The following is a 56,859-nucleotide window of genomic DNA, read 5'->3' on the forward strand; positions in this document are numbered from 1 at the left end:
GCAAGAAGAATATCGACGCCCTGCATGCCGCGTATGCGCGGGCGGGCGTGCAAGCCAATGTGGTCGATTTCATCGACGACATGGCCAGGGCATATACCGAAGCCGACCTGGTGATTTGCCGCGCAGGCGCCATCACCCTGTCGGAACTGACGGCGGCTGGCGTGGCCAGCGTGCTCGTGCCGCTGGTGGCATCGACCACCAGCCACCAGCGCGACAACGCGCAATGGATGGCGAAACAAGGCGCGGCGATTCATCTGCCGCAGACGGAAATGAGTGCGGCGTCGCTGAGCACATTGCTGGCGTCCCTGACGCGGGATACCTGCCAGCACATGGCGCAAGCGGCGCTGGCAGCAGGCAAGCGCGACGCCAATGAGGCGATCGCACACGTATTGGAAAAACTGGCATGAGGTTAGCTCTGTGAAGCATAAAGTAAACAATATCCACTTTGTCGGCATTGGCGGCAGCGGCATGAGCGGCATCGCCGAAGTGCTGGTCAACCTCGGCTACAAGGTGTCGGGCTCGGACCTGGGCAGCAATGCGGCGACGCAGCGCCTGGCGAGCCTGGGCGCGACCGTCATGCTCGGCCACGCGGCGGAGAACATCGGCGACGCCGATGCGGTGGTGACGTCGGGCGCCGTCCCGCAAGACAATCCGGAAGTGGCGGCCGCGCGCGCGCGCAAGATTCCGCTGGTGCCGCGCGCCGTGATGCTCGGTGAATTGATGCGCCTGAAACGCGGCATCGCGATTGCCGGCACGCACGGCAAGACGACGACGACCAGCCTGGTCGCTTCCGTGCTGGCGCAGGGCGGTCTCGACCCGACTTTCGTCATCGGCGGCCGTTTGACCAGCGCCGGCGCGAACGCCAAGCTCGGTTCGGGCGACTACCTGGTGGCCGAAGCCGATGAATCGGACGCCTCGTTCCTGAACCTGACGCCGATGATCGAAGTGATCACGAATATCGACGCCGATCACATGGATACGTACGAACACGATTTCGAAAAGCTCAAGCAAGCCTTCGTGCAGTTTACGCACCGCTTGCCGTTCTATGGCCGCGCCATGCTGTGCATCGACGATCCGCACGTGCGCGCCATCATCCCGTCCGTGACCAAGCCCGTCACCACCTACGGCTTCGCGGAAGACGCGCAAGTGCGCGCCATCAATGCGCGCGCCGTGGGCCTGGAAATGCACTTCACCGTGCTGCAGGAAGGCTATCCGGATCTGGACGTGGTACTGAACCAGCCCGGCATGCACAATGTGCAGAATGCCTGCTCGGCGATCGCAATCGCGCGCGAAATCGGCATCGCCGACAGCGCCACGCAGCAGGGCCTGGCCGAGTTCTCCGGCGTGGGCCGCCGCTTCACGCGCTACGGCGACGTGGCGCTGCCGAACGGCGGCAGCTTCGCCCTGGTCGACGATTTCGGCCATCACCCTGTGGAAACGGAAGTGACCCTGGCCGCTGCGCGCGCCGCCTATCCTGGCCGCCGTCTGGTACTGGCTTTCCAGCCGCACCGCTACAGCCGCACGCGCGACCTGTTCGAGGATTTCGTCAAGGTGCTGGGCGCGCCCGACGTGCTGCTCTTGTCCGAAGTCTATGCGGCGGGCGAAGCGCCCATCGTCGCCGCTGACGGCCGCGCCCTGGCGCATGCGCTGCGCGCGCGCGGCAAGATCGAACCGATTTTCGTCGAGTCCATGACGGACATGGCCGACACCATCATGAGCGTGGCGCGCGACGGCGACGTCGTGCTGACCATGGGAGCCGGCTCGATCAGCGGCATCCCGAATCAACTGACAACGTATCCATCCAACACTGTAAAGGCCTGATGTGAACCAAGCTTCAGCTATCGACGTAAAACAATTGGGCAAGGTCGGCGTCCTGTTCGGCGGCAGCTCGGCCGAGCGCGAAGTGTCGCTGATGTCCGGCACGGGCGTGCTGGCCGCTTTGAAAAGCCGCGGCGTGGACGCGCACGCGTTCGACACGGGCGAACGCAGCCTGGCCGAACTGGCCGCTGAAAAATTCGACCGCGTCTTTATCGCGCTGCACGGCCGCTTCGGCGAAGACGGCAGCCTGCAGGGCGCGCTGGAGCAGCTGGGCATTCCCTACACGGGCAGCGGCGTGATGGCCTGCGCGGTGGGCATGGACAAGGTCTACACCAAGATGATCTGGCTGATGCACGAGCTGCCGACGCCGAAGTACGCGGTGCTCGATGACAGTTCCGACCTGGCCAAGGTGGCCGCGGAACTGGGCTTGCCGCTGATCGTCAAGCCACCGCATGAAGGTTCGAGCATCGGCATCACGACGGTCAACGAGGCATCGGCCTTCCAGGCGGCCTACGACATCGCCGCCGGTCTCGATGATGCCGTGCTGGCTGAGGAATTCATCAGGGGCCGCGAATTCACCGTCGCGATCCTGGGCAAGGGCGCCACGGCGCGCGCGTTGCCGCCGATTGAAATCGTCGCGCCGCAAGGCAATTACGACTACCAGAACAAGTACTTCACGGACGACACGCAGTATTTCTGCCCGCCGCAGCTGGACCCGGCGATCGTGGCGGAGATGGAACGCATCGCCGTGGCAGCCTACCGCGCTCTCGGCTGCGAAGGCTGGGGACGGGTCGACGTGCTGATGCGCGCGGCCGACAGCAAGCTGTTTCTGCTGGAAGTGAACACCTCGCCAGGCATGACGGGACATTCGCTCGTGCCGATGGCGGCGCGCGCGGTGGGCATCAGCTATGAAGACCTGTGCCTGGAAATCGCCGCTGGCGCGCGTTTGAAAATGCACAAGGGACAGCACTGATATGTGGCATGACGCTAAAAGCCTCAATACGACTGCCAACGGCTTGCTGGCCGCGGTTCTGGTCGTGTGCGTGGCAGCCGGCGTCTGGTGGGTGTCGCAGCGTCCCATGTTCGACCTGCGCACGATCAAGGTGGAAAGCGCGGACGACAAGGGCCTGCGCCACGTGAATTACCTGACCCTGCGCAGCGGCACCTTGGGCCGCATCAAGGGCAATTTTTTCACGACCAACCTCGATAGCGTGCGCGGCGTGTTCGAATCGGTACCCTGGGTACGCCGTGCCAGCGTGCGGCGCGAGTGGCCGAACCAGCTGATCGTGGCGCTGGAAGAACACGAAGCGCTGGGCACCTGGGGCGAGGATGGACGCCTGCTGTCGGTCAAGGGCGACGTGTTTACGGCGAACGTGGCCGAAGCGGAAGACGACCATGAATTGCCGGCGTTTGCCGGCCCCGATGGCAGCGAGAAGGAAGTACTGGCCACCTACGTGCAGCTGGCGAAGTGGTTTGCGCCGCTGAAGATGGTGCCGGAAACCCTGTCGTTGTCGAGCCGCTATGCGTGGACGGTGAAACTGAATAACGGCATGAGCGTGGCGCTGGGGCGCGAGCAGAATCATACGACCCTGAAGGCGCGGGTCGACCGGCTGGTGGGTATCTATCCGCAACTGGCGAGCCGGCTGGAAAATATCGACACGATCGATATGCGCTACCAGAATGGCCTGGCGCTCAGTTCCGCCGGCCTGGTGATACCGGCCGAAGGCAAGGATGGCAAGCCAGTGATGAAGAAGAAAAACAGCAGTCCGATTAAAAAACCGACTTAACTTAATAATTTATAGCCCATACATTAGGCGACAGAAATGACAAAAGACGCGAAAAACCTGATCGTCGGCCTCGACATCGGCACCTCGAAAGTGGTGGCGGTGGTAGCCGAAGTGATGTCCGACGGGCGCCACGAAGTGATCGGGCTGGGCCAGCACGAATCGAAGGGCCTGAAAAAGGGCGTGGTGGTCAATATCGAGGCCACGGTGGAGTCCATCCAGCGCGCGCTGGAAGAGGCCGAGCTGATGGCCGACTGCAAGATCCGCAATGTGTACGCGGGCATTGCGGGCAGCCATATCCGCAGCTTCAATTCCAGCGGCATGGTGGCCATCAAGGACAAGGAAGTGACGGCGACCGACGTGGCGCGCGTCATCGAGACGGCAAAAGCGGTTAACATTCCGACCGATCAGCAATTGCTGCACACGGTGCCGCAAGAGTTCATCGTCGACAGCCAGGAAGACGTGCGCGAGCCTATCGGCATGAGCGGCATCCGCCTGGAGGTGAAGGTGCACATCGTCACCGGCGCCGTGTCGGCGGTGCAGAACATCGTCAAGTGCGTGCGCCGCTGCGGCCTGGAAGTGTCGGACCTGATCCTGCAGCCGATGGCGTCCGCCGATGCGGTGCTCACGCCCGACGAGAAGGAACTGGGCGTGGTGCTGATCGACATCGGCGGCGGCACGACCGATGTGGCGGTATTCTCCGATGGCGCGATCCGCCATACGGCAGTCATTCCCATCGCCGGCGATCAGATCACCAACGACATCGCCATGGCCTTGCGTACCCCGACCGCGGAAGCGGAAGAAATCAAGATCCGCTATGGCGTGGCCAAGCAGGTCCTGGCCGACCCCGGCGAATCGCTGGAAGTGCCTGGCCTGGGCGACCGCGGCCCGCGCAACCTGTCGCGCCAGGCGCTGGCGGCAGTGATCGAACCGCGTGTCGAAGAGCTGTTCGCCATGGTGCACCAGGTGGTGCGCGAATCCGGTTACGAAGGCGTGCTGTCGTCGGGCATCGTGCTCACGGGCGGCACGTCCATCATGCCCGGCATGGTGGAAATGGCGGAAGACATTTTCCTGAAACCGGCGCGCTTGGGCACGCCCGAGTATCGGGGCCAGCTGGCCGACGTGGTGCGCAGTCCGCGCTATGCCACGGTATTGGGCCTGCTGCTGGAAGCGAAGAAGCAATACCTGCGCGGCCACATCGTGACGCGTCAGGACGGCTCGGTGAAGGCAGTCTGGCAGCGCATGAAGGAATGGTTTTTAGGGAATTTTTAAGGGCATGATTTTCGCCCGGCAGCACAGGTTTTTTGGCAGCATCGCAGGTACACACACATAACTTTATTTTATATTTAACCGCAGTTTTCAATCTCCAGTTCTCCTACCAATATGAGGCCTGGCGCTTGGAAACCGCATCTGATAGGAGCACATCATGGAGTTCGATATGGTCGATAACACAGCTTTAGGTACCGTCATCAAGGTCGTCGGCGTCGGCGGTGCGGGTGGCAATGCAGTCCAACACATGATCAACAAAGGCATGTCGGGCGTGGAGTTCATTGCCGCCAACACCGACGCACAGGCCCTGTCGACATCGAAGGCCCACAACATCATCCAGATCGGCGATACCGGTCTGGGCGCAGGCATGAAGCCTGCCGTCGGCCGCCAGCTGGCCGAAGAATCGCGCACGCGCATCGCCGATTCGCTGCGCGGCGCGCACATGGTCTTCATCGCCGCCGGCATGGGCGGCGGCACGGGCACGGGCGCCGCTCCCATCGTCGCTGAAGTGGCCAAGGAACTGGGCGCGCTGACGGTGGCCGTGGTTTCCAAGCCATTCTCGTACGAAGGCCAGAAGTGCATGGACATCGCCGACGAAGGCCTGGAGCAGCTGTCCCTGCACGTCGATTCGCTGATCATCATCCTCAATGAAAAACTGGAAGAGATCTACGAAGACGAAAGCATGCTGGAATGGATGCAGCACGCCGATGATGTGCTCAACAACGCGGTGGCCGGCATTGCCGAGATCATCAACGTGCCTGGCCATATCAACGTCGACTTCAACGACGTGAAGACCATCATGGGCGAGCAGGGCAAGGCCATGATGGGTACGGCGACGGCTTCCGGCGTCGACCGCGCGCGTATCGCCGCCGAACAGGCTGTCGCTTCGCCGCTGTTGGATGGCATCGATCTGTCCGGCGCGCGCGGCGTGCTGGTCAACGTCACGGCCAGCCGTGGCTTGAAAGGTAAAGAGATCAAGGAAGTCATGGCCGCCGTGCGCGCATTTGCCGCGCCGGACGCGTCGATCGCGCAAGGCATCGCCTACGACGACGCCATGGGCGACGACATCCGCGTGACCGTGGTGGCCACGGGCCTGGGCCGCGCCAAGAAAAACATCCAGCTGGTGCCGCAGCAAGTGCTGCGCACCGGCACCCACAACGGCCCGCTGACCCCGTCGGCCGCCATGGGTAGCGCGCAAGCGGCGGCGACGACGGTAGGCGTGGCCACGCCGGCCGCCGGCTTTGACGGCATGAAGGCGCCGGCGGTATGGCGCCGCGAATCGGCTTCCGAGCAGGTGCGCGCGATGGAAAAGAATGGCATGGAGACCTACGACATTCCAGCGTTCCTGCGCAAGCAAGCCGATTAAGCGCAGAGAAAAAAGCCCATGGTGGCGTTGCATAGCCTTGCCGTATATTCGTACTGTCTTCGGCCATGCGCCTTGCCCTGAGCATTTTTCATGCGCTTCAATATGGAAAAGGTGATCTGATGTATGCAACGATGACGGCGGCCTGAGGGCCGCCGTTTTTTTTGCCGGTTTTTGACTTTTGACTTTGCCTTTCCTGCCATTTTCTGCACAAATACGGCAAGTCAGGCATACTATCGCGCAGTGTCGGCATCATGCCGGCAGCATCCTCAACCGACAGTACACAAGGAGTCAACATGACCATCAAGATCGGCGACACCCTGCCAGAAGGCACCCTGGCCGAATTCATCGAAAGCGAAACCGAAGGTTGCGCACTGGGCCCGAACACGTTCAATGTGCAAGACCTGGTCAAGGGCAAGAAGATCGCCATCTTCGGCCTGCCAGGCGCCTACACCCCGACCTGCTCCGCACAGCACGTGCCAGGCTACGTGCAGCACGCTGCCGACCTGAAAGCCAAGGGCGTCGATGAAATCTGGTGCATCTCCGTCAACGACGCGTTCGTGATGGGCGCCTGGGGCCGCGACCAGAAAGCCACCGGCGTCGTACGCATGATGGCTGACGGCAACGCCGCCTACAGCAAGGCCCTGGGCCTGGACGCCGATTTTTCCAAGCATGGCATGGGCACGCGCTCGCAGCGCTACTCGATGCTGGTCGACAATGGCGTCGTGACGCAATTGAACATCGAGCAAGGCGGCAAGTTTGAAGTGTCGAATGCGGAAACCTTGCTGGGCCAGCTGGCTTAAGCAGAGCGCAGGCCTGTGTAGGTCGGCGTAGGTCGGCTTAGCGCAGCGTAAGCCGACGTGCTACGGTCGCACCGCGTTTGCTTCAGCATTGTTGGATTACGCGCTGCGCGCTAATCCAACCTACGCATGAATCAAAACGGCGCCATCGGCGCCGTTTTGACGTTTACTGTACCGACGGTTTCCTTGCCTCGAACATCGCCGCATCGATGCTGAACGAATAGTCGTCCTGCAGCGCGAAATATCTTCTCGCTTCCTCGGGCGCGCCATCGAACAGGTTGCGGATGGCCGCCACTCGCTCGTTCGGCGTGCGCATGCGCGCCACCCACTCGTCGAACTGCATCGTCAGTTTCCACACGCTGTGCAAGCTGTGGTTAAAACCCGCGTTGTTGAATTTGGCACCCCATTCGCAGGTGCGGTAGTCGCGCACATGCGAAGCATCGCGCAGCATTTCCACCGCCTGCAAGGTGCTGTCGTACAGGGCCGTTTTCGGCGCGACGATGTCGACCACGAGCAAGGTGCCGTTCGGGCGCAGCACGCGCCACGCTTCGGCCAGGGCTCCCGCCACGTCGTTCCAGTGGTGCGCGGAAAAGCGCGTGACGACCATGTCGAAGCTGGCGTCGGCAAACGGCAGGCGGGCCACGTCTCCCTGTTGCGTGCTGATGTTGTGCAAGCCTCGCTGCGCCTTCGCGTGGTCGACGACGTCGAGCATGGGCTGCGCCAGGTCGTAGGCGACGACCGATTGCGCCACGGGAGCGACGGCGAAGCTGGCGTGGCCGGCGCCGCAGCCCAGGTCCAGGACGGCGGGCTTGCCATGGCGGCGCGCGCATTCCTGCATCAGCACCAGGTCGGCGCCTTGCGCGTGAACGGCGCTGCTCAGGTAGGCATTGGCAGTCTTGCCAAACTGTTCGGTAACGACATCGTGCTGCTGCATGGTTTTCTCCTGGTGATGGGCGAGTTCCTGCAGAATAAGGATAAAATTATCCTGTAACAAGACCATAACTTATACTGGTATATCTACTACCATGCAGCCTTGCCATGTCGAACAAACTTGCTGAATTCATCCGCGCCCGGCGCGAAGCCGTCACCCCCGCCATGGCTGGCTTGCCCGGCGGCGGGCGGCGGCGCACGCCCGGCTTGCGGCGCGAAGAGCTGGCGCAGCTGTGCGACGTCAGTCCCACCTGGCTGACGTGGCTGGAGCAGGGACGGCCCGTGTCGGCGTCGGCCAAGATGCTGGCCCGCCTGGCGCAGGTGCTGCAGCTGAGCGCGGCCGAGCGCGCCTATCTGTTCGAGGTGGCCGACAAGCATGACCCCAGCCATGGCGCGGGCGAGGGCGCGGGACCTGCCAGCGCCGAGCTGGCCGCCATCGTGTCCGTCATCGATGCGCCCGCCTACATCCTCGACCGCGAATGGAATGCCGTGGCGTGGAACGGCGCGGCGTCCACCTTGTTTGCGGGCTGGCTGCAGGCCGGGGAGGGCGCGCCGAACCAGCTGCGCTTCATGTTCCTGGAACCGGGGGCGCGCGATCTCGTCGTCGGCTGGCCCGAGCGGGCGCAGCGCCTGGTGGCGGAGTTTCGCGCCGATATCGGCCGGCAGGCGGACCAGGCCCCGCTGGCCGGCCTGATCGCGGAACTGGCCGGCGCCAGCGCGGACTTTCGCCAATGGTGGGGCGCGCAGCAGGTGCAGGGCCGCGATGGCGGCTTGCGCCAGTTCCAGCATGCGCGACAGGGGCTGCTGGCATTCAACCAGGTGACCTTGCACCTGGCGCGCCAGCATGACTTGAAACTGGTGATGCTGTTGCCTGTGTCATAAGCTAAACCGGCCGCGCTTGCTATAATCGGGCTGACCGCCTGGCCCTGCCTTTCCAGACCAGGCTGTCCTGGCTCCGGCCGTCGCCATGATGACGGTCCCGCTTTTTCGCCAGGAGTCTGTCCTGCTACCCCGCAATCCCAACCTGCGCAGCATCTATGTGATGCTGGTCGCCGTCGCCATGTTTTCCCTGATGGACACGGCCATGAAGCTGCTGTCCGCCCATTATCCCGCCATGCAGGTGACGGCGCTGCGCGCCCTGTCGTCCCTGCCGCTCGTGTGCCTGTACCTGCTGTACCGCGGCGCTTTCAAGAACGTGCTGCAGGTGCGCTGGTCGCTGCACTTGCTGCGCGGCGCGCTGGGCGTGCTGATGATCACGCTGTTCGCGTACGGCTTGAAGCGCATGTCGCTGGCCGAGACGTACTCGCTGTTCTTCATCGCGCCCTTGCTGATCACGGCCCTGTCTGTTTTTATCCTGAAGGAAAAAGTCGACGTCGCGCGCTGGTGCGCCATCGGCATCGGTTTGCTGGGCGTGCTGGTGGCGCTGCGCCCCGACGGCTCGGGATTCTTTTCGCTGGCCGGGCTGGCCGTGCTGGGTTCGGCCGCCTGCTACGCCATTTCCGCCGTCACGGGCCGCATCCTCAGCCGCACGGACGCCAGCGAAAGCATGGTCTTCTGGCTGATGGTGATGATGGCCGCAGGCGGCGTAGCCCTGTCGGCGCACGAGTGGGTGAGCATCCGCCGCGAAGACTGGTGGCTGCTGGCGGGCTTGTCGCTGAGCGGCTTCGTGGGCCAGCTGGCCATCACGGAAGCGTTTCGCCATGGCAAGGCTTCCAGCGTGGCGCCGTTCGAATACTCGGCCCTGGCCTGGGGCATGGCCCTGGACTGGCTGCTGTGGCGCGCCTTGCCCGACGAATACACGCTGGTCGGCGCGGCCATCATCATCGGCAGCGGCATTTATCTCGTGCGGCGCGAAGCCGTGCATGCGGAAAGCGAGCATCCTTGACGGTGCGCTGTGGTTTTTCTGGCGTGGACCATGCCGCGCCGCAACGAAAATCCGGCAAATAGATATAATCGACAGATGTTAAAACAACGCACTATCAAACAATTGGTCCGCACCATCGGTGTCGGTTTGCATTCAGGTACCAAGGTCGAGCTGACCCTGCGTCCTGCCGCGATCGACACGGGCATCGTGTTTCGCCGCATCGACCTTGATCCCATCGTCGAGTTTCCCGCCAGCGCCATGGCCGTGGGCGATACGCGCATGGCTTCCGTGCTGATCAAGGACGGCGCCAGGGTATCGACCGTGGAACACCTGATGTCGGCCGCGGCCGGCCTGGGCGTGGACAATATGTACATCGACGTGAATGCGGAAGAAATTCCCATCATGGATGGCTCCGCCTCGTCCTTCGTCTACCTGCTGCAGCAGGCGGGAGTGGAAGAGCAGCAGGCGCCGAAGAAATTCATCAAGGTCATCAAGCCCGTGGAAGTGCGTCACGGCAAGGGTGATGCGGAGAAATGGGCGCGTTTGTCGCCATATGACGGTTTCAAGCTCGATTTCTTCATCGAATTCAATCATCCGGCCGTCGATGGCACGATGCAGCGCGCTTCCGTCGACTTTGGTGACGTATCCTACGTGCACGACGTCGCGCGCGCGCGTACCTTCGGTTTCATGCAGGACGTGGAAAGCTTGCGCGGCATGGGCCTGGCCCGTGGCGGTTCGCTGGAAAACGCCATCGTCATGGACGAATACCGCATCCTCAATGCCGACGGCTTGCGCTATGAAGACGAGTTCGTGCGCCACAAGATCCTCGACGCCATCGGCGACCTGTACCTGGTGGGCCATCCCTTGCTCGCCTACTACACGGCGCACAAGTCCGGCCACGCGCTGAACAACCAGCTGCTGCTGGCGCTGCTGGAGCAGCCCGATGCGTATGAAATCGTGTCGTTCGCCACCAACGAGGCGGCGCCGCAGTCGTATCTCCGTCAAATGGAACGCGAGTGGTCGCTGACGTAGGTCGGATTAGCGGCGTGACGCCCCGCCTAATCCGACAACCATGTTGGCACTGATCGTGGTGTTGTCGGATTACGGCCCGAAGGGCCTAATTCGACCTACGCGATATGCGTTAATTTAGCGCCGTTATTCTCAGTCCCGCGGTTCGCGGTGGTGGCGAACCATGTTGCGCAGCGCCGCGATCAATTGCTCGTTCTGCTTCGACGCGGGCAGGGCCGTGCTCAGCTCTTCCAGGGCCGACATGGCTTTTTCCGGCAAGACCAGCGCCCGCGTATGCACGATGGGCGCGATGCTCTTGATGACTTGCACTTTCAGCTTGATGCCTGAAATCTGCCAGCCCTTTCTTTCCAGTTCCCCTTGCAACTTCGGCAATTGCTGTTTGAGCTTGGCCGCCAGCGCCGCGTTCGGCGTGGCCAGCACCAGCTGCCCGCTTTCAAACTGCAGGATGTCGCAGTGCTCGAACATGGCCGGCAAGGCCCTGGCGCAATCTTTTTGCAGGGCGGCCAGGCGCGTGACGGTGGGCATCAATGAGGCCATCGTCGCGTTGCCGCGTAGAAAATCGGTTGCGCCCGTGACGGCCGGGCCTGAACGGGCGAAGCCGTAGCCGCGGCGCGGCGCCGGAGAATAAGTGGGAGTTCGCATGGCCGAAACATAGCACACTCGCCCGCGCAAGGCGAGGGCGGCGGCGGGGGCGGCGCAGGCGGGCGGACCGTATTGCCTTACAGTATGGAAAATGTCCGCAATTTCTGCCATTTGTTTGTCATTAAGCTATTGTTATATGGTGCATTACCCCAACCTTGGCGGGAACGCATGATAAAATCATCGTCTTTTGCCATAGTCGAACTCCGTGCGGTCACGCGATTGTTACCTCGTCGTCACCTACCGAGCTTTTTTTAACGGCGTTTTTTCAAGAATTCAAGCATGTCATTACTGACCCAGATTTTCGGTAGCCGCAACCAGCGGCTGCTCAAGCAATACCAAAAAACGGTACGCGAGATCAATGCGCTCGAGCCGGCCATCGAAAAGCTGTCGGATGCCGAGCTGCAAGCGAAGACGCCTGCCTTCAAGGAACGCATCGCCGCTGGCGAATCGCTCGATGCCTTGTTGCCGGAAGCGTTTGCCGTCTGCCGCGAGGCCAGCAAGCGCGTCCTGCGCATGCGCCATTTCGATGTGCAGATGATCGGCGGCATGGTCTTGCATTTCGGCAAAATCGCGGAGATGGGCACGGGCGAGGGCAAGACCCTGATGGCAACCTTGCCAGCCTACCTGAATGCCTTGTCGGGCAAGGGCGTGCATATCGTTACCGTCAATGATTACCTGGCGCAGCGCGATGCCGAGACCATGGGCCGCCTGTATGCATGGTTGGGCCTGTCGACGGGCGTGAACATGTCGCAGATGGAGCACAGCGCCAAGCAGCAGGCGTACAACTCCGACATCACGTATGGCACCAACAATGAATTCGGTTTCGACTTCTTGCGCGACAACATGGTCTACGAAGCGCGCGAGCGCGTGCAGCGCAGCCTGAACTTCGGCATCGTCGATGAAGTCGACTCGATCCTGATCGATGAAGCGCGTACGCCCTTGATCATTTCGGGTCAGGCCGAGAACCATACGGATCTGTATCACAAGATCAATGCAGTGCCTGCGCGCCTGACCTTGCAGATCGGCGAAGAAACGCCGGACGGCAAGGGCAAGGTTGAAGTGCCGGGCGACTACACCAAGGATGAAAAAGCGCACCAGGTGCTGCTGACGGAAGCCGGCCACGAAAAGGCCGAAGGCATCCTGATGGAAATGGGCCTGCTGCCGGAAGGCGCGTCGCTGTACGATTCGGCCAACATCACCCTCGTGCATCACCTGTATGCGGCCCTGCGCGCGCATGCGCTGTACTTCAAGGATCAGCACTATGTGGTGCAGAACAATGAAGTGGTGATCGTCGATGAATTCACGGGCCGCCTGATGACGGGCCGCCGCTGGTCCGATGGCTTGCACCAGGCCGTCGAAGCGAAAGAAGGCGTCAAGATCCAGAACGAGAACCAGACCCTGGCCTCGATCACCTTCCAGAACTACTTCCGCATGTACGCCAAGCTGGCCGGCATGACCGGTACGGCCGATACCGAAGCGTACGAATTCCAGGAAATCTACGGCCTGGAAACGGTCGTGATCCCGCAAAACCGTCCGCTGCAGCGCAAGGACCGCCAGGATCAGGTCTACAAATCGTCGGCTGAAAAATACAACGCGATGTTGAACGACATCCGCGACTGCTACGAGCGCGGCCAGCCCGTGCTGGTCGGCACGACCTCGATCGAAAACTCGGAACTGCTGTCGGGTATCCTGACCAAGGCCGGTTTGCCGCACAATGTGCTGAACGCGAAGCAGCATGCGCGCGAAGCGGAAATCATCGCCCAGGCAGGCCGTCCGAAAGCCATCACCATCGCCACCAACATGGCCGGTCGCGGTACGGACATCGTGTTGGGCGGTAACGTCGAGAACCAGATCAAGTTCATCGAAGCCAATGCTGAACTGAGCGATGCCGACAAGGCAGCCCAGTCGCAGACCTTGCGCGATGAATGGCAATCCCTGCACGACCACGTGGTCAATGCGGGCGGCTTGCACATCATCGGCACCGAACGCCACGAATCGCGCCGCGTCGACAATCAGCTGCGTGGCCGTGCCGGCCGCCAGGGCGATCCCGGTTCGTCGCGCTTCTATTTGTCGCTCGACGACGCGTTGCTGCGCATCTTCGCCGGCGACCGCGTGCGCGCCGTGATGGACCGTCTGAAAATGCCGGAAGGCGAACCGATCGAGGCAGGCATCGTCTCGCGTTCGATTGAATCGGCCCAGCGCAAGGTCGAGGCGCGCAACTTCGACATCCGCAAGCAATTGCTGGAATACGATGACGTCGCCAACGACCAGCGCAAGGTCATCTACCAGCAGCGTAACGAGCTGCTGGAAACGACCGACATCTCGGAAATGATCGCTTCCCTGCGCCACGGCGTGTTCACCGACCTGGTGCACCAGTACGTGCCGGAAGAATCGGTGGAAGAGCAGTGGGATATCAAGGGCCTGGAAAACACCCTGGCCGGCGAATGGCAGCTCGACTTGCCGCTGCAATCCATGCTGGAAGCCGATTCGACCCTGACGGACGAAGAGATCCTGGAAAAAGTGCTGGCTGGCGCCGATGCCGTGTACCAGTCGAAGATCGATATCGTCGGCAAGGAATCGTTTGGCGGCTTCGAGCGCAATGTCATGCTGCAAAGCGTGGACAGCCACTGGCGCGAACACCTGGCGGCGCTCGACCACCTGCGCCAGGGTATTCACCTGCGCGGTTATGCGCAGAAGAACCCGAAACAGGAATACAAGCGCGAAGCGTTTGAACTGTTTGGCCAGATGCTCGACATGATCAAGAACGACGTCACGAAACACGTGATGACGGTGCGTATCCAGTCGCGCGAAGAAGTCGATGCGGCCGAACAGGCGATGCAGCAGTCGCACGTGGAAAACGTGCACTACCAGCACGCCGAGTTCGACCCGAATGCGGCGCCGGAAGAATTGCTGGCGCCTGCGGCCGGCGGCAACATGGACAACGTCGACGACATGAGCGTGAGCATGGGCGTCAAAGTGGGCCGCAACGACCCATGCCCATGCGGCAGCGGCAAAAAATATAAGGCTTGCCACGGCAAGCTGGCATAAGGCGGTGTGACAGCCTGACAAAAAACGGAGACCTCGGTCTCCGTTTTTTTATGCCGCCACGCATGGCCGCTGCTCAGGGAAAAGCCCAGTATTGTGGTGCCTGAGAGGGTATGCCTTTCAAGCCGCCACGGTTTTTGGCCCGCTGCCCCGTCTTGATCATGGTGGCGATGTCGGTCAGCAGGACCCGGTTGCTGGCAAAGTAATCATGGCCCATGAAGTTCATGATGACGGCCGAGGCATCGACGAGTTCCATGCCGGGAATGCCAACGACGGGGCCGCGGATGTCGCCTATCCTGTCCCAGTTGGCAAAATTGTAGGAAGCACGGATGGCCTTGTCGTTCGCGGACGCATACAGGGTGGCGGGCAGCTTGAGGGTGGCGAAGCGGGGAGCGATCTGCTCGCGGAAGACGTCGGCATTGATGTCCGGTGCCGCCAGCACCACCTGCTTGAACAGGGAGCGCAGGTCGGGACGTTTTTCCAGCAGGGCGGCCAGTGCCAGCGTCATCGGGCGATTGCCCATGCTGTGGGCGATGATGTAGATATCGGTGGCGGAAGAGTGCTCCGCAAAGTCGGCCAGGAAGGCTTGCAGGTGCGTCTGCGTCCATTCGGCAGAGTTTTCATCGAATTCATAGCCGGCCAGCGTGCCCTTCGATGGCCAGCTGTAGAACACGGGCAGGGCGCCGATGTCGAGGTCGGCCGCCATCTGGGCCGTGCGCCGGGCGGCATCGTCAAAGGAATTGCTGTAGCCGTGGATGTAGATGAAGGCGGCGCGCCGTTCCGGGGCAGCCTGTATCCTGGCCTTCACGGCGGCGAGGAAATTCGCGCGGGACAGGCGCGTGATCCCCTTGATCAGCACATATTTTTGCGCATCGTCGCCGGAAAGGACGTCGTACCACGGTGGCAGCGGCAGTTCGCCTGGCGCTCTTTTTTCAGGAATGCTCACTTGCACGCTGCCGTAGCTCAGATTGGGCGGCGCGCGGTTGGGCTGCCAGCCATAGTTGCGGCTGCCGCTCTGGTACTGCCTGTCGGTGGCGTAATACACGGTGACGTCCAAGGCGCCAGCCGTCGCGGTCTTGTGCTTTGGCGTTGGTTCTGGCCCTGGCCTGCCGCCATTGCCCATGCTGCCGACCAGGTTGCCGATGTTGCCGAACAGGCCCCCTCCAGCCGGCCATGGGACGCTCCACGGGATGGCGGGCGCTGCTTCTTGTGGCACGGCGGTGGGCGGTGGGGGAGGCGGGGGCGGCGCGGGAGGGGGAGCCGCGGCTGGGGCGGGCGGTGCTTCGGATGCCTGTTCAGTGGCGTGGACGCCGGCGTCAGCTGCCGGGATGCGCGGCACCGTACAGGCAGTCAGGCAGCCCAGCAGGCAAAGCAGGGATAGGCGACGCATCAGGCATGTCATGCCTGATGCGCAGGGCTGCATGCAGTCTGACTTACCATACGCCATGACATCCTCCCCGCAGGCGCTTGCCGGCAGCGCCATCGCTTGTTTTCCTACCTTAGCGCCGCCAGGCTGCGGCGTTCTGATAAATCGCAAGCCTGGCCACATGGCCGGCCCGCTTCGGCGCGGCCGGGAGCATCGCGACTATTCACGGGCCGCATGTTCACCGGCGCCGCGAAGGCGCTACAATAGCGCTTCCATTTTCCCTCGCAGAAGAAATCACCATGGCCGTCAATTCTCCCAAGCCCGTCGCCGCCGACTTGAAAGCCGTCGCCGGCATTGAAATCGGTGTTGCCGAAGCCGGCATCAAGAAACCCAACCGCAAGGATTTGCTGGTATTGAAACTGGCGCCGACGGCCACCGTGGCTGGCGTGTTCACCTTGAACCGTTTCTGCGCCGCGCCCGTGCAAATTTCGAAAGCCAACCTGGCCGCCGTGACGGCCGGCGCCGCGCCGATCCGCGCGCTGCTGGTCAACACGGGCAACGCGAATGCGGGCACGGGCGAATCGGGCCTGGCCGACGCGCAGGCCAGCTGCGCCGCGCTGGCCGAGCTGCTGGGTTGCACGCCGCAGCAAATCCTGCCGTTTTCCACGGGCGTGATCCTCGAACCCTTGCCCGTGCAGCGTCTCGTGGCCGGCTTGCCGCAAGCCGTGGCCGCCCTGACGTCGGACAACTGGTTCTCGGCCGCCGAAGCCATCATGACCACCGACACGCAGCCGAAAGCCGGCTCGCGCACGGTCACCATCGGCGGCCACACGGTCACCCTGACGGGCATCAGCAAGGGCGCCGGCATGATCAAGCCGAACATGGCCACGATGCTCGGTTTCCTCGCGTTTGACGCCACCGTGGCCCAGCCCGTGCTGGACCAGCTGGTGAAACAGGCGGCCGACAAATCGTTCAACTGCATCACCATCGACGGCGACACGTCCACCAATGACTCGTTCATGCTGGTGGCCACGGGCGCCGGCAGCCTGGTCATCGATTCCATCGACTCGCCGCACTATGCGGCACTGGCCGCCGCCGTCACCGAACTGTCTACTTTTCTCGCGCAAGCCATCGTGCGCGACGGCGAAGGCGCGACCAAGTTCATGACCGTGACCGTGGAAGACGGCCGCAACGTGGAAGAGTGCCGCAAGATCGCCTATTCCATCGCCCATTCGCCGCTGGTGAAAACGGCGTTTTTCGCGTCCGACCCGAACCTGGGCCGCATCCTGGCCGCCATCGGCTATGCGGGCGTGGACGACCTGGACGTGGGCCAGTTGAACCTGTACCTGGACGACGTGTGGGTGGCCAAGAATGGCGGCCGCAACCCCGACTACCAGGAACAGGATGGCCAGCGCGTGATGCAGCAAAGCGAAATCACCATCCGCGTCAAGCTGGCGCGCGGCGATGCCACGGCTACCCTGTGGACGTGCGACCTGTCGCATGACTACGTGTCGATCAACGCCGACTACCGCTCATGACCGGCCTCGATCAATTCCTGATCCGTGCCGAAGCGTTGCTGGCGAGGGTGGAAGCGATCCTGCCGCAGCCGACGCCCGTGCCGGACTGGAACAGCTTTGCCTTCCGCTGGCGCCGGCGCCAGGGCGCGCTTCCTTATTTGCAGGCCGTGGCCCACGTGTCGAACATCGCCTTGGACGACTTGCACAATATCGGCACGCAAAAAGCCCAGATCGAGCAGAACACGCGCCAGTTCGTCAGTAAGCGTCCGGCCAACAACGTGCTGCTGACGGGCGCGCGCGGCACGGGCAAGTCTTCCCTGATCAAGGCTTGTCTGAACCAGTTTGCCGACCAGGGCTTGCGCCTGATCGAAGTGGACAAGGCCGACCTGGCCGACTTGCCCGACATCGTCGACCTGGTGGCGGCGCGCCCCGAGCGCTTCATCATCTTTTGCGACGACCTGTCGTTCGAAGAGGGCGAGAGCGGCTACAAGGCGCTGAAAGTGGCGCTCGACGGCAGCATCGCCGCGCAATCGGACAATGTGCTGATCTACGCCACGTCGAACCGCCGTCACCTGATGCCGGAACGCATGTCGGACAACACGAGCTACAAGACGGACGACGATGGCGATCTGCATCCGGGCGAGACGGTGGAAGAGAAAATCTCGCTGTCCGAACGCTTCGGCCTGTGGCTGTCGTTCTATCCGTTCAAGCAGGACGATTACCTCGATATCGCGGCGCACTGGCTCGCCTCGTTCGGCTGCACATCGGAGCAGATCGCGCAGGCGCGCGGCGACGCCCTGCGCTGGGCCTTGCAGCGCGGTTCCCGTTCGGGTCGTGTCGCTTGGCAATTCGCGCGCGACTATGCGGGCAAACTTCCTGCGGGAAAGTTGCCGCAATGAGCGAAGTGAAAATCAAACCGGTTGACGTGGCCGTCGGCATCCTGATGAAGCCGAACGGCGACGTGCTGTTGGGCCAGCGCCCGGCCGGCAAGCCGTATGACGGCTATTGGGAATTTCCTGGCGGTAAAGTCGAAGCGGGCGAGGCCATTTTTGACGCCTTGAAACGCGAGTTCGTCGAGGAGCTGGGCTTGCATATCGACAGTGCCGAAGCCTGGTGCGGCGTCGAATATGTGTATCCGCACGCCCATGTGCGCCTGCATTTCTATATCAGCCGCGCATGGCGGGGCGAGCCGCAAAGCCTGGAAGGGCAGGCGTTCGCCTGGCAGGGCACGGTCGGCGTGGAACCCTTGCTGCCGGCCACCATTCCCCTGCTGGAATGGTTAGATGAGGTACGCCGGGAATCCCTGCTTCTTGCCTGATCTGGTGCCAGCGTGCAGCAGCATGCTGCGTGCTGGCGCAAGCTTTTCCGTGACTTTCCTTGTATCGCGCGCGCTTTGCGCTACAGTGCTTTCATCACGCACCGGGGAGTCTCGCATGCCGCTGACACTGACCTTTACCGATACCGATGAATTGCTGATCGCCGCCTTGCACAAGCGTGCCCGCGCGCATGGGCGCAGCATCGAGGACGAGCACCGCGACATCTTGCGCAGCGCCTTGCGGCCGCTGCCGAAGCGCCCGCTCGACGATATTTTGCGTGCCATGCCCGACGTGGGCTTCGATGCGGACTTCGAGCGCCGTTCCTGAACCATGCCTATTCCCGGCTATCTGCTGGATGCGGATGTGATCGTTGCCGCGCGCAAGGGCAGCGCCGCGCCAGCGGGGGTGGCCGATTTTTTCGAGCGGGTGGCGCCCGAGGCGCGCTATGTGCCGGTGCAGGTGATCGCACAGTTGCGCGCAGGCATACAGCGCAGTTGGCGGCGCGAGGCGGCGCTGGAAGCACTGGCGCTGGAAGGCTGGCTGGAAGCCGTGCTGGCGGAATATGCGCCGCGGCTGCTGGAATTCGACCTCGATTGCGCGCTCGTGTGCGCACGCCTGCATGGCCACGCGCACGGCATCGATGGGCAGATCGCGGCGATGGGCATCGCCTATGGCTTGACGGTGGTCAGCGGCAGGCTCGACAGTTTCGCGGCGCAGGGGCTGCGCCTGGAAAATCCGTTTAATTAAGGTTTACTGCGTTGAGGCTTACTGCGGCTTGTTGTCTTCGTCCGCAAGGGGATCTTCGAACGGGTCGGCGGCGGGGATCGTGTATTTTTCTTCGGCCCAGGCACCCAGGTCGATCTGCTTGCAGCGTTCCGAGCAGAAGGGGCGGAATTTGTTGGCTTCAGTCCATTCGACTTTGGCGGCACAGGTAGGGCAATTAACGACGGTCATGATGGCGCAAATAAGTAACAGTTAAAAATTACAGAGCGTGAGCTCGAACGGAACATCTTCTTCCAGCGGCTTGGGTTTCAAGTCGCCGCCCTGGGTGGTGAAGCGTACCCACAGCATGTATTTGTTGGCGGAAATTTCAGGGATGGCGCCGCAGTTTTCGTCCAGGCTCAGGCGCAGCATCTGGTACACCTTGCCTTGCAGCATTTGCTGGTAGCTGCCGCCATTGGCGATCAGTTTAACGGGTCCGCCGGAATCGCGCAGCAGGCGCAAGACGAGGGCCAGCGCATCGAACAGCGGTGCGAGTGGGGCGAACCAGGCGTGGATATCGGTCAGGCGCTGTTCCGAGCTGCGTTTTTGCCAGGCAAAGTAGGACGGCAAGTCGAATTCGCAGGCGCCGCCCGGGATGATGGTGCGGCCGCGGATGCTCATCAGCCATTCATTGTCGCGGATATTCTGGCCCGTCTTGCCTTGCGCCGCCACGAGGGCGCCGCTAACACTGTCGAGTTCGCCGAGGATGGCGTCCAGAGTTTCCGGTTCCACATTCGGATTGCTGCGGTAACCGAGCAGGCTTTGGCGCTGGCGCTCGAGTTCCTGCAGCAGGTCCGACTTCAGGTCGGCGCGGCCCGCCACTTCGAGCATATCGAAAATAGTTGCCAAGGCAACATGGTGCTGCATTGCATGTTCTTGCTGGATGAAGAACTTGAATTTGTCGTACAGGTCTTCCAGCCGCAACAAGGTACGTATGCGTTCGTTGAAAGGGTATTCGTAGACAATCAAAATAATTCCCTTAAGTAAGGACCTGCAAACAATCCCGTGATTTTGAACCAAGCGTCGACAAATTACAAACGTTGCGGGGCCATTCCAGCCATTCTTTTTGAAAATGCCAGATATAAATCGTGCAACTGGGCAATCTGCGGTTCCAGGGACGCCAAATCGCCATTGTTGTCGATCACGTCGTCCGCCGCCGCCAGGCGCATGGCGCGCGTGGCTTGCGTGGCCATGATGGCTTTGACTTGTTCTTCCGACAAGCCATTGCGCGCCATCACGCGCGACACTTGCAGGCTTTCCAGGCAATCGATGACCAGTACCCGGTTGACCCGCTCCACCCAGCCGCCGGACTCGACCAGCAGGGGCACGGCAAAGACCACGTAGCTGCCCGTCGCCGCTTCGGCGGCCGCCAGGGTGGCCTGGCGGATGCGCGGATGCAGGATGGCTTCCAGTTTCGCCTTGGCGGCGGCGTCGGAAAACACGAGCTTGCGCATTTTGCTGCGGTCGAGGGCGCCGCGCGCGTCCGCGTAGCCGGCGCCAAATTCCGCCACCAGGGCCGGCATGGCTGCGCCATTGGGCGCCGTCAGGCTATGGGCGATCTGGTCGGTATCGACGATGGAGGCGCCGCGCGCGGCGAACATGTCGGCCACCGTGCTCTTGCCGCAACCGATGCCGCCGGTGAGTCCGACGCTGAAATAAGGGACGTGTTGTCGTTGCATGTGTTTTTCCATAGGGGGCAGTGCTGCGCCGGTCAGCTGACGAGGCCCAGCGTGAGCTGCGACAGGGGCGTACCGTACAGCAGGGCGATCAGGCCCGCCGCCGCCAGATAGGGGCCGAACGGAATCGGCTTGTCGCGTCCCCGCTTGGCCAACACGATCAGGCCGATGCCGACCACGGCGCCCACCAGCGACGACAACAAGATGATCGTCGGCAGCATGGTCCAGCCCAGCCACGCACCTAGCGCCGCCAGCAATTTGAAGTCACCATAGCCCATTCCCTCCTTGCCTGTCGCCAGCTTGAAGGCCCAGTACACGGCCCACAGGGCCAGGTAGCCGGCGGCCGCGCCGATGACGGCGTCTTGCAGGGGCACGAAAGTGCCGTTGATATTGACCAGCAAACCGGCCCACAGCAGGGGGAAGGTAAGGTCGTCGGGCAGCATTTGCGTATCGGCATCGATGAAGGTCATGGCGATCAGCAAATACGCAAACAGGAGCGTGGCCAGGCCCGTCCAGCCGCTGCCGAAGTGCCAGATCAGCAGGGCCGACAGCGCGCCCGTCAGCAGCTCGACGAGCGGGTAGCGCACGGAGATCGGTGCCTGGCAGGCGCTGCACTTGCCACGCAGCAGCAGGTAGCTGATGACGGGAATGTTTTCCATCGCCGTGATGCGGTGGCCGCAGGCGGTGCAGTTCGAGTGCGGCAGCATCAGGTTGTAGCGGTCCGTGTGCGGCAAGGGCAAGCCGCTTTCCTCCGCCACGTAATTGTCGGATTCGCGCTGCATCATTTTCGGCACGCGGTGGATCACCACGTTGAGAAAACTGCCGACGATCAGGCCGAACAGGGCGGCGACGAGGGCGACGGGCAGGGTGCCGGGGGCGGCGAACAGCAGGGTATCTTGCAGCATGGTGGCGTTGTCTGAGGTGATGATGTTGCCGCGCAAACATTGCCTGGCACTGCCGCAGTGTAAAACATCTGCCGGCGCATGGGGACGTTTTGCGTGGCTCGATCTTCAAATCACGGCCCCCAGCTTGAAAATCGGCAAATACAGGGCAATCACGAGCGAGCCGACGAGCACGCCCAGCACCACCATCAGCGCCGGTTCCAGCAGGGTCGAGAGGGTGGCCACGGTGGCGTCGATCTCGGCTTCGATGATATCGGCCGCGCGCGACAGCATGGCGTCGAGGGCGCCTGATTCCTCGCCGATCAGGGTCAGTTGCGTCAGCAGTGGGGGAAACACGGCGCTGTGTTCCATGGCCAGGGTCAGGCTGCCGCCGGCGCGGATTTCGCGCTCGATGCTGACCGTTGCTTCCTGGTACAGCGCGTGGCCGGCTGCGGCGCCCACGAGGCCGAGTGTATCGAGCAGCGGCACGCCGGCGGCGAACATGGCGGCCAGGGTGCGCGTCCAGCGGGCGATCGCCGCCTTGCGCAGCAGCGGGCCGAAGACGGGCAGGCGCAAAGCCTGCACTTGCGTGCTGCGTCGTAAGGCGGGCCAGCGGCGCCAGGCCAGGTGCAGCAGCACGCAAGCAAGCAGAAGCACCACCAGCAGAGCCAGCCAGTAATGGACGAGGAAGGCGGATACGCCCATGACGACCAGTGTGGGCAGCGGCAACGGTGCGCCGAAGCTGTCGAAGACCTGGCGGAAGGCGGGTACGACGACGCTCATGATGATGGCCGTGACGACGATGGCGACGAGCACGATGACCAGCGGATACATCAGCGCGCCGCGCACCTGCCGCCGCAGGGCGATGGCTTTTTCCTGGTGCGTGGCCAGGCGCGCCAGCAATTCCTGCACGATGCCCGCCTGTTCGCCGGCCGCCAGCAAGTTGCAATACAACTCGTCAAACAGCAGGGGGAACTGGCGGAAGGCTTGCTGCAGGCTGCTGCCCGCTTCGATGTCGCGGCGCAAGTCGCGCATCAGCTCGGTGACGGCCGGCTTGGCGTGGCCCTTGCCGGCGATGTCGAACGCGTGCAGCAGCGGCACGCCGGCCGCCATCATGGTCGACAGCTGGCGCGTGAACAGGGCGATATCCTTGCGCGTGATGGCCTTGCCGGGCGCGGCGCGCGGGGCTTTTACCTTGCTGGCAAGGATGCCCTGGCGTCTGAGCGCGGCCCTGGCAGTGGTGGCGTCGGCCGCGCGCAAGATGCCCTCGACCGCCTGGCCATGGCGGTCCGTGCCTTTCCACGCAAAGCGCCGCTCGGCCGCCATGTGCACCTCCTGCCGTTACGGTAGCAGTGGCAGGCCAAAGCGCCAGCGGCGCAGGCGGCAAGCTTGAGGTGGCTCAGCCTTTCGTGGTTTGCACTTCCGTCTGTACAACGGCCTGGGCCTTCACGTCGGCCGCGTCTTCCTCGTCGCTGTCCGTGCCCTTGCTGATGCTTTCGCCATCGTCGCGGCGCAAGGTCCAGAAGGTCAGCGAGGACAGCACCGTCAGGGCGGCCAGGGTCAGGAAGGCGTGGTGCAGCGCCGTGCTGAGCATGGCGCGGTCCGACTGCGGCATGTCGCCCAAGTACCAGCCCGCGATCAGCGAACCGAAGGCGAGGCCAAAGCTCATCGACAGTTGCTGCATCGAACTGGCGATGGTGCTGGCCATGCTGGAATCGGCCTTGTCGACGTCGGCATAGGCGATGGTGTTCATGCTGGAAAACTGCAGCGAATTGAAAAAGCCCATGCACAGGCTGATGGCGACGATCACGTACAGGGGCGTGCCCACGCCCACCTGCGAAAACATGGCGATGGTGACGCCGATCAGCACCGTGTTGACGATCAGCACCTGGCGGTAGCCGAAGCGGGCCAGCACGCGCGCGGATATGAATTTCATGCCCATGGCGGCGGCGGCCGACGGCATCATCAGCAAGCCCGACTGCCAGGCGGGCAAGCCCAGGCCCAGCTGGTACAGCAGCGGCAACAGGAAGGGCAGGCCGCCCACGCCCAGGCGCGTGACGAAGCCGCCCACGACGGAAACGCGGAAGGTGCGGATCTTGAACAGGGTCAGGCGCAGCAGCGGGTGCAGCACTTCGCTCGAATGCCAGGCATATGCGGCCAGCAGGCTGATGGAGATGAACAGCAGCACGGCAAACGAGGTGCCGTCGATGCGGTGTTCGCCGAAGATTTCCAGCAGCCACGACAGCAGTGCGATGCCCGTGCCGAACAGCACCAGGCCGATCAGGTCCAGCGGACGCGGCTTGTCACCATAGTAATCGGGCATGTAGCGGTGCGCCAGGTACAAGGCCACCAGGCCGACGGGCACGTTGACGAAGAAAATCTCGCGCCACGACAGCCAGTGCACGATCAGCCCGCCCACCGTGGGCCCCAGCAGGGGGCCGATCAGGGCGGGGATGATGACGAAATTCATGGCCGCCAGCAATTGCGACTTGGGAAAGGTGCGGATGATGGTGAGCCTGCCCACCGGCATCATCATGGCCGCGCCCACCCCTTGCAGCAGGCGCGCGGCCACCAGCATGGGCGCGTTCACGGACAGGCCGCACAGGATGGAGGCGATGGTAAAGATGGCAACGGCGGCGGAAAACACGCGCCGCGTGCCGAAGCGGTCGGCCATCCAGCCGCTGATGGGAATGCACACGGCCAGGCTCAGGATGTAGCTGGTGACGACGGCCTTCAGGCTCAGCGGGGTCACTTGCAGGCTGGCGGCCATGGCGGGGATGGCGGTGTTGACGATGGTGGAGTCGAGTTGCTCCATGAACAGGGCGGTGGCGACCACCCAGGGAAGGTAGCTTTTAATCGGGGAACTGGTCATGGATGCGAGCCTGAGGAGGAAAAACGGAGCCGACAGTACGACGAATTGTCACATAAATGACGCAGGCGTGCCGCCCGCGCCGTGCATATTGCCACCGTGCCGGTGGCGTCGTCCATGGAACATTTGTTCCATGGCAATAGATTGTGGGCAAGGCTAGCATGTGTTTTCCGGCAGCTCCCCCTCTATTTCCCCGAAAGTCACACCACATGAAAAATACACTTACCTTCCTTGTCCTGGGCGCGGTCCTGTCCGCATGCGGTGGCGGCAGCGATGGCGGCACGCCGGAAGCGCCCGTTACGCCGCCCGTCGTGGTGACGCCGCCTGTCGTTCCCGCCGACAACGTGGCCGTGGCGTCAGCCGCCGTGGCAAAAGAGGCTGGCCTGGCCGTCATCGCCGGCGCCAATGCGGACGAGACGGTGTATGACGTGGCCGCCGACATCGGCGACACGTGGCGCATCACGCTCGACAACGCCAAAAAAACCTTCAGCGTCAAGGTGCTGTCGACGCAGTTCGGCCTGGCCGACCGCAGCGGCACCTTCAGCGCCACCACCTCCGGCAATATCACGACCTATACCGGCACCGACCTGAGCCTGAGCGTCGATGCGCGCACGCGCTTGCTGACGGGGACTGTGAAACTGGGCAGCATGAATTCCAGCGTCAGCGGCAGCGGCTATGCCGCCACCGACGTGGCCAAGCTGGCCGGCAGCTATATCTTCCTGGGCGCCATGCGCAATGCCTCGAACGGGGGCGACCGCTTCAATCCGAAAGGCAGCCTCAAGGTGGCGGCCGATGGCAGCGCGCAACTGTGCAATGGCGGCGTGTTCAATGCGCAAGGCGCGTGCTCCGCCGTATCGCCGCAGCTGGAAGCGGAAAACGCCAGTCTGACCCTCGTGCGTGACGCGGCGCGTGGCCTGATCATCGCCCGCCAGGGCGGCCAGGACTTCGGCATCGTGCACGTGCACGCGGGGGACCGGGGGCTGGCGCTGTTCATCGACCGCTACAGCCGCAACCAGCAGAACGTGCTGCGCGTGGGCACCATCGTCGCCGCCAAACAGCAAAAGATCGGTACTGAAATCGCCGGCAGCTACGCCTGCGCGGCGCCGGGCATCAGTGCGAAGATCGTCGTGGCCGGCGGCACCGCCACCATCACCAACAACACCGCCGGCAAGACGCATGCGGAAACGATCACCGTCAACAAGCTGGGCCTGGGCGCGCAGGCTGTCGATTTCGATGGCATTGCCGTGTTCAAGGACCCGGCCGACGTGCCGGCCGATTACTCGATGTTCATGCCCGTGTCGTCGAGCATGGCGGTGGAATTCTCGACCGACCGCTCGTATATGGGCACGTGCCTGAAAAATTAAGGGGTGCCGCCACGTGCCTGTGTGAGTAGGTCGGCTTAGCCGGTACGGCGTAAGCCGACACCACCATCAGCGTGGCAGCCGCTCCAGCGCATCCATCAATGGCATCGCCGCGTCGGCGATGCGATCCAGGCTGGCCTCGCGCAGGGCGGCGGTGTCCACCGTGTGGCTGGAGTCCAGCCCCGCCCAGCGCAGCAGCGCCGCACACGCGGCTGGCGTGTCGAACATGCCGTGCAAATAGCTGCCGAGGATTTGCCCGTCGCCTGACACGGCGCCTTCCGGCCGTCCATCGATGACAAAGGCCGGCTGCGCCAGCGCCGCGCCATGCGAGATGCCCATGTGGATTTCATAGCCTGCCACGCGTGCATCGGCCGCGCCGGCAAATGCGCAACGGCCGCTCACCTGTTCCAGGCGTTTTTCGCTTGTCAGTTCCGTCACCATGTCGAGCAGTCCCAGTGCCTCTGACTCGCCCGCCGCGCCTTCCACGCCCAGCGGATCGCGCACGCTTTGTCCCAGCATCTGGAAGCCGCCGCAGATGCCCAGCACCTTGCCGCCATAGCGCAGGTGTTTCGCCAGATAGTCGGGCCAGCCTTGTTGCCGCAGCCAGGCCAGGTCGCCGCGCGTGTTTTTGCTGCCGGGCAGGATCACCAGGTCGGCCGCCGGAATCGGCTGTCCCTGCTGGACGAATTGCAGGTCAACCTCGGGGTGGGCGCGCAGCGCGTCGACATCCGTGTGGTTGCTGATGCGCGGCAGTTGCGGCACCACCACCTTGAAGGCGCCCCGTTCGGCCTGCATCGCTTCGACGGCGTCCTCCGCGTCGAGGAACAGGCCTTGCAGATACGGCAGCACGGCCAGCACGGGTTTACCCGTCTGCTGTTCGAGCCACTCGATGCCCGGTTGCAGCAGCGAGATGTCGCCACGGAAGCGGTTGATGACGAAGCCGATGATGCGCGCCCGTTCGCTGTCGGACAGGCACGCCAGGGTGCCGATGATGTGGGCGAAGACGCCGCCACGGTCGATGTCAGCCACCAAAATCACGGGGCAGTCGACGGCTTCCGCAAAGCCCATGTTGGCGATGTCGCGCGCGCGCAGGTTGACTTCGGCCGGGCTGCCCGCGCCTTCGACGACGACGGCATCGTACTGCTGGCGCAAGCGCGCGTACGATTCCAGCACGGCGCCCATGGCGATGGTTTTATATTGCTGGTAGTCGCGCGCATCCATGTCGGCGCACACCTTGCCGTGGATGATCACTTGCGCGCCCGTGTTCGACGACGGTTTCAAGAGCACCGGGTTCATGTCCGTGTGCGGCGCGATGCCGCAAGCCAGTGCCTGCAGGGCCTGCGCGCGGCCGATCTCGCCGCCGTCGCTCGTCACGGCGCTATTCAGGGCCATGTTTTGCGGCTTGAATGGCGCTACCGTCACGCCACGGCGTTTCAAGATGCGGCACAGGGCCGCGACGACGGTGCTCTTGCCCGCGTCGGACGTCGTGCCCTGCACCATCAGGGCGGGGAAGGGACTCTTCATGTTTGCTGTTCCTGCCACTGCGCGATGATGTCGCTGATCTGGCGCAGCCCTTCGGTAATCGCCGCCGGACCGGGCGACAGGATGTCGGGTGACTTGATCTCGAACAGCATGTCATTGCGTACGGCGGGAATCGCATCCCAGCCCGGGCGTGCCGCCAGTTGCGCCGGCTGGAACTTCTTGCCGCACCAGCTGGCGACGATGATGTCGGGCGCGCGCGCCACCACGCTCAAGGGATCGGCGATGATGCGTTCCTTTGCGCCTGGATGCGCGGACAATTCCGGGAAGGCGTCAGTGCCGCCGGCGATCCCGATCAATTCCGCCGCCCAGCCGATGCCGCTCATCAGGGGATCGTTCCACTCTTCAAAGTAGATCACGGGCTTGCGCGTCCAGGTGGCGGCGCGGGCCTTTGCTGCGGCGATGTCCGCGCGCAGGCTGGCGATCAATGCCTGGCCTGCTGCCTCGCGCTGCACCAGCGCGGCCAGCACGGCGATCATGCGCAGGATGCCGTCCACCGTGCGCTGGTTGAACTGGTGCACTTCGATGCCGGCCTTGACGAGGTCGCGGCAAATGTCTGCCTGCATGTCGCAAAAGCCGATCACGAGATCGGGTTTCACTGCCAGGATGCGTTCCAGGTTCGTGGATGAAAATCCGCTGATCTTGGTCTTTTCCTCGCGCGCGCGGGGAGGGCGCACGGTAAAGCCGGATATGCCGGCGATCGTGTCTTCGGCGCCCAGCGCGTACAGCGTCTCCACGGCTTCCGTCGACAAGCAGGCAATGCGCTGGTAGTGACTCATTGCGCCGCCTTGGCTGCGGGAGCGGTGCGGCGCTGGCGCGCCACTTCCAGCTGTTCGCACATGTCGGCCGTGCCTTCGATCATGCGCGGGCCGGCGCGGTTCAGCAGGTCGCCATTGAGGCGGAACAGGTTATTTTTGCGCACTGCCGTCATCGACGGGAAGGCGCGCCACATGGCCAGGCCGCCTTCGCTGCGCGGATCGCTTTTTTCGCTGGTGCCGAAAATGACTTCCGGGTCTTCCTGCAGCACGCCTTCCGGCGTGACGACGGGCGCCACCACCTTCATCGCGGCAAAGATGTTCTGGCCACCGCACAGGCGCATGGAATCGCTGATGATGCTCGCGCCGCTCAGGGTATATAAAGGTTTGTCCCACACCTGGTAAAACACGCGCACGGGCGGGCGCTGAGCATACTGGGTCGTCAAGCTGGCCAGCTTGGCGCGCAGCTGGGCGGCGGCCGGTTTGGCGGTTTTTTCCGTGCCCATCAGCCGGCCCAGGCGGTCCATGCTGTCGGGGATATCGGCCAGCTTGCGCGGTTCGCTGTGATAGATGGGCACCTTCAGCTGGCGCAGCATGGCGATCTGGCGCTCGGCGCTGCCATGCATCCACACGACGATCAGGTCCGGCTTCATGGCGATGATGCGCTCCATGTCGTACTGGCGGTTGTCGCCCACTTGCGGAATTTTTTTTGCCGCTTCCGGGTAGTCGCTGTAGCTGACGACGCCGGCGATCCTGTCGCCGCCGCCGGCCGCGAACAGCAGTTCCGTCACGTGCGGCGCCAGCGCCAGGATGCGCTGCGCCGGTTTTTCCACGGTGACGACATTGCCGTCGTCGTCGCGCACGGTGATGGCGGCGTGCGTTTGCAGCGAGACCAGTCCGGCCAGCAGCAGCGATATGTTCAGGGTTTTCATGTGCTTTTCCATGCGGTGAGGGCCTGCTGCAGGCGCAGCCAGGCGTGTTCGTCGGGGGGCAGGCCCAGGCGGATGCCGTGGGCGGCGTGGCGGAACAGGCGCACCCAAATGCCCGATTCCGCCATGTGGCGCCAGAACGCTTCGGCGCGTGCTTCCGGCCACCATTGAAACAGCGCCGTGCCGCTGCTGGCGATGCCGTGCGCGGCCAACAGCTGGTGCAAGCGGGCGCCTTCGCCGCGCAGGCGCCCGCGCATCGCGTCCTGCCAGTGTGCATCGGTAAGCGCGGCCAGTGCCACCTGCTGCGCCGGGCCGCTGACGGTCCATGGGCCCAGCATGTCGGCCAGTTGGGCCAGCAGCGCGGGATGGGCGGCGACAAAGCCCAGGCGCAGTCCCGCCAGGCCAAAGAATTTGCCGATGGAGCGCAGCACGATCAGGCCCGGCCGGCCCGAGTGCGGGTCGAGGCTGGCGTGCGCTTCCGTGTCGCCAAACGCTTCATCGACGACCAGCCAGCCGCCGCGCGCGGCCAGCTTGCCCGCCCATGCCAGCAGCAGGGCGGGTGCGATGCGCTCACCCGTGGGGTTGTTCGGATTGCAGACGACCAGCACCTCGCAGCTATCCACCGCATCGGCCAGCTGCGCATACGGCACTTGCCGCAAATGGTGGCCATGCTGGCTCCAGTGGTGCGCGTGTTCCGCATACGAGGGCGCGGCCACCACCACGCGCGACGCTGCGCGCAGCCGGGGCAGGGCCTGAATGGCGGCTTGCGTGCCCGCGACCGGCAGCATGTCCGGCGCGTCATAGTAGGCGCAGGCGGCAGCGGCCAGCGCGGGATCGGCTTCCGGCAGCCGGTGCCAGGCGTTGGCGTCGGGTGCTGGCGCTGCATACCAGTGCGGGTTGATGCCGGTCGACAGGTCGATCCAGTCGGCGATGGGCCGTCCATATTCGTGCGCGGCGTCGCGCAGGTTGCCACCATGTTCAAGCAAGGTATTTCCCCTTCAGGTAGAACAGGCCCGCCAGCAGCGCCACCCAGATCAGCCACAGCACGGCCGTTTCCGCCACCAGGCGCCAGGCGCGGTCGATGTCACGCGCTTCGGCGGGACGGCCGCTGCCCAGTGGCGAGCGGCGTTCCAGCTCGCCGTCATAGATGGCGTCGCCGCCCAAGGCCAGGCCCAGGGCGCCGGCGCCGCTGGCCATGACTGGCCCCGCGTTCGGGCTGCCCCAGTTGGGCGCCTGCGTGCGCCAGCAGTGCCAGGCGCGCTGCTTGTCGGCCATGGTTTTACCCAGTAAAACGTAAGATAGGGCCGTCAGGCGCGCCGGAAGATAGTTCAGAACATCGTCGATGCGCGCGGCGCAGCAGCCGAACCAGTCGTAGCGTTCGTTGCGGTAGCCCCACATGGCGTCGAGGGTATTGGCCAGGCGGAACAGCACGGCGCCGGGGCCGCCCGCCACGGCAAACCAGAACAGGGTGCCGAAGACGGCGTCGTTGCCGTTTTCCAGCAAGGATTCCGTGCTGGCCTTGGCCAGGCTGGCCGCGTCGGCATTGGCCGTGTCGCGGCTGACGATGCGTGCCGTCAGCAGGCGCGCCTTGTCCAGGTCATCGATGGCCAGTGCGTCGGCGATCGGCTGATTGTGGTCGCGCAGGCTGCGCAGGCCCAGACAAAGATAGAGCAGGAAGACGTGGAGTGCCGCACCGGCCAGGCCGCACAGCCACCAGGAGGCATAGCTGATGGGCAGCACGGCCAGCGACCACGCCAGCGCGCCGCGCAGCAAACGCCGACTGCCCCGGTTCAGCAGGTGATCGAGCGCGCCGGCGAGGCGGCCAAAGCCGACCAGCGGATGCCAGCGGCGCGTTTCTCCCAGCAGCATGTCGAGCAGCACGCCGGCCGTCATCAAGGCGGCCAGCATGGGCAGCGACAGGCCGCTCAGCATGGGCCGCCTTTCAGGTATAGCGGCAGGCCGGCGGCGACAAAAACAGCCTTGTCGCACACGGCCGCCACGGCCTGGTTCAAGCGGCCCGCTTCATCGGTGAAGCAGCGCGAGATGGCGCCGTAAGGCACGATGCCCATGCCCACTTCGTTCGAGACGAGAACGAGGTCGCAATCGGTCTCGCCAATTTCGGCCAGCGCGTACAGCAGGTGCGCGCGTTCGCTGTGGAACAGCTCGGGCAGGGCGACGTCGCCCACGTCGGGATACGTCTCGCCGCTGGAAAACATCAAATTCGTCAGCCACAGGGTCAGGCAGTCGACCAGCAGCAGCCGGCCGGGCCGTGCCTCCCGCAGGATGGCGTCGCCCAGGCGCAGCGGTTCTTCGATAGTCCCCCACCCGGCCGGGCGCTGCGCACGGTGATGCGCGATGCGCGTGGCCATTTCGCCGTCGCCCGCCTGCGCGGTGGCGATGTAGAGTACTTCCTTGCCGGACTCGCGGGCCAGCTTTTCCGCATGGGCGCTCTTGCCGGAACGGGCGCCGCCGAAGACCAGGGTGCGCGTCATGGCGCTGTTACCACTCGGTGCCGATTTGGGCGCCGATGCCGGCCGCATACGCATGCTTGACGACGGCCATTTCGGTGACGGTGTCGGCGATCGCGATCAATTCGTCCGGCGCGCCGCGGCCCGTGATGACCACGTGCTGCATGGCCGGGCGCTCGAGCAGGTCGGCGATGACCTTGTGCACGTCGAGGTAGTTGTACTTGAGGGCGATATTGAGTTCGTCGAACAGCACCAGGCCGTAGCTTGGGTCGGCCAGGAAGGTCTTCGCCTGCTCCCATGCCAGTTCCGCTTTTTCGATGTCGCGTTCGCGGTTCTGCGTTTCCCAGGTATAGCCTTCGCCCATCGCATGGAAACTGATTTCGTCGGGGAAGCGGCGCAGGAATTTCTCTTCGCCCGTCGACATGGCGCCCTTGATGAACTGTACCACGCCCACTTTCATGCCGTGACCCATGGCGCGGATGGCCATGCCGAAGCCGCTAGAACTCTTGCCCTTGCCATTGCCCGTGTTGACGATGATGATGCCGATTTCCTTGTCGGCCTTGGCGATGGCCGCGTCGATGATGGCTTTCTTGCGTTCCATGCGCACGCGGTGGCGCTCGTTGATGGCGGCGGTGTCCGCGTCTGCAGGTTTGTTATCGCTCATTGTTGATCCTCTTTTGGTATGAATATCTTGCGTTTGCCGTGCTCGATGATCTCGATAGGGTGGCCCAGGTAGTCGCCCAGAATGGACGCCTGCATTACGTCGGCCACGGGACCGGCCAGCCAGCCGCCGTCGCCCATCAGCAGCAACGCGTGGGTCGAGATGCTGTGCGCCAGGTTCAGGTCATGCCCCACCATGACCACGGTTTTATGTTGTTCGCGGCACAGTTTCGACAGCAGGCCCATGACGCTGACCTGGTGCGCCAGGTCCAGCGCGTTGGCTGGTTCGTCGAGCAGCAGCAAGGGCGTATCCTGCGCCAGCATGGCGGCGATCGCCACACGCTGGCGTTCGCCGCCGGACAGGCTGCGCACGTCGCGCTCGGCCAGGTGCTCCACTTCCATCGAGGCCAGCGCCGCCAGGGCGATGCGCTGGTCGTCGCTGCCTTCCCAATAGTGATTGTCGTGATACGGATGGCGCGCCGACAGCACCGTTTCGATCACGCGGTACGAGAACGCGTCGTGACGCGCCTGCGCCAGGAAGGCCCGTTCGCGCGCCAGCTCTTCCAATGGCCAGTCGATCAGGGCGCGGTCCTGTATCGTCACGTGCCCCGCATCCGGTTCGCGCAAGCCGGCCAGGGTGCGCAGCAAGGTGCTCTTGCCCGCGCCATTGCGGCCGATGACGCTCCAGCATTCCCCCTCCCTGATTTGCCAGGTGAGGTTTTCCACGAGGGAGCGCGTGCCTGCTTTCAGGCCCAGTTGGTAGGTGCGTATCATGCTTGTTTCATCCCCTGCGCAAGCGGTGCAATTGGTACAGGAAGACGGGCGCGCCTATCATGGCCGTGACCACGCCGACGGGCAGTTGCAATGGCGCCAGCACGGTGCGCGCCAAGGTATCGGCCAGTACGAGGAAAGTGCCGCCGGCCAGCGCGGCGGCCGGTATCAGCAGGCGATGATCGGGGCCGCAGGCAAAGCGCAGCGCATGCGGCACGATCAGGCCGACGAAGCCCACGCTGCCGGCGCTGGTGACGGCGCTGGCCGTAAGCAGGCCGGAACAGAAAAACAGTCCCTTGCGCAGGGCGCCCACGCGCACGCCCAGGGTGCTGGCCGCTTCCGCGTGCAGCGCCATGACGTTCAGCGAGCGCGCGCAGCGCAAGGCGAAGACGAGGGCGCCGGCCAGGACCAGCCACGGCATCAGCCGCGCGGGCGCGCCGGACAGGTCGCCGATCATCCAGAACACCATGCTGCGCAAGCGGCTTTCCGGGGCGATGGACAGCATCAGGGTGACGATGGCCATGCAGGCCGAGGCCAGGATAACGCCCGTCAGCAGCAAGAGCGAGGCGCCGCCTTCGGCCGCCGTACCGCCGCGCAGGTCGCGCCGGGCAAAGAAGTACAGCAGCATGGAGACGCCGACGGCGCCGGCAAAGGCGGCCGCATCGACCACCCACAGCGCGCACATGAACAGCAGCGCGGCCAGCGCGCCGACGGAAGCGCCGGCGGAAATGCCCAGCACGTACGGGTCGGCCAGGGGATTGCGCAGCAGCGCCTGCATCATCAGGCCCGCCAGCGACAGCGCCGCACCGGTGACAAAGGCGGTCAGGGCGCGGCCCAGGCGCAGGTCGAGCAGGGTGGCGGCGAGGGTGTCGGTCTTGCCCTGAGCGACATGGAACAGGGCGGAAGGCAGGTCGGCGAGCGGAATCGCGATCGAGCCGATCATGCCGGAGAAAATCAGGCTGGCAATCGCGCACACGATCAGCACCGTGAGGATCACGGTGGCGCGATGGCGCATATTGCGGAAAAATGGGTGCATGTACTGCCTTAAAAACGGGGACTGCAGAACTGCATCTGCGGGCAATGGCAGCAACGCCATCGCCCGCAGCTTACATCATTACCAGGTGCTTATTTCATGCCGTAGCGCACACCGACGAAGACTTTCGAGCCTGGTGTTGCGTAGAAGCGGGCCAGTTCGTAGTCCTTGTTGGCGATATTGTTCCAGCGCGCCAGCGCCGACCAGTCACGCGTGAACTGGTAGGTGGCGTACAGATTGACCAGACCATAGCCGCCCAGGACGTTCTTGTTGGCGGCATCGTCGTAGCGTTTGCTCGACAACTGCCACTCGGCGCCCGACGTCAGCGCGCCAACCGTGTAGTCGACGGCAAAATTGGCGTGCTGCTTGGCGCGGCGTACCAGTTGCTTGTCCTTGGTTTCATCGCGCGGGTCTTGCAGGTCGATGTTGCCGCTGACATTGAAAGCGCCAAATTTGCGGCTGCCGGCCAGGGTGACACCTTCCAGCAGCGCCTTGTTGACGTTGTAGGCACAACCGTAACCGGTGAAACGCGGGTCCGGGCAAGGCGAGGTATTGAGCAGCAGGTCGGTGACCTTGTTATGGTAGTAGGTCGCGCTCAGTTGCGATACGCCGTCGTTGTAGTGCAAGCCTACCTCCGCATTGCGGCCCGTTTCCGGCTTGTTCGACGCCAGGCCATAGCCAGGGTAGTACAGCTCATTGAAGGTTGGAGCGCGGAAGCTGGTGCCATAGCTGGCGTTAGCGCGCAGCGCGTTGCTGATGCGGTAGCCGTAGGCGACGCTGCCTGTATTGTGCGTGCCGAACGCGGAGCTGTCGTCGCTGCGGCCGCTGATGTTGAACAGATGCGCGCCGCGCGCCATGTTGTACGCCGCTGCGAAGGACTTGGTATGGCGTGCGCCCGTGACTTCCGGCGTGCTGCTCGACGTGACGTCTTCATCGCGGTAGCTGGCCAGCAGTTGCAGGTTGTCGCGTCCGATGCGGATGTCGTTCTGCCAGGTGATGTCGGTCTGCTTGGTGTCGATCTGGCTCTTGCCCCACGAGTCGGCGCTGCTGTCGTCCCCCGACTTGTCGCGCGCTTCCGCATAACGCAGTTCACTGGTCCAGTTGGGCAGGAATTCGTTCTTCGTGAAGACGGCGATGTTTTCCAGCTTCTGGTCGCTGCGCGCATCGTAGCCAGGACCCGCGTCGTACTGGGCTTTCAGCTTGCTGTTCAACAGGACCAGGCCGACTTCATGGCCCTTGGCCATCTGGTAGCCGAACTGGCCGCTGATGCTTTCCTTGTCGTAGCCATCCTTGTCCGGATTGTAGGTGTATTCCGGTGATGCGCCGAGTTTCGATGCGGAGAAGCCATCCGATTTTTCCTTGCCGGCGCTCAGCGCGTAGCTGAAGCTGTTCGCGCCGCCCGTCGAACCGGCAACGCTGGCTTCCGCCTGGCGCGTGTTGTTGCTGCCGTAACCCGCGAAAGCGGAGAAACGCGTGGCGCCGTCGCCTTTCTTGGTGAAGATCTGGATTACGCCGCCAATGGCGTCGGCCCCATACATGGTGCTCAGCGGGCCGTAGACGATTTCAACGTGGTCGATGCTCGACAGGGGCAGGGCGCTCCAGTTGGCCGTGCCCAGGGTGGACGAGCCGATGCGCACGCCATCAACCAGCACAATATTCTGGTTGCTGTTCGCACCACGGATGAAAACGCTGGCCGAGGTACCCGCACCGCCGTTGCGCGTCACTTCAATGCCGCGCTGCTTTTGCAGCAGGTCGATCAGTGAGCCGGCGCCCGAACGCGCGATGTCTTCCGAGCTGATGGTCTGCGTATCGCTCAATACTTCGCTCAGGTGTTGCGGGTAGCGGCTGGCGGTGACGACGACGGGATCGAAGGTGTCTGGTGTCGCTTGGGCGAAAGCGGCAGGCGCGGCAATGGCTAGCGCGAGCGACGTGAGCGCCGCGTGGCGTGAAACAGCATGGGTCATGATAATTTTCAGTAAGTAATATGCAACCAGCCGACGTCCCCGTAGGCCAGATTGAACAGAAGTGGGAACTGAAGATGACGATCGAAGATGGCCACAGGGACCATTCGGATCGCGAACATCCCCGTTCGCACACTTCCACCTGTCCTGGCCGGTATCCGGGCTGGCAAGTGCGGCTATCCCACCTTCCCATGCTCGATGATTGCAAGCACAGTGGTTGTCAGAGATAGCTTGTCGTCCGCTTCCTGTAGGGAGGGGCGACACTTGCTTACCGTTGCGGGGGCAGCACACGTTCGCCGCAGGCGCGGCATCGTGTTTCCCGTTTAACTGCGCTCATGGACATGAACGCGGGCACCAAAACCCCGTCATTATACGTGCAGTGGACGTCGACTGAAATGGCTGGTCGGGCGATTCGATATCAGAAATCGACGACGACCGTCGCACCATAGGCGATTTTATGGGCGGAACGGGCGGCCAGCAGGGCCGTTTCCTCCAATGGCAGCCGGGCTTGCAGCGCCGACAGCAGGCGGATGGTGCCCGCATGGCAGATGATGACGACTGTTTCGTGTTGTTCGCGCAACAGATCGCCTAAAAACGCGTCGACGCGGGCGGCCATCGCCAGTACGTTTTCGCCGCCGCCAGGGCGGTACCAGGCCAGGTCGGCCGCCCAGGCATCGATGTCCGCGCGCGCTATCGCGTGCCAGGGCTGCATTTCCCATGCGCCGAAATCCATTTCGGCCAGCCGCGCGTCAAAGTGCAGGGCGCTGGAAGGCAAGTCCTGCGCCAACGTCGCCGCCAGGCCGGCGCAGCGGCGCAGAGGACTGGCATAGAGCGGCACACCGGCTGGCAGCGTTGCTTGCAGCCTGGCGCGCACGGTGGCCATTTCGTGCGGCGCCACGGCCACGTCGCTGCGGCCATAGCAGGTGCCGCTGGTCACTTGCGGCGTGGGGTGGCGGATGAGGATCAGGCGCATGCTGCTAATAGAGGCGAACTGGCGGTTGAAAACTGGAGAGTAGGGCCAGGTAGATTGCCACTTCCGCCACCTGCTGCACGGCACCGAGGCAGTCGCCCGTATAGCCTTGCAGGCGGCGTTGGCATTTGCGCCCCAGCCAGAATGCGGCGGCTGCCGCCGCCACGATGGCAAAGACCAGCGCGGCCCAGTCGAATATGCCCAGTACACCGCAGGCGATGGCGGGCAGCAGGGCGCAGACGGCGGCGATGAGGAATTCACCCGTGGCCATTTCCTGCGCCATCGGCTTGGCCTTGCCTTCGTCGCGCGCATAGTCCATGAGCCAGATCAGCGAGACGGCGGCCAGGCGCGAGAGCGGATGGGCGATGAACAATGCCGCCACGATGACGGCCGGCGGCAGCGCAGCCAGCGCTGCGCACTTGATGGCCAGCAGGCAGATGATGCCGATGGCGCCATATGCGCCGATGCGCGAATCCTTCATGATTTCCAGCACCCGCTCGCGCGTCAGGCCGCCGCCGAAACCGTCGCACATGTCGGCGAAGCCGTCTTCATGGAAGGCGCCCGTCAGGTAAATGCCGGCGGCGACGGCCAGCAGCATGGCCACCGTCGAAGGCAGCAGCCAGCTGGCCAGCAGATACACGGCGCCACTGATGGCCGCCACCACCACGCCGATCAATGGAAAGTAGCGCGAAGCGTGCTGCAGCCAGGCTGGGTCGAAGCCCACCCAGCGCGGTATCGGCAGGCGCGTGAAGAACTGCAGCGCGATGAAGAACAATCGGCATTGATGGATGGCGGCGGAAACCGGATTGGCCATGGTCAGTCTGGCGTGGATTTTTCGCTGACCTGGGCCGACGCGAAGGTGGCCATCTCGCGCATGAAATTGACGGCCGCGTGCAGCAGCGGCAAGGCCAGCGCCGAACCCGTGCCTTCGCCGAGGCGCAAATCGAGGTGCAGTAGCGGACGCGCTCCCAGGCTTTCCAGCAACTGGCGGTGGCCATTTTCATCGGAGCAGTGCGAAAACACGCAGTAATCGAGAATGGCTGGCTGCAAACGGGCCACCACCAGCAAAGCGCTGCTGACGATGAAGCCGTCGATCAGCAGAGTCATGCGCCGTTCGGCCGCCTTGAGCATGGCGCCGGCCATCATGGCGATCTCGAAACCGCCAAAGGTGGCCAGCACGTCGAGTGGCTCGGTGACTGCCGCATGATGGACGACGGCCGCCTCGATCACCTGCTGCTTGTGCAATATGCCTTCCTTCGACAGGCCGGTGCCGGCGCCCACGCAATCGGCGACGGGCGTGCCGGTCAGCTTGTGCATCAGCGCGGCGGCGGCCGTGGTATTACCGATGCCCATTTCGCCAAAGCCCAGTACATTGCCGTCCAGGGTGGCGACCAGGTCCATCCCTGCCTGCATGGCGGCCTGGCATTGTTCCCCGCTCATGGCGGACTCCTTGGCAAAGTTGCGGGTGCCAAGTCCCTGCTTGCGGTCGAGCAAGCCGTCGCGCGGGCCGAAATCGTGGTTCACGCCGGCGTCTACTATATAGAGGGCGCAATCGCTCTGGCGGGCAAAGACATTGATGGCGGCGCCATTGCCGAGGAAGTTCTCCACCATTTGCCAGGTCACGCTTTGCGGATAGGCGGAGATGCCTTCCGCAACGACGCCATGGTCGGCCGCGAAAACGATGATGGCGGGCTGGTGCAAGGCCAGTTGCGTGCTTTGCTGGATCAGGCCGATCTGGCGCGCCAAGGTTTCCAGCATGCCGAGGCTGCCCAGCGGCTTGGTTTTGCTATTGATGGCGTGTTCGAGGGCGCTGGCCAGGGTGGGATTGGCGGTGGGAGAGATGTGTGGGATAGGCATGGGAATCTATATGGATGAAGCAGCGGATTGTCGGCGCTACGATATCACACAGCAATATTTGCCCAGCTGCAAAATAGCGCTTGCAGGGTGTGCGAGGCAGGGCTATAATTCGCCCCCTCGCTGAACGACGCATGCAAATGCCGAGTGCGGTGAGGAAAAGAAGGAGTTGACGGATTTAGCGAAATGCTTCATACTCTTCCTTCTTCGCAGCTGACAAACACAACGCTTTGTCGATAGCGCGAAAGCAGTAACCGAATACAGTTCTTTAACAATTAACAGTCGATAAGTGTGGGCATTTGATGTAAGTGCAGCGTCAATCTTCGGATTGGCGTCTAACTTAAAATATCAAATGTTCACAAGAAATAATGAAATAGGATACTTCTTCGGAAGTAGCCTGTCAGTTTTTTGAGTGAGCGACCCGTCAGCAATGACGGTGCCGGTAAAACGGCAAAGTAACAGAGATTAAACTGAAGAGTTTGATCCTGGCTCAGATTGAACGCTGGCGGCATGCCTTACACATGCAAGTCGAACGGCAGCACGGAGCTTGCTCTGGTGGCGAGTGGCGAACGGGTGAGTAATATATCGGAACGTACCCTGGAGTGGGGGATAACGTAGCGAAAGTTACGCTAATACCGCATACGATCTAAGGATGAAAGTGGGGGATCGCAAGACCTCATGCTCGTGGAGCGGCCGATATCTGATTAGCTAGTTGGTAGGGTAAAAGCCTACCAAGGCATCGATCAGTAGCTGGTCTGAGAGGACGACCAGCCACACTGGAACTGAGACACGGTCCAGACTCCTACGGGAGGCAGCAGTGGGGAATTTTGGACAATGGGCGAAAGCCTGATCCAGCAATGCCGCGTGAGTGAAGAAGGCCTTCGGGTTGTAAAGCTCTTTTGTCAGGGAAGAAACGGTGAGAGCTAATATCTCTTGCTAATGACGGTACCTGAAGAATAAGCACCGGCTAACTACGTGCCAGCAGCCGCGGTAATACGTAGGGTGCAAGCGTTAATCGGAATTACTGGGCGTAAAGCGTGCGCAGGCGGTTTTGTAAGTCTGATGTGAAATCCCCGGGCTCAACCTGGGAATTGCATTGGAGACTGCAAGGCTAGAATCTGGCAGAGGGGGGTAGAATTCCACGTGTAGCAGTGAAATGCGTAGATATGTGGAGGAACACCGATGGCGAAGGCAGCCCCCTGGGTCAAGATTGACGCTCATGCACGAAAGCGTGGGGAGCAAACAGGATTAGATACCCTGGTAGTCCACGCCCTAAACGATGTCTACTAGTTGTCGGGTCTTAATTGACTTGGTAACGCAGCTAACGCGTGAAGTAGACCGCCTGGGGAGTACGGTCGCAAGATTAAAACTCAAAGGAATTGACGGGGACCCGCACAAGCGGTGGATGATGTGGATTAATTCGATGCAACGCGAAAAACCTTACCTACCCTTGACATGGCTGGAATCCCCGAGAGATTGGGGAGTGCTCGAAAGAGAACCAGTACACAGGTGCTGCATGGCTGTCGTCAGCTCGTGTCGTGAGATGTTGGGTTAAGTCCCGCAACGAGCGCAACCCTTGTCATTAGTTGCTACGAAAGGGCACTCTAATGAGACTGCCGGTGACAAACCGGAGGAAGGTGGGGATGACGTCAAGTCCTCATGGCCCTTATGGGTAGGGCTTCACACGTCATACAATGGTACATACAGAGCGCCGCCAACCCGCGAGGGGGAGCTAATCGCAGAAAGTGTATCGTAGTCCGGATTGTAGTCTGCAACTCGACTGCATGAAGTTGGAATCGCTAGTAATCGCGGATCAGCATGTCGCGGTGAATACGTTCCCGGGTCTTGTACACACCGCCCGTCACACCATGGGAGCGGGTTTTACCAGAAGTAGGTAGCTTAACCGTAAGGAGGGCGCTTACCACGGTAGGATTCGTGACTGGGGTGAAGTCGTAACAAGGTAGCCGTATCGGAAGGTGCGGCTGGATCACCTCCTTTCTAGAGTTTGCACGAATCATGTAAATGATTCACGCATCAAATGTTCACACTTATCGGCTGTTAGTCAAAGAAGAAACAGTAGTCGTAGTAGTTCCGCGTTGGGGCTGTAGCTCAGCTGGTTAGAGCACCGTGTTGATAACGCGGGGGTCGTTGGTTCGAGTCCAACCAGCCCTACCAGTCATTACCCAGGGGGATTAGCTCAGCTGGGAGAGCACCTGCTTTGCAAGCAGGGGGTCGTCGGTTCGATCCCGTCATCCTCCACCAAAGTTTTACTCGAAAGTGCAAACGTAAGCCGGTCAGTGACTCAGGTTTAGGTTTGATCTTTTAGCGATCAAAGCTGTTTCGTTCTTTAACAATCTGGAAGAAGTAAAGATTATTTATTGATCGGTTTGCCGTAAAAAGCGAATCGATGGGTAATGATTGTATGTATCAACAAACAAGCAACAACGTTGTACTTTCTTATCCCTGTAGCGCTCTTTTCGTTTGAAAGAATGAAGAGGCTAACGTTATAGGGACAAGCGAATAAGTGCACATGGTGGATGCCTTGGCGATTACAGGCGATGAAGGACGTAGTAGCTTGCGATAAGCTGCGGGGAGTGAGCAAACACACTTTGATCCGCAGATTTCCGAATGGGGCAACCCACCCTTTTAGGGTATTGCAACCTGAATACATAGGGTTGCAAGGCGAACGCGGCGAACTGAAACATCTAAGTAGCTGCAGGAAAAGAAATCAACCGAGATTCCCAAAGTAGCGGCGAGCGAAATGGGAAGAGCCTGTACGTGATAGTCGGACCGATAACAGAATCCTCTGGAAATAGGAGCCATAGTGGGTGATAGCCCCGTATGTGAAATCGGACCGGTGGTACTAAGCGTACGACAAGTAGGGCGGGACACGTGACATCCTGTCTGAATATGGGGGGACCATCCTCCAAGGCTAAATACTCGTAATCGACCGATAGTGAACCAGTACCGTGAGGGAAAGGCGAAAAGAACCCCGGAAGGGGAGTGAAATAGATCCTGAAACCGTGTGCATACAAACAGTAGGAGCGGACTTGTTCCGTGACTGCGTACCTTTTGTATAATGGGTCAGCGACTTACATTCAGTGGCAAGGTTAACCGAATAGGGAAGCCGTAGAGAAATCGAGTCCGAATAGGGCGATCAGTCGCTGGGTGTAGACCCGAAACCAAGTGATCTACTCATGGCCAGGATGAAGGTGCGGTAACACGCCCTGGAGGTCCGAACCCACTAATGTTGAAAAATTAGGGGATGAGCTGTGGGTAGGGGTGAAAGGCTAAACAAACTTGGAAATAGCTGGTTCTCTCCGAAAACTATTTAGGTAGTGCCTCAAGTATCACCATCGGGGGTAGAGCACTGTTATGGCTAGGGGGTCATTGCGACTTACCAAACCATTGCAAACTCCGAATACCGATGAGTGCGAGCTTGGGAGACAGACGTCGGGTGCTAACGTCCGGCGTCAAGAGGGAAACAACCCAGACCGCCAGCTAAGGTCCCAAAGATTGGCTAAGTGGAAAACGAAGTGGGAAGGCTAAAACAGTCAGGATGTTGGCTTAGAAGCAGCCATCATTTAAAGAAAGCGTAATAGCTCACTGATCGAGTCGTCCTGCGCGGAAGATGTAACGGGGCTAAGCCAGTCACCGAAGCTGCGGATATCTAGCAATAGATATGGTAGGAGAGCGTTCTGTAAGCCTGCGAAGGTGTCTTGTAAAGGATGCTGGAGGTATCAGAAGTGCGAATGCTGACATGAGTAGCGATAATGGGGGTGAAAAGCCTCCACGCCGTAAGCCCAAGGTTTCCTGTTCAACGTTCATCGGAGCAGGGTGAGTCGGCCCCTAAGGCGAGGCAGAGATGCGTAGCTGATGGGAAGCAGGTTAATATTCCTGCACCGTCGTATGATGCGATGGGGGGACGGATCGCGGAAGGTTGTCTGACTGTTGGAATAGTCAGTTTCTGTCTCATAGAAGGCGCTTAGGCAAATCCGGGTGCGCAATTCAAGGGGATGGGACGAGTGCACTTGTGCACGAAGCAATCGGAAGTGGTTCCAAGAAAAGCCTCTAAGCTTCAGTCATACGAGACCGTACCGCAAACCGACACAGGTGGGCGAGATGAGTATTCTAAGGCGCTTGAGAGAACTCGGGAGAAGGAACTCGGCAAATTGGTACCGTAACTTCGGGAAAAGGTACGCCCCGGTAGCTTGACCACTTTACTGTGGAAGGGTGAAAGGGTTGCAATAAACTGGTGGCTGCGACTGTTTAATAAAAACACAGCACTCTGCAAACACGAAAGTGGACGTATAGGGTGTGACGCCTGCCCGGTGCTGGAAGATTAAATGATGGGGTGCAAGCTCTTGATTGAAGTCCCAGTAAACGGCGGCCGTAACTATAACGGTCCTAAGGTAGCGAAATTCCTTGTCGGGTAAGTTCCGACCTGCACGAATGGCGTAACGATGGCCACACTGTCTCCTCCCGAGACTCAGCGAAGTTGAAATGTTTGTGATGATGCAATCTACCCGCGGCTAGACGGAAAGACCCCATGAACCTTTACTGTAGCTTTGCATTGGACTTTGAACCAATCTGTGTAGGATAGGTGGGAGGCTTTGAAGCGGGGACGCTAGTTCTCGTGGAGCCAACCTTGAAATACCACCCTGGTTTGTTTGAGGTTCTAACCTTGGTCCGTTATCCGGATCGGGGACAGTGCATGGTAGGCAGTTTGACTGGGGCGGTCTCCTCCTAAAGTGTAACGGAGGAGTTCGAAGGTACGCTAGATACGGTCGGACATCGTGTTGATAGTGCAATGGCATAAGCGTGCTTAACTGCGAGACTGACAAGTCGAGCAGGTACGAAAGTAGGACATAGTGATCCGGTGGTTCTGTATGGAAGGGCCATCGCTCAACGGATAAAAGGTACTCTGGGGATAACAGGCTGATTCCTCCCAAGAGTTCATATCGACGGGGGAGTTTGGCACCTCGATGTCGGCTCATCACATCCTGGGGCTGTAGCCGGTCCCAAGGGTATGGCTGTTCGCCATTTAAAGTGGTACGTGAGCTGGGTTTAAAACGTCGTGAGACAGTTTGGTCCCTATCTGCCGTGGGCGTTGGAAATTTGAAGGGGGCTGCTCCTAGTACGAGAGGACCGGAGTGGACGAACCTCTGGTGTACCGGTTGTCACGCCAGTGGCATTGCCGGGTAGCTAAGTTCGGAAGAGATAACCGCTGAAAGCATCTAAGCGGGAAACTTGCCTTGAGATGAGATTTCCCAGAGCCTTGAGCTCTTTGAAGGGTCGTTCGAGACCAGGACGTTGATAGGCTGGGTGTGGAAGTGCAGTAATGCATTAAGCTAACCAGTACTAATTGCCCGTACGGCTTGTCCCTATAACCTTAGCAGGTACAGAGGATAAGACGGTACAACGTTGCGTGTGTGTTGATACTACCAGTCATTACCCCGATCTTTGCTTCTTCCAGATTCAGGCTTTGTCGCTCCATCGAGGACAAATGCCGGTACAAGTTATGCCTGATGACCATAGCAAGTTGGTCCCACCCCTTCCCATCCCGAACAGGACCGTGAAACAACTTTGCGCCGATGATAGTGCTGCAACCAGTGTGAAAGTAGGTTATCGTTAGGCTTGTTATTCTAAAAAACCCCTTCCGGTGATCCGGTTGGGGTTTTTTTTCGTCTGCTGGTTTTGTCAGGCGCCGCGAGTGGTGTCGGCTTACGCGCGTTGCGCTAAGCCGACCTACGGTCAGCCCTCCTCGTCCGTTGGCAATGACCTTTGCGTGAGCGGCATGGAGGGTCTGTCCCCGGTCGTTCAGGTGTTGGGTTTTATCGACTCACGTCTTCCCTGTTCATGCCTGCCGCTGCCTGATGCGCGCGGTGACACAACTGGGTGTTGCAGCTGTTCCAAATTGATACATGGGTGGCCGGATGCGGGGCAAATACGCATGGCATGGCATTTGCTCTTCTTGGGTATTGACTAAAAAACCAAGGAGACCAGCATGACCTATTCCATTCGTACCCTGCTCGGCGTGGCGGCCGCCGGCGCCGTCGCCCTCACTTCCCTGCTGACCTTGCCGCATGCCTATGCGCATGGCAACGTCACGCCGCAAGGCGTCGACACCACAGGCTTGCCCAAGGTGGGCGACAAGTGGCTCGAGCAAAACCCGTATCGGGGCAACAAGCTGGCTCTGACGGTCGGCACCTCGGCCTACAACCAGAATTGCGCCCGCTGCCACGGCATCGAAGCCATCTCGGGCGGCATCGCGCCGGACTTGCGCCAGCTGGACCGCGATTGCTTCGGTATCAAGAATGAGACAAAGAAACAGGCTTGCTACAAGGAGACGGACAATTACTACCTGACCACCATCCGTCACGGTAAAGTGCGCAATGGCGCCGTGTACATGCCGCCGTTCGAAGGCGTGTTCAACCAGGAAGCCATGTGGGCCATCAAGACCTATCTGGAAACGCGCCGCGAATCCAACTAAGCCACACTGATCACGAAGGAGTCCCATGCGTTCATTTCAACTCCGGGGCGTGCGCGCGATGATCTCGCTCGCTTGCCTGGCGCTGTGCGCAGCCGCGCCGGCGCATGCCGACTGGCAGAAGGTGCAGCAGTCGGGCAGCCTGAAAGTGGCTGTGTACAACGAATTCGCGCCGTTTTCCGACAAGGGAGTCGGCATCGATATCGACATCGCCGAAGCGCTGGCGAAAAAGCTGGGGCTGAAACTGAGCTTGCTGCCATTTCCCGCCGGTGAAAACCTCAACGATGACTTGCGCAATATGGTGTGGAAGGGGCATTACCTCGGTTATGGTCCCGCGGACGTGATGCTGCATGTGCCAGTCGACAAGCAGTTGATGGCCGATAACGACAAGGTCGAGATCTTCGCGCCGTATTACGTGGAAACCGTGCGCCTGGCGCGCAGCGCGCAAGCCGTGCCGCAATTCGACGGCGTCGCCTCGCTGGCAGGCAAGCGTATCGGCGTGGAAAAGGTGTCGATCGCGGCCATGCTGATGCTGGGCGAAGACAATGGCAAGTACCGCGACGACGTGCGCATCTTCGACACGGCGGCCGAAGCCTTGCAGCAATTGCAGGCGGGGCAGCTTGACGCCGTGCTGGCCAACCGTTCGGAAATCGAGTCCGTGCTGAAAAGCGATCCTGCTTTCCCCATGAGCGAAGTGGCGTTCGCCCGCTTGCCCCGTGCCGGCTGGGCCGTGGGCCTGGCCGTCAGCCGCCAGCAGCTCGACGTGGCAAAATTGCTGCAGGCAGCCATGAACGAGATGGCGGCCAGCGGCGAATTGAAAACCATTTTTGAGAAATATGGCGTGAAGGCAGCTCGGCCCTAACTAGCCATGCTGGATAGCGAAGCCCGCGTATCGGAAGATACGCGGGCTTTGTTATTAGAACGAGTATTGCGCGCTGACACCCAGCAGCCAGTTACGTCCCGGCGCCGCTTCATAGTAGCGCTTGTTGCTGTCGCCGACGATGACGGAACCCACGTAGGTTTTGTCGAAAAGATTGTTCAGGCGGGCAAATTCCTTGAAGCGCCAGTTCCCCACGTTTTGCTTGGCGTTGAAGCGCGCATTGAACACCGTATAGCCGGGCGCCGGCTTTTCGCTGTTGCTGTCTTCCGCGTAGACCTGCTTGCTGGCCACGCTTTCCAGCGCCGCGCCAAAGCGGTCGAGCGTGTCTTTCCAGGCCAGTTCCGCGAACAGGTTGGCGCTAGGCACGCCCGGCAAACGGCTGCCTTCGCGCACGGCGCCGAACGCCTGGTCATACACGGCGTGCAGGCTGGTCAGCGCCACTTTTGTCGTGAAACCATATGGCAGGCTGGATTCGAGCGACACTTCCATACCCTGGCGCAAGGTCTTACCCGCATTGCGGTAGCTGGTACGCCCGCCGCTGGAACTGTCGACCACCAGCTCGTCGTTGGTCTTGATCTGGAACACGGCCGCATTGACGTGCGTGTTGTGGTTGATCCTCGCCTTGATGCCCGCTTCCAGGTTGGTGCTGGTGGCCGGTTTCAGCTGGTAATTGAAGCCGCCGCCCGTGCCCGAGTAAAACAGTTCATTCAGGGTGGGCGCTTCGAAACCGCGGGCGGCGCTGGCGTACACATTGACGTCCGGCGTCAGTTTGTACAGCAAGCCCAGCACCGGTGTCGTGTGGCTGAACTCCAGGCTGCCGCTGTCGTTCCCATTGCCGAGATAGCGGTCGTTGACCAACACTTTCATCTTGCTGTAGCGCACACCTGCGCTGAGCAGCCACGCTCCGCTTTGCCATTCCGTCTGGATATACGGATCGAGGCTGGAGACGACATCCTGCTCGTCGCGGCGCAGCTTGCCTTTCACGCCAAAGGTATTGCCGATGTAATTTTCATAGCCGGTGCGGTCATCGCTGGAGCGGCCGTAATCGATGCCGATGGTGGTGCTCAGCTTGCCGCCGGCCAGCTGGTTCACGTGCAGCCAGTTGGTGTCGATGCCGTAGAACTCGCGCTGGAAGTCGACCACGCCGCCCGAATGGCTGGCCGGCGCCTGGAAACCCTTGGTAAATGCCTGGTATTGGATCACGTCGCGGTTGCCGCCGTAGGCCGTCACGTGCAGGCGGTCGTCGCCGAACGACTGTTCATAGGTGGCGCCGATTTGCTGGTGGTCGATGCTCTTGCGGGTGTTGTAGCGCTCGGCCAGGGTGCGCTTCGGGTTTTGCGTATCCGTCGTGTCGATTTCTCCCGCGCGCGGATCGCGGGCAAACGTGGCCCAGGAGGCGCCCAGCGGATCTTGCGTATTGCCCTGGTGCAGGCTGTTGGCGACGATGGTCAGCTTGCTGTCATTCGTCGGCTTGACGGTGATCTTGCCGAACGCCTGTTCGCGCGCGGCGGCGCTGTGGTCGCGGAAACCGTCGGTGCGGAAGCGCGAGCCGTCGAGCACGTAGCCGATACCGCCTGCCTGGCCTTGGGCCGAGAGGTCGACCTTGCTGGTGCCGAAGCTGCCGCCCGTCACGTTCAGCTCGACGGATGGGGGATTTTGCCCATCCTTGGAAAACAGCTGGATCACGCCGCCCGAGTGGTTGCCATAGATGGCGGAGAACGGTCCGCGCAGCACTTCGATGCGCTCGGCCGTATCGAGGTTGAAGGTGGCGGCCTGGCCCTGGCCATCCGGCATGCTGGCGGGAATGCCGTCGCTGATCAGCTTGACGCCGCGCACGCCAAAGGCCGAGCGGGCGCCGAAGCCGCGCGACGAGATTTGCAAGTCTTGCGCGTAGTTCTGGCGGTTTTGCACCACCAGACCCGGCACGGCGGCCAGCGCTTCCGACGCGTTCACGCGGATCTGGCCATCCTGGATGCGGGCGCTGTCAACGACGTCGATCGAGGCCGGCACTTCCTGGCTGGGATGGGCAATGCGGCTGCCGCTGACGACCACCGTATCCATCAGTTGCCCGTTGGCCGGGGCAGCTGCCTCGGCGGCAAAGACGTGGGGGGCGAGGGTAGCGCTGCCGGCGACAAACAAGCTGGCGATGGTGTTCAGGCGGAAACGGTGCTGCATGCGGATTCTCCAATGTGAATAAAAGCCTGCTTTGGTCGCGTGCGCGGCGCAGGTCTGCATCGTTGTATCAAGCAATATGCCTGCCATGTCTCCATTGGTGGGCTGAAATTATACGCGTGTCAGTGGCACGGCGTTTGCATACAGCAATGTTCAGATGCGCCGATGCCGCGCGCTTTTCCTGTGTTTTGCCATCGAAAGGTGATTATGCCCAACTTCTTCTCGCGCTTGCGCCAGGTGTGCTGGCTGCTGCCTGCGCTCGCCAGCAGCGCCCTCCAGGCTGCTCCATTTGCCTATGTTCCCAATGAAAAATCGGGCACCTTGAGCGTGATCGACACGGCGACCGACCAGGTCGTGCGCCAGATTGCAGCCGGCAAGCGTCCGCGCGGCATCGCCGCCGACCCCACCGGGCGGCAATTGTTTGTCACGGACGCCGCCAGCAGCGCCTTGCTGCTGATCGATAACGCTGGCGGCACGCCCCTGCGCAGGGTGGCGCTGGGCAAGTCGCCCGAAGGCGTCAGCGCCTCGCAAGATGGTAGTCACGTGGCCGTGGCCGTCGAGGAAAACAATAGCGTGGCCTTGCTCGATGGCCAGACGGGCAGCTTGCTCGCCGATATCAAGGTACAGGGACGCAACCCGGAACATGCCGTCTTCAGCCCCGATGGGCGCTGGCTGCTGGTCAGCGCGGAAGAGGCCGAACAAGTCGATGTCATCGACGTGGCGCAGCGCCGCCAGGTGGCGTCCGTCGCCGTTGGGCTGCGTCCGCGCGGCATCGGCTTCAGTCCGGACTCGGGCCGCGCCTACGTGGCGTGCGAACTGGTCAATGCCGTCTACGTGATCGACATGGCCGCGCGCAAGGCGATTGCCACCATTCCCGCTGGAAAAAATGCCAATGGCATCGTGGTCCATCCCGGCGGCAAGCAAGTGTATGTCTCGAATGGCACGGACGGCACGGTAATGGTGATCGATACGGCCAGCAACAAGGTGACGGCCACCATTCCCGTCGGAAAGCGCCCGTGGAATATGGCCATCACGCCAGACGGCGCCAAGCTGTACGTGGCCAATGGCCGCTCGAACAGCGTGTCCGTCATCAACACGGCCAGCGCGCGCAAGGTAGCCGATATTGCAGTGGGTGAGTTGCCATGGGGCGTGGTGATTCGCTAGTGGCACAGGACCAGGTGTTCCAGTCTGGTACACCTGTTCCATTGTGCAGCGGCTCAAGCCCGGACATGCGCTGAAAAGCACACCGGTATTGACGCCACGCCCTTGTAACAAGGGGAAAAGCGGCTAAGTTTGTAGTGGGATGGCGAGCTGGCACGGCATTTGCGGAAGACTCCGTGTACTCACCCCATCTGTACCAGGACGTTTGATTTTAATTACAGTAATTCCATTCTAATTAACCCGATAGAGGACGACATGAATCTCGCAGACATCAGCAAACTGGGCGTAGCCAATCCTTTCAAACAACGCTATGACAATTACATTGGCGGCAAATTCGTTGCCCCAGTAAAAGGTGAATACTTTCCTAACATCACGCCGATCACGGGCTTGCCGTTTTGCGAAATCGCCCGCTCCACGGTGGAAGACGTCGAGCTGGCCTTGGACGCCGCCCATGCCGCCAAGGATGCCTGGGGCAAGACTTCGCCTGCCGAGCGCGCCAATATCCTGAACCGCATTGCCGACCGCATCGAACAGAACCTGAGCCTGATCGCCACGGCGGAAACCATCGACAACGGCAAGCCCATCCGCGAAACGATGAATGCCGACATTCCGCTGGCTATCGACCATTTCCGTTACTTCGCCGGCTGCATCCGCGCGCAGGAAGGTTCCGTCGCGCAAATCGACGCGGAAACCTATGCCTACCACTACCATGAGCCGCTCGGTGTCGTGGGCCAGATCATTCCGTGGAACTTCCCGATTCTGATGGCCGTGTGGAAACTGGCGCCAGCCTTGGCCGCCGGCAATTGCGTCGTCCTGAAACCGGCCGAGCAGACACCGGCTTCCATCATGGTGTTGATCGAGCTGATCGGCGACTTGCTGCCGCCGGGCGTGCTGAACATCATCAACGGTTTCGGCCTGGAAGCGGGCAAGCCGCTGGCCTCGAGCAAGCGCATCGCCAAGATCGCCTTCACGGGCGAAACGGGCACGGGCCGTCTGATCATGGGTTATGCCGCGCAAAACCTGATTCCCGTCACCCTGGAGCTGGGCGGCAAGTCGCCGAACATCTTCTTTGAAGATGTGATGGATGCGGATGACGAGTATTTCGACAAGTGCCTGGAAGGTTTTGCCATGTTTGCGCTGAATCAGGGCGAAGTGTGCACCTGCCCATCGCGCGTGCTGATCCAGGAATCGATCTACGAGAAATTCATCGAACGTGCGCTGAAGCGCGTGGCTGCCATCAAGCAGGGCAACCCGCTCGACTCGTCCACCATGATCGGTGCGCAGGCATCGCAGGAGCAGCTGGAGAAAATCCTGTCCTACCTCGACATCGGCCGCCAGGAAGGCGCCGAAGTGCTGGCCGGCGGCGAGCGCAACACGCAGGCGGGTGACCTGGAAGGCGGCTACTACGTGCGTCCGACCGTGTTCAAGGGCAACAACAAGATGCGCATCTTCCAGGAAGAGATTTTCGGGCCCGTCGTGTCCGTGACCACTTTCAAGGATGAGGCCGACGCGCTGGCGATTGCCAACGATACCTTGTACGGCCTGGGTGCCGGCTTGTGGACGCGCGACGGCTCGCGCGCCTTCCGCATGGGACGCGCCATCCAGGCGGGCCGCGTGTGGACCAATTGCTACCACCTGTATCCGGCCCACGCCGCGTTCGGCGGCTATAAGCAATCGGGTATCGGCCGCGAAAACCACAAGATGATGCTCGACCATTACCAGCAAACGAAGAACTTGCTGGTGAGCTATAGCCCGAAAGCGCTGGGCTTCTTCTAAACCGGTACACGCGCCGCGCCTGTTGTCCGGGCGCGGCGCACAGAAAGGGATGCCATGAGTGCAGCAATTGCCCGGGTGGTCGCCACCGATGCGGCGCTGGAATTGATGGACAAGTTGCGCCAGCGTCATGGTCCGCTGATGTTTTTCCAGTCGGGCGGTTGCTGTGACGGCAGTACGCCCATGTGTTATGCGCTGGGCGAGTTCGATGTCAGCGACACCGACATCTATCTCGGCAATTTGAATGGCACACCGTTCTACATGGGACTCGAGCAATTCGAGTACTGGGAGCATACCCAGTTGATTATCGATGTGGTCGATGGCAATGGCGGCATGTTTTCACTCGACAACGGCACGGGCAAGCGCTTCTTGACGCGCTCGCGCCTGTTCACCGATGAAGAGTGCGCCTTGCTGCATGCCCAGCCGCATGAGCACCGCAAGACTTGATACACACACATACTAATAAAACAGAGGGAGATGATTGTGCAGAAAAAAATCATGGGGATACTCGTCGGTTTGGGTTTGGCATCGCTGGCCCAGGCGGCCGATGTGGGCAATGTCACCACCGCCATGCTCGACAGCACGGCAAAGAATCCGTCCAGCGTCCTGTCGTTCGGCATGGGCACGCAGGGCCAGCGTTATTCGCCGCTGACGCAGATCAATGACAAGACCGTGGCCAAGCTAGTGCCGGCCTGGTCGTTCTCGTTCGGTGGTGAAAAACAGCGGGGCCAGGAATCGCAGCCGCTGATTCACAACGGCAAGATGTTCGTCACGGCATCGTATTCGCGCATCTTCGCCGTCGACTTGAAAACGGGCGCCAAGCTGTGGAAATATGAGCATCGCTTGCCAGACGGCATCATGCCCTGCTGCGACGTCGTCAACCGTGGTGCGGCCCTGTACGGCAACCTGGTGATCTTCGGCACGCTCGACGCCTACCTGGTGGCGCTGGACCAGAATACGGGCAAGATCGTCTGGAAGGAAAAAGTCGACGACTATGCGGCTGGCTACTCGATGACGGCCGCACCGCTGATCGCCGAAGGCTTGCTGCTGACGGGCGTGTCGGGCGGTGAATTCGGCATCGTCGGTCGGGTCGAAGCGCGCAACCCGATGACGGGCGACCTCGTGTGGAGCCGTCCGACGGTAGAGGGTCACATGGGCCACCGCTACGACAAGGATGGCAAGGCCATCGACAACGGCATTTCGGGAACGGTAAACAAGACTTGGCCGGGCGACCTGTGGAAAACGGGCGGCGCCTCGACGTGGATGGGCGGCACCTACGATCCGCAAACCAAGCTCGCGTATTTTGGCACGGGCAACCCGGCGCCGTGGAACAGCCATTTGCGTCCCGGCGACAATCTGTACTCGTCGTCCACCGTGGCGCTGGACGTGAAAACGGGGCAAATCAAGTGGGCGTATCAAAACACGCCGAACGATGCCTGGGATTTCGACGGCGCCAACGAATTCGTCACCTTCGACATGGATGGCAAGCGCTACGGCGGCAAGGCCGACCGCAACGGTTTCTTTTATGTGATCGACGCCAACACGGGCAAGCTGCAGAACGCCTTTCCATTTGTGAAGAAAATCACCTGGGCCAGCAGCATCGACCTGAAGACGGGCCGGCCGAACTACATCGCTGCCGGCCGCCCTGGCGATCCGACCAAGGGCGAGGAGGGCAAGAAGGGGAGTACCGTGTTTGCCGCGCCCGCTTTCCTCGGCGCCAAAAACCAGATGCCGATGGCGTACTCGCCGCAAACCAAGCTGTTCTATGTGCCGGCGAACGAATGGGGCATGGATATCTGGAACGAGCCGATCAGCTACAAGAAGGGCGGTGCGTTCCTCGGCGCAGGTTTCACCATCAAGCCCTTGTTTGACGACTACATCGGCGCCATGCGCGCCGTCGATCCGAAGACGGGCAAGATCGTGTGGGAAATCAAGAACAACGCGCCGCTGTGGGGTGGCGTGATGAGTACGGCCGGCAATCTGGTGTTCTACGGCACGCCGGAAGGTTTCCTGAAAGCCGTCGACGCGAAGACGGGCAAGGAGCTGTGGAAATTCCAGACGGGCTCCGGCGTCGTGGCGCCGCCCGTCACCTGGCAGGATGGCGATACGCAATATGTGGCCGTCGTATCCGGCTGGGGTGGCGCGGTGCCGCTGTGGGGCGGCGAAGTGGCGAAGAAGGTCAACTTCCTGGAACAGGGCGGTTCCGTGTGGGTCTTCAAGCTGGCATCGAAGTAACGGGGTGAAGCGCCCGGGCCACACGGATGGGTGTCTCCCTGTCCGCCGGGTGCTTTCTTTTTGCTGACGGCCCAGGCCGTCAGTTTTTTGTTTACCTCGATGGCCGATACGCATACTTGCGGTCAAAAAATGAACACTATCAGTGGCGATTGATCCGCCGCTGCACACGTTGAATATGCTTTTTTCCTTTCTCCCTCTGAGGCTTGCTGGGCACGCTTATTGCCAAAGCTTGAGGTACATCAATCACTGGTGTGCACACTAAAAACAGAGAAGAAAGAGGAGAAGAAATGAACACATGGATCAAGCTGGGGAGCCTCGGTGTCATGACTATCGCAGCGGTGGGACAGGCGCAAGCCGTCGATATCAAGGCTGGCGACTGGACCGTGTCGGTGGGCGGCATCGTCAACGCCTACTACACGCAGGTGTCGTGTTCGGGCGATGCGGTGGGCGGGCTGGCGCTGGGCGGCCAGGCGCTCGGCTGCGGCGGAGAGAAGGACCGCACCACCATCGGCAATGGCTTGTTGCCCAACGGCTTGATCACCTCGGCAAGCTCGCGCCTGGGCGAGTACGACGTGAAAGCCTTGATCGGCATCTACAACTCGACGGCCACGGACAGCGCCATCAGCCAGAACAGCGTCGTCGACGTGCGCCAGGCTTTCTTTACGTTTGGCAATGAGAACATGGGCACCTTCAAGCTGGGGCGCGACTACGGCATCTTCGGCGCGAATGCGATCCTGTCCGACATGACCTTGCTGGGCTCGGGCGCGCCCGTGCAGGCCACGCAGCGGGGACGGGTGACCCTGGGCCATATCGGTGCCGGCTATACCTATCTGGGCAACTATGGACAGATCATGTACACCTCGCCAAAGTCGGGCGGCGTTGGCGTCGACGTGGCACTGGTCAGCCCCGTCTCCGATACGCCTATCGTGGCAGGCTCGACCTATTCTTCGAAGTCGAGTCCGCAAGTGCAGGCGCAGCTCACGTATGCGCAGGAAGGCTTGAAGGCGTGGCTGGGCGTGAAGTCGCAAAAATTCACGTCGAAGACGCCAGGTGTCGATGACCTGACCATGCGCGGCGTGGAAGTGGGCGGTTCGTACCAGATGGGTTCGGCTGGCGTGCTGGTCAACTTCCAGGGCGGCAAGGGCCTGGGCATCTTGTCCGATGCGGACCAGGGCGATACCAAGTCGAAAAACTGGCTGCTGCAAGGCACGTATAAAACGACGGACAAGCTGAAGCTGGGCTTGTCCTACGGCATCAGCAAGAACGACGACAACACGGCCGGCACGGGCGGCTTGAAGTCGAACGCCAACCTGACCCTGGGCGCGTATTACTCGCTCAACAGCGCGATCACCCTGGTAGGCGAGCTGGGCCAGACGCGCTCGAAAGGCTTTGCCGGCGGCGAGGCGAAGATGAATGGCGTGTCCCTGGGCGGCATTATTTTCTTCTAACTCAACAACGCGGCGCCTTGGAACAGGGCGCCGCACGGAGCACCATGCATGCGGATAATGCGCTTGTTCATAGCCTGCTGGCTATTCCTGTTTATCCTGGGACAGGCTTGGGCCGGTGTGCTGACCAAGGCCGAGCTGACACGGCGCTTTCCCGCGCCCATCGTCGTGGGCGACAAGGAGGCCGACTTGCCCGTCTGGCCTCTGTTCCGCCAGAACGCCACGGCGACCGAACTGGTCGGCTACGTGTTTGAATCGGTGGACTTGGCGCCCATACCCGGCTTTTCCGGCGTGCCCGTCAATCTGCTGATCGCCATCGATCCGAAAGGCAGTTTTCTCGACGTCGCCGTGCTGTCGCAGCACGAGCCCGTGTTTCTCGACGGCTTAGGCGAAGCGCCCCTGTTTCAGTTCGTCAAGCAGTATCAGGGCTTGTCGCTGAAACAGAATATCGCCATCGACGCCAGGACGAAACGCGCGCCGGATGCGAGCCACGCCGATATCGATGGCGTATCAAAAGCCACGGCCTCCGTGCGCATCATCAACCAGAGCGTGCTGGCCTCGGCCTTGAAAGTGTCGCGCAAAAAACTCGGTTTTGCGCAAGGCCGCGACCCGGACCAGATCGCCCGCATCCGCATGGAGGTATTCGAGAAACTCGGCGTGGCGCAGATGCTCGAACAGGGCTTGATCCAGCATGTACGCCTGAGCAACAAGGAGGTGGAAGCCTTGTTTGCGGGCAGTCCCGGAGCCGGACTCGATGCGGAAGCCACGCGCGACGCGGACGGCGCGTTCATCGACCTGTACCTGGCGTACGTCTCAGTTCCCACGGTGGGGCGCAACCTGTTGACGGAACGCAGCTGGAATAAATTGCGCAACCGGCTCGACGAGGGCGACCATGCCATCCTCGTCATGTCGCGCGGGCGCTATGGCGTGCTGGGCGACGATTTCGTGCGCGGTACCGTGCCGGACCGCTTGTTGCTGAAGCAGGATGGCTTGCCCATCGACATGCGCGACCTGGACCTGGAACTGAGCTTTTCCGATGCGGGGCCACTGCCGACGGAAAGTGTCGCCGTATTTCGCATTATCAGCCAGGCGGGGCTCGATGCTGCCAGCCCGCTGGCGTTCACGCTGCCCATCACGCGCAGCAAGGGCATCGTGTATCCGGAACGCATCGTGCGTAACGTGGATTTCAATTACCGCTTGCCGGCCAAGTTCTATACGGCGCAGCAGGGCGACGATGCCGGTTGGCGCGGCACGTGGAGGGGGCGCAAGGTCGAGTTGCTGCTATTGGTGGCCGGGCTGGCGCTGCTGGCCGGCGCCTTGTTCTGGCAGAAACGCCTGGTGCGCGATGGTCGCCAATTTGCCTGGCTCCGCCGCCTGTTTCTGATATTTACGATAGGCTTCATCGGCTATTACGCGCAGGGGCAGTTATCGATCGTCAATATCACGGGCGTCATCCAGGCGCTGCTGGCGG

The 56,859-nt window shown here is 61.8% G+C and carries 49 protein-coding genes, 2 tRNA genes, 3 rRNA genes and 1 riboswitch (2 of these 55 cut by a window edge); of the genes, 30 read left to right on the forward strand and 24 right to left on the reverse strand.

Annotated elements, in window-relative coordinates; translation table 11 throughout:
• From murG to ftsZ, 6 genes are all read left to right on the forward strand, one after another.
• Window positions 1-407, forward strand: the end of a protein-coding gene (murG, locus tag CLU90_RS22895; protein ID WP_100428986.1) for an undecaprenyldiphospho-muramoylpentapeptide beta-N-acetylglucosaminyltransferase. 688 nt of this gene lie to the left of the window's left edge; 407 of the gene's 1,095 nt are visible here — the last part of the coding sequence; the start codon falls outside the window, past its left edge; the stop codon is at window positions 405-407.
• A gap of 10 nt (window positions 408-417) precedes the next feature.
• Complete coding sequence (murC, locus tag CLU90_RS22900; protein WP_100428987.1) at window positions 418-1,821, forward strand: UDP-N-acetylmuramate--L-alanine ligase; 1,404 nt, start codon at window positions 418-420, stop codon at window positions 1,819-1,821.
• Between the two features lies 1 nt (window position 1,822).
• Entirely contained in the window at window positions 1,823-2,791 is a 969-nt protein-coding gene (locus tag CLU90_RS22905) for a D-alanine--D-alanine ligase (RefSeq protein ID WP_232731303.1), read from the forward strand.
• Window position 2,792: 1 nt separating this feature from the next.
• Window positions 2,793-3,605: a cell division protein FtsQ/DivIB gene (locus tag CLU90_RS22910; RefSeq protein WP_092717084.1), complete on the forward strand. Its 813-nt coding sequence runs from the start codon at window positions 2,793-2,795 to the stop codon at window positions 3,603-3,605.
• 36 nt (window positions 3,606-3,641) lie between these two features.
• Entirely contained in the window at window positions 3,642-4,874 is a 1,233-nt protein-coding gene (gene ftsA / locus CLU90_RS22915; RefSeq protein WP_010394955.1) for a cell division protein FtsA, read from the forward strand.
• Window positions 4,875-5,028: 154 nt separating this feature from the next.
• Window positions 5,029-6,237: a cell division protein FtsZ gene (gene ftsZ / locus CLU90_RS22920; RefSeq protein ID WP_092717088.1), complete on the forward strand. Its 1,209-nt coding sequence runs from the start codon at window positions 5,029-5,031 to the stop codon at window positions 6,235-6,237.
• A 97-nt stretch (window positions 6,238-6,334) separates the two neighbouring features.
• Here the strand turns inward: ftsZ and CLU90_RS29755 are convergent, their stop codons facing one another.
• On the reverse strand, window positions 6,335-6,490 hold the full coding sequence (locus CLU90_RS29755; RefSeq protein ID WP_198511252.1) for a hypothetical protein: 156 nt from the start codon (window positions 6,488-6,490) through the stop codon (window positions 6,335-6,337).
• Window positions 6,491-6,530: 40 nt separating this feature from the next.
• Here CLU90_RS29755 and CLU90_RS22925 point away from each other — a divergent pair, with 40 nt between their 5' ends.
• Window positions 6,531-7,037, forward strand: a complete 507-nt coding sequence (locus CLU90_RS22925) for a peroxiredoxin (protein ID WP_092717091.1) — start codon at window positions 6,531-6,533, stop codon at window positions 7,035-7,037.
• 163 nt (window positions 7,038-7,200) lie between these two features.
• Here the strand turns inward: CLU90_RS22925 and CLU90_RS22930 are convergent, their stop codons facing one another.
• Complete coding sequence (locus CLU90_RS22930; protein ID WP_100429547.1) at window positions 7,201-7,968, reverse strand: class I SAM-dependent methyltransferase; 768 nt, start codon at window positions 7,966-7,968, stop codon at window positions 7,201-7,203.
• Window positions 7,969-8,072: 104 nt separating this feature from the next.
• Between CLU90_RS22930 and CLU90_RS22935 the strand changes: the two genes are divergently transcribed.
• The 3 genes from CLU90_RS22935 (at window position 8,073) to lpxC (ending at window position 10,860) form a co-directional block, all read left to right on the forward strand.
• Window positions 8,073-8,846 (forward strand): helix-turn-helix transcriptional regulator, encoded by a 774-nt coding sequence (locus tag CLU90_RS22935; protein ID WP_100428989.1) that lies wholly within the window; start codon window positions 8,073-8,075, stop codon window positions 8,844-8,846.
• A gap of 160 nt (window positions 8,847-9,006) precedes the next feature.
• A complete protein-coding gene (locus CLU90_RS22940; protein WP_092717249.1) occupies window positions 9,007-9,849 on the forward strand; it encodes a DMT family transporter in 843 nt (280 codons plus the stop codon).
• Between the two features lie 75 nt (window positions 9,850-9,924).
• On the forward strand, window positions 9,925-10,860 hold the full coding sequence (lpxC, locus tag CLU90_RS22945; protein ID WP_092717101.1) for a UDP-3-O-acyl-N-acetylglucosamine deacetylase: 936 nt from the start codon (window positions 9,925-9,927) through the stop codon (window positions 10,858-10,860).
• A gap of 129 nt (window positions 10,861-10,989) precedes the next feature.
• Here the strand turns inward: lpxC and CLU90_RS22950 are convergent, their stop codons facing one another.
• Window positions 10,990-11,499, reverse strand: a complete 510-nt coding sequence (locus tag CLU90_RS22950) for a DciA family protein (RefSeq protein ID WP_092717104.1) — start codon at window positions 11,497-11,499, stop codon at window positions 10,990-10,992.
• A 279-nt stretch (window positions 11,500-11,778) separates the two neighbouring features.
• On the opposite strand from CLU90_RS22950, the gene secA reads away from it, so the two are divergent.
• Window positions 11,779-14,547 carry a preprotein translocase subunit SecA gene (secA, locus tag CLU90_RS22955; protein ID WP_100428990.1) on the forward strand — a complete coding sequence of 923 codons (2,769 nt, stop codon included), beginning with the start codon at window positions 11,779-11,781 and terminating at the stop codon, window positions 14,545-14,547.
• 73 nt (window positions 14,548-14,620) lie between these two features.
• On the opposite strand, the gene CLU90_RS22960 is transcribed toward secA, so the two are convergent.
• Entirely contained in the window at window positions 14,621-15,760 is a 1,140-nt protein-coding gene (locus CLU90_RS22960) for an alpha/beta hydrolase (RefSeq protein WP_157808884.1), read from the reverse strand.
• Between the two features lie 449 nt (window positions 15,761-16,209).
• Between CLU90_RS22960 and argJ the strand changes: the two genes are divergently transcribed.
• The 5 genes from argJ to CLU90_RS22990 all read left to right on the forward strand — a co-directional run bounded on the left by argJ (window position 16,210) and on the right by CLU90_RS22990 (window position 19,490).
• Window positions 16,210-17,448, forward strand: a complete 1,239-nt coding sequence (gene argJ / locus CLU90_RS22970; RefSeq protein WP_100428993.1) for a bifunctional glutamate N-acetyltransferase/amino-acid acetyltransferase ArgJ — start codon at window positions 16,210-16,212, stop codon at window positions 17,446-17,448.
• Complete coding sequence (locus CLU90_RS22975; RefSeq protein WP_100428994.1) at window positions 17,445-18,326, forward strand: ATP-binding protein; 882 nt, start codon at window positions 17,445-17,447, stop codon at window positions 18,324-18,326. The genes argJ and CLU90_RS22975 overlap by 4 nt, the downstream gene beginning before the upstream one ends.
• Window positions 18,323-18,745 (forward strand): NUDIX domain-containing protein, encoded by a 423-nt coding sequence (locus CLU90_RS22980; protein WP_100428995.1) that lies wholly within the window; start codon window positions 18,323-18,325, stop codon window positions 18,743-18,745. Before CLU90_RS22975 ends, CLU90_RS22980 begins: the two co-directional genes overlap by 4 nt.
• A gap of 115 nt (window positions 18,746-18,860) precedes the next feature.
• Complete coding sequence (locus CLU90_RS22985; RefSeq protein ID WP_092717120.1) at window positions 18,861-19,070, forward strand: FitA-like ribbon-helix-helix domain-containing protein; 210 nt, start codon at window positions 18,861-18,863, stop codon at window positions 19,068-19,070.
• A 3-nt stretch (window positions 19,071-19,073) separates the two neighbouring features.
• Window positions 19,074-19,490, forward strand: coding sequence for a hypothetical protein (locus CLU90_RS22990; protein ID WP_092717123.1), 417 nt, complete (start codon window positions 19,074-19,076; stop codon window positions 19,488-19,490).
• Window positions 19,491-19,508: 18 nt separating this feature from the next.
• Here the strand turns inward: CLU90_RS22990 and yacG are convergent, their stop codons facing one another.
• From yacG to CLU90_RS23020, 6 genes are all read right to left on the reverse strand, one after another.
• A complete protein-coding gene (gene yacG / locus CLU90_RS22995; protein WP_034748814.1) occupies window positions 19,509-19,700 on the reverse strand; it encodes a DNA gyrase inhibitor YacG in 192 nt (63 codons plus the stop codon).
• Window positions 19,701-19,718: 18 nt separating this feature from the next.
• Complete coding sequence (gene zapD, locus CLU90_RS23000; protein ID WP_092717126.1) at window positions 19,719-20,474, reverse strand: cell division protein ZapD; 756 nt, start codon at window positions 20,472-20,474, stop codon at window positions 19,719-19,721.
• A gap of 62 nt (window positions 20,475-20,536) precedes the next feature.
• On the reverse strand, window positions 20,537-21,184 hold the full coding sequence (gene coaE, locus CLU90_RS23005; protein WP_092717130.1) for a dephospho-CoA kinase: 648 nt from the start codon (window positions 21,182-21,184) through the stop codon (window positions 20,537-20,539).
• 32 nt (window positions 21,185-21,216) lie between these two features.
• Window positions 21,217-22,086 (reverse strand): prepilin peptidase, encoded by an 870-nt coding sequence (locus CLU90_RS23010; RefSeq protein WP_100429548.1) that lies wholly within the window; start codon window positions 22,084-22,086, stop codon window positions 21,217-21,219.
• Window positions 22,087-22,191: 105 nt separating this feature from the next.
• Window positions 22,192-23,388: a type II secretion system F family protein gene (locus tag CLU90_RS23015; protein ID WP_100428996.1), complete on the reverse strand. Its 1,197-nt coding sequence runs from the start codon at window positions 23,386-23,388 to the stop codon at window positions 22,192-22,194.
• A 73-nt stretch (window positions 23,389-23,461) separates the two neighbouring features.
• On the reverse strand, window positions 23,462-24,934 hold the full coding sequence (locus tag CLU90_RS23020) for a DHA2 family efflux MFS transporter permease subunit (RefSeq protein WP_232731304.1): 1,473 nt from the start codon (window positions 24,932-24,934) through the stop codon (window positions 23,462-23,464).
• A gap of 206 nt (window positions 24,935-25,140) precedes the next feature.
• Here CLU90_RS23020 and CLU90_RS23025 point away from each other — a divergent pair, with 206 nt between their 5' ends.
• Window positions 25,141-26,295: a hypothetical protein gene (locus CLU90_RS23025; protein WP_100428998.1), complete on the forward strand. Its 1,155-nt coding sequence runs from the start codon at window positions 25,141-25,143 to the stop codon at window positions 26,293-26,295.
• Window positions 26,296-26,361: 66 nt separating this feature from the next.
• On the opposite strand, the gene CLU90_RS23030 is transcribed toward CLU90_RS23025, so the two are convergent.
• The 13 genes from CLU90_RS23030 to cobT all read right to left on the reverse strand — a co-directional run bounded on the left by CLU90_RS23030 (window position 26,362) and on the right by cobT (window position 39,235).
• A complete protein-coding gene (locus CLU90_RS23030; RefSeq protein ID WP_100428999.1) occupies window positions 26,362-27,816 on the reverse strand; it encodes a cobyric acid synthase in 1,455 nt (484 codons plus the stop codon).
• Window positions 27,813-28,610, reverse strand: a complete 798-nt coding sequence (locus CLU90_RS23035) for an ABC transporter substrate-binding protein (RefSeq protein ID WP_100429000.1) — start codon at window positions 28,608-28,610, stop codon at window positions 27,813-27,815. The genes CLU90_RS23030 and CLU90_RS23035 overlap by 4 nt, the downstream gene beginning before the upstream one ends.
• Window positions 28,607-29,518, reverse strand: coding sequence for a cobalamin-binding protein (locus CLU90_RS23040; protein WP_100429001.1), 912 nt, complete (start codon window positions 29,516-29,518; stop codon window positions 28,607-28,609). The genes CLU90_RS23035 and CLU90_RS23040 overlap by 4 nt, the downstream gene beginning before the upstream one ends.
• Window positions 29,515-30,501, reverse strand: coding sequence for a threonine-phosphate decarboxylase CobD (gene cobD / locus CLU90_RS23045; RefSeq protein WP_100429002.1), 987 nt, complete (start codon window positions 30,499-30,501; stop codon window positions 29,515-29,517). The genes CLU90_RS23040 and cobD overlap by 4 nt, the downstream gene beginning before the upstream one ends.
• Entirely contained in the window at window positions 30,494-31,447 is a 954-nt protein-coding gene (gene cbiB, locus CLU90_RS23050) for an adenosylcobinamide-phosphate synthase CbiB (RefSeq protein ID WP_100429003.1), read from the reverse strand. The genes cobD and cbiB overlap by 8 nt, the downstream gene beginning before the upstream one ends.
• A complete protein-coding gene (cobU, locus tag CLU90_RS23055) occupies window positions 31,441-32,007 on the reverse strand; it encodes a bifunctional adenosylcobinamide kinase/adenosylcobinamide-phosphate guanylyltransferase (protein ID WP_100429004.1) in 567 nt (188 codons plus the stop codon). The genes cbiB and cobU overlap by 7 nt, the downstream gene beginning before the upstream one ends.
• A 7-nt stretch (window positions 32,008-32,014) precedes the next feature.
• Entirely contained in the window at window positions 32,015-32,647 is a 633-nt protein-coding gene (cobO, locus tag CLU90_RS23060) for a cob(I)yrinic acid a,c-diamide adenosyltransferase (protein WP_046683333.1), read from the reverse strand.
• A complete protein-coding gene (locus tag CLU90_RS23065) occupies window positions 32,644-33,417 on the reverse strand; it encodes an ABC transporter ATP-binding protein (protein ID WP_092717163.1) in 774 nt (257 codons plus the stop codon). The genes cobO and CLU90_RS23065 overlap by 4 nt, the downstream gene beginning before the upstream one ends.
• Before the next feature lie 7 nt (window positions 33,418-33,424).
• Entirely contained in the window at window positions 33,425-34,450 is a 1,026-nt protein-coding gene (locus tag CLU90_RS23070; protein ID WP_092717166.1) for a FecCD family ABC transporter permease, read from the reverse strand.
• A gap of 89 nt (window positions 34,451-34,539) precedes the next feature.
• Window positions 34,540-36,411 carry a TonB-dependent receptor domain-containing protein gene (locus CLU90_RS23075; protein WP_100429005.1) on the reverse strand — a complete coding sequence of 624 codons (1,872 nt, stop codon included), beginning with the start codon at window positions 36,409-36,411 and terminating at the stop codon, window positions 34,540-34,542.
• 129 nt (window positions 36,412-36,540) lie between these two features.
• Window positions 36,541-36,782, reverse strand: a riboswitch (cobalamin riboswitch).
• Window positions 36,783-36,826: 44 nt separating this feature from the next.
• Window positions 36,827-37,381, reverse strand: a complete 555-nt coding sequence (locus tag CLU90_RS23080; RefSeq protein ID WP_100429006.1) for a histidine phosphatase family protein — start codon at window positions 37,379-37,381, stop codon at window positions 36,827-36,829.
• Between the two features lie 4 nt (window positions 37,382-37,385).
• Complete coding sequence (locus tag CLU90_RS23085; RefSeq protein ID WP_100429007.1) at window positions 37,386-38,192, reverse strand: adenosylcobinamide-GDP ribazoletransferase; 807 nt, start codon at window positions 38,190-38,192, stop codon at window positions 37,386-37,388.
• Window positions 38,193-38,194: 2 nt separating this feature from the next.
• Complete coding sequence (cobT, locus tag CLU90_RS23090) at window positions 38,195-39,235, reverse strand: nicotinate-nucleotide--dimethylbenzimidazole phosphoribosyltransferase (RefSeq protein WP_100429008.1); 1,041 nt, start codon at window positions 39,233-39,235, stop codon at window positions 38,195-38,197.
• Between the two features lie 464 nt (window positions 39,236-39,699).
• Here cobT and CLU90_RS23095 point away from each other — a divergent pair.
• The 7 genes from CLU90_RS23095 to CLU90_RS23125 all read left to right on the forward strand — a co-directional run bounded on the left by CLU90_RS23095 (window position 39,700) and on the right by CLU90_RS23125 (window position 46,584).
• Window positions 39,700-41,230: ribosomal RNA gene (locus CLU90_RS23095) — 16S ribosomal RNA — on the forward strand.
• 100 nt (window positions 41,231-41,330) lie between these two features.
• Window positions 41,331-41,407: transfer RNA gene (locus tag CLU90_RS23100), tRNA-Ile, on the forward strand.
• Between the two features lie 11 nt (window positions 41,408-41,418).
• Window positions 41,419-41,494, forward strand: a tRNA-Ala gene (locus CLU90_RS23105).
• A gap of 248 nt (window positions 41,495-41,742) precedes the next feature.
• Window positions 41,743-44,618 (forward strand): 23S ribosomal RNA (locus CLU90_RS23110).
• A gap of 138 nt (window positions 44,619-44,756) precedes the next feature.
• Window positions 44,757-44,869, forward strand: a 5S ribosomal RNA gene (gene rrf, locus CLU90_RS23115).
• Together the 16S, 23S and 5S rRNA genes with 2 tRNA genes alongside form the textbook arrangement of a ribosomal RNA operon.
• A gap of 370 nt (window positions 44,870-45,239) precedes the next feature.
• Window positions 45,240-45,725: a cytochrome c-550 PedF gene (gene pedF, locus CLU90_RS23120; protein ID WP_035824926.1), complete on the forward strand. Its 486-nt coding sequence runs from the start codon at window positions 45,240-45,242 to the stop codon at window positions 45,723-45,725.
• A gap of 25 nt (window positions 45,726-45,750) precedes the next feature.
• Window positions 45,751-46,584 (forward strand): substrate-binding periplasmic protein, encoded by an 834-nt coding sequence (locus CLU90_RS23125; RefSeq protein ID WP_092719645.1) that lies wholly within the window; start codon window positions 45,751-45,753, stop codon window positions 46,582-46,584.
• Between the two features lie 54 nt (window positions 46,585-46,638).
• Here the strand turns inward: CLU90_RS23125 and CLU90_RS23130 are convergent, their stop codons facing one another.
• On the reverse strand, window positions 46,639-48,777 hold the full coding sequence (locus CLU90_RS23130) for a TonB-dependent receptor family protein (RefSeq protein WP_100429009.1): 2,139 nt from the start codon (window positions 48,775-48,777) through the stop codon (window positions 46,639-46,641).
• A 204-nt stretch (window positions 48,778-48,981) separates the two neighbouring features.
• Between CLU90_RS23130 and CLU90_RS23135 the strand changes: the two genes are divergently transcribed.
• The 6 genes from CLU90_RS23135 to CLU90_RS23160 all read left to right on the forward strand — a co-directional run.
• A complete protein-coding gene (locus CLU90_RS23135; protein WP_100429010.1) occupies window positions 48,982-49,938 on the forward strand; it encodes a beta-propeller fold lactonase family protein in 957 nt (318 codons plus the stop codon).
• Between the two features lie 252 nt (window positions 49,939-50,190).
• Complete coding sequence (adh, locus tag CLU90_RS23140; RefSeq protein WP_092719653.1) at window positions 50,191-51,711, forward strand: aldehyde dehydrogenase; 1,521 nt, start codon at window positions 50,191-50,193, stop codon at window positions 51,709-51,711.
• Between the two features lie 54 nt (window positions 51,712-51,765).
• Window positions 51,766-52,155 carry a DUF779 domain-containing protein gene (locus CLU90_RS23145; RefSeq protein ID WP_092719656.1) on the forward strand — a complete coding sequence of 130 codons (390 nt, stop codon included), beginning with the start codon at window positions 51,766-51,768 and terminating at the stop codon, window positions 52,153-52,155.
• A 51-nt stretch (window positions 52,156-52,206) separates the two neighbouring features.
• Window positions 52,207-53,943, forward strand: coding sequence for a PQQ-dependent methanol/ethanol family dehydrogenase (locus CLU90_RS23150; protein WP_269800041.1), 1,737 nt, complete (start codon window positions 52,207-52,209; stop codon window positions 53,941-53,943).
• Between the two features lie 287 nt (window positions 53,944-54,230).
• Window positions 54,231-55,391: a porin gene (locus CLU90_RS23155; RefSeq protein WP_100429011.1), complete on the forward strand. Its 1,161-nt coding sequence runs from the start codon at window positions 54,231-54,233 to the stop codon at window positions 55,389-55,391.
• A gap of 57 nt (window positions 55,392-55,448) precedes the next feature.
• On the forward strand, window positions 55,449-56,859 hold the 5' portion of the coding sequence (locus tag CLU90_RS23160; protein WP_232731305.1) for a 4Fe-4S binding protein. 692 nt of this gene lie beyond the right edge of the window; 1,411 of the gene's 2,103 nt are visible here — the first part of the coding sequence; its start codon is at window positions 55,449-55,451; the stop codon falls past the right edge of the window.

Origin of the sequence: Janthinobacterium sp. 67 (assembly GCF_002797895.1) — a bacterium.
GTDB lineage: Bacteria > Pseudomonadota > Gammaproteobacteria > Burkholderiales > Burkholderiaceae_D > Janthinobacterium.

What these genes read in the sequence shown, in the direction of transcription:
- CLU90_RS23150 (WP_269800041.1), top strand. Translation starts at nt 52,207, where the DNA reads ATGGGGATACTCGTCGGTTTGGGTTTGGCATCGCTGGCCCAGGCGGCC.
- CLU90_RS23020 (WP_232731304.1), bottom strand. Translation starts at nt 24,934, where the DNA reads ATGACCAGTTCCCCGATTAAAAGCTACCTTCCCTGGGTGGTCGCCACC.
- CLU90_RS23155 (WP_100429011.1), top strand. Translation starts at nt 54,231, where the DNA reads ATGAACACATGGATCAAGCTGGGGAGCCTCGGTGTCATGACTATCGCA.
- CLU90_RS22980 (WP_100428995.1), top strand. Translation starts at nt 18,323, where the DNA reads ATGAGCGAAGTGAAAATCAAACCGGTTGACGTGGCCGTCGGCATCCTG.
- cobT (WP_100429008.1), bottom strand. Translation starts at nt 39,235, where the DNA reads ATGCCTATCCCACACATCTCTCCCACCGCCAATCCCACCCTGGCCAGC.
- CLU90_RS22910 (WP_092717084.1), top strand. Translation starts at nt 2,793, where the DNA reads ATGTGGCATGACGCTAAAAGCCTCAATACGACTGCCAACGGCTTGCTG.
- CLU90_RS23130 (WP_100429009.1), bottom strand. Translation starts at nt 48,777, where the DNA reads ATGCAGCACCGTTTCCGCCTGAACACCATCGCCAGCTTGTTTGTCGCC.
- CLU90_RS22930 (WP_100429547.1), bottom strand. Translation starts at nt 7,968, where the DNA reads ATGCAGCAGCACGATGTCGTTACCGAACAGTTTGGCAAGACTGCCAAT.
- CLU90_RS23075 (WP_100429005.1), bottom strand. Translation starts at nt 36,411, where the DNA reads ATGACCCATGCTGTTTCACGCCACGCGGCGCTCACGTCGCTCGCGCTA.
- CLU90_RS23030 (WP_100428999.1), bottom strand. Translation starts at nt 27,816, where the DNA reads ATGAAGAGTCCCTTCCCCGCCCTGATGGTGCAGGGCACGACGTCCGAC.
- CLU90_RS23080 (WP_100429006.1), bottom strand. Translation starts at nt 37,381, where the DNA reads ATGCGCCTGATCCTCATCCGCCACCCCACGCCGCAAGTGACCAGCGGC.
- CLU90_RS23010 (WP_100429548.1), bottom strand. Translation starts at nt 22,086, where the DNA reads ATGCTGCAAGATACCCTGCTGTTCGCCGCCCCCGGCACCCTGCCCGTC.
- CLU90_RS23145 (WP_092719656.1), top strand. Translation starts at nt 51,766, where the DNA reads ATGAGTGCAGCAATTGCCCGGGTGGTCGCCACCGATGCGGCGCTGGAA.
- cbiB (WP_100429003.1), bottom strand. Translation starts at nt 31,447, where the DNA reads ATGCTGAGCGGCCTGTCGCTGCCCATGCTGGCCGCCTTGATGACGGCC.
- CLU90_RS23065 (WP_092717163.1), bottom strand. Translation starts at nt 33,417, where the DNA reads ATGATACGCACCTACCAACTGGGCCTGAAAGCAGGCACGCGCTCCCTC.
- secA (WP_100428990.1), top strand. Translation starts at nt 11,779, where the DNA reads ATGTCATTACTGACCCAGATTTTCGGTAGCCGCAACCAGCGGCTGCTC.
- argJ (WP_100428993.1), top strand. Translation starts at nt 16,210, where the DNA reads ATGGCCGTCAATTCTCCCAAGCCCGTCGCCGCCGACTTGAAAGCCGTC.
- CLU90_RS22990 (WP_092717123.1), top strand. Translation starts at nt 19,074, where the DNA reads ATGCCTATTCCCGGCTATCTGCTGGATGCGGATGTGATCGTTGCCGCG.
- cobO (WP_046683333.1), bottom strand. Translation starts at nt 32,647, where the DNA reads ATGAGCGATAACAAACCTGCAGACGCGGACACCGCCGCCATCAACGAG.
- CLU90_RS23040 (WP_100429001.1), bottom strand. Translation starts at nt 29,518, where the DNA reads ATGAAAACCCTGAACATATCGCTGCTGCTGGCCGGACTGGTCTCGCTG.
- CLU90_RS23070 (WP_092717166.1), bottom strand. Translation starts at nt 34,450, where the DNA reads ATGCACCCATTTTTCCGCAATATGCGCCATCGCGCCACCGTGATCCTC.
- coaE (WP_092717130.1), bottom strand. Translation starts at nt 21,184, where the DNA reads ATGCAACGACAACACGTCCCTTATTTCAGCGTCGGACTCACCGGCGGC.
- cobU (WP_100429004.1), bottom strand. Translation starts at nt 32,007, where the DNA reads ATGACGCGCACCCTGGTCTTCGGCGGCGCCCGTTCCGGCAAGAGCGCC.
- pedF (WP_035824926.1), top strand. Translation starts at nt 45,240, where the DNA reads ATGACCTATTCCATTCGTACCCTGCTCGGCGTGGCGGCCGCCGGCGCC.
- CLU90_RS23025 (WP_100428998.1), top strand. Translation starts at nt 25,141, where the DNA reads ATGAAAAATACACTTACCTTCCTTGTCCTGGGCGCGGTCCTGTCCGCA.
- lpxC (WP_092717101.1), top strand. Translation starts at nt 9,925, where the DNA reads ATGTTAAAACAACGCACTATCAAACAATTGGTCCGCACCATCGGTGTC.
- ftsZ (WP_092717088.1), top strand. Translation starts at nt 5,029, where the DNA reads ATGGAGTTCGATATGGTCGATAACACAGCTTTAGGTACCGTCATCAAG.
- CLU90_RS22985 (WP_092717120.1), top strand. Translation starts at nt 18,861, where the DNA reads ATGCCGCTGACACTGACCTTTACCGATACCGATGAATTGCTGATCGCC.
- CLU90_RS23125 (WP_092719645.1), top strand. Translation starts at nt 45,751, where the DNA reads ATGCGTTCATTTCAACTCCGGGGCGTGCGCGCGATGATCTCGCTCGCT.
- CLU90_RS23085 (WP_100429007.1), bottom strand. Translation starts at nt 38,192, where the DNA reads ATGGCCAATCCGGTTTCCGCCGCCATCCATCAATGCCGATTGTTCTTC.
- CLU90_RS22975 (WP_100428994.1), top strand. Translation starts at nt 17,445, where the DNA reads ATGACCGGCCTCGATCAATTCCTGATCCGTGCCGAAGCGTTGCTGGCG.
- CLU90_RS22940 (WP_092717249.1), top strand. Translation starts at nt 9,007, where the DNA reads ATGCTGGTCGCCGTCGCCATGTTTTCCCTGATGGACACGGCCATGAAG.
- CLU90_RS23035 (WP_100429000.1), bottom strand. Translation starts at nt 28,610, where the DNA reads ATGAGTCACTACCAGCGCATTGCCTGCTTGTCGACGGAAGCCGTGGAG.
- CLU90_RS29755 (WP_198511252.1), bottom strand. Translation starts at nt 6,490, where the DNA reads ATGATGCCGACACTGCGCGATAGTATGCCTGACTTGCCGTATTTGTGC.
- CLU90_RS23135 (WP_100429010.1), top strand. Translation starts at nt 48,982, where the DNA reads ATGCCCAACTTCTTCTCGCGCTTGCGCCAGGTGTGCTGGCTGCTGCCT.
- CLU90_RS23015 (WP_100428996.1), bottom strand. Translation starts at nt 23,388, where the DNA reads ATGGCGGCCGAGCGGCGCTTTGCGTGGAAAGGCACGGACCGCCATGGC.
- ftsA (WP_010394955.1), top strand. Translation starts at nt 3,642, where the DNA reads ATGACAAAAGACGCGAAAAACCTGATCGTCGGCCTCGACATCGGCACC.
- adh (WP_092719653.1), top strand. Translation starts at nt 50,191, where the DNA reads ATGAATCTCGCAGACATCAGCAAACTGGGCGTAGCCAATCCTTTCAAA.
- CLU90_RS22950 (WP_092717104.1), bottom strand. Translation starts at nt 11,499, where the DNA reads ATGCGAACTCCCACTTATTCTCCGGCGCCGCGCCGCGGCTACGGCTTC.
- CLU90_RS22925 (WP_092717091.1), top strand. Translation starts at nt 6,531, where the DNA reads ATGACCATCAAGATCGGCGACACCCTGCCAGAAGGCACCCTGGCCGAA.
- CLU90_RS22935 (WP_100428989.1), top strand. Translation starts at nt 8,073, where the DNA reads ATGTCGAACAAACTTGCTGAATTCATCCGCGCCCGGCGCGAAGCCGTC.